Source organism: Secundilactobacillus similis DSM 23365 = JCM 2765 (genome assembly GCF_001311075.1).
Taxonomy (GTDB): domain Bacteria; phylum Bacillota; class Bacilli; order Lactobacillales; family Lactobacillaceae; genus Secundilactobacillus; species Secundilactobacillus similis.
Genome location: NZ_BBAD01000012.1, coordinates 1 through 57,671, shown reverse-complemented (window position 1 = coordinate 57,671; position 57,671 = coordinate 1). Strand labels below are relative to the sequence as shown.

The 57,671-nt window shown below is 42.5% G+C and carries 66 protein-coding genes and 4 pseudogenes (1 of these 70 running past the window's edge); 61 read left to right on the top strand and 9 right to left on the bottom strand.

Features of this window, described 5'->3' with window-relative positions; genetic code table 11:
* Positions 1-1,270: the 5' portion of an APC family permease gene (locus tag JCM2765_RS04480; RefSeq protein WP_054734243.1), read on the bottom strand. 158 nt of this gene lie to the left of the window's left edge; only the first 1,270 of its 1,428 coding nucleotides appear in the window; the start codon lies at positions 1,268-1,270; the stop codon falls past the left edge of the window.
* 425 nt (positions 1,271-1,695) lie between these two features.
* Here JCM2765_RS04480 and argS point away from each other — a divergent pair.
* Positions 1,696-3,386, top strand: a pseudogene (gene argS, locus JCM2765_RS04475) (arginine--tRNA ligase).
* An 889-nt stretch (positions 3,387-4,275) separates the two neighbouring features.
* Here argS and JCM2765_RS04470 read toward each other — a convergent pair.
* The 7 genes from JCM2765_RS04470 to JCM2765_RS04445 form a co-directional block, all read right to left on the bottom strand.
* Entirely contained in the window at positions 4,276-5,391 is a 1,116-nt protein-coding gene (locus tag JCM2765_RS04470; protein ID WP_054734238.1) for a site-specific integrase, read from the bottom strand.
* 244 nt (positions 5,392-5,635) lie between these two features.
* Positions 5,636-6,184 (bottom strand): DUF3800 domain-containing protein, encoded by a 549-nt coding sequence (locus JCM2765_RS04465; RefSeq protein WP_054734235.1) that lies wholly within the window; start codon positions 6,182-6,184, stop codon positions 5,636-5,638.
* Entirely contained in the window at positions 6,163-6,393 is a 231-nt protein-coding gene (locus JCM2765_RS18975) for a DUF3800 domain-containing protein (RefSeq protein WP_156301675.1), read from the bottom strand. The genes JCM2765_RS04465 and JCM2765_RS18975 overlap by 22 nt, the downstream gene beginning before the upstream one ends.
* A 457-nt stretch (positions 6,394-6,850) precedes the next feature.
* Positions 6,851-7,846: a DUF3644 domain-containing protein gene (locus JCM2765_RS04460; protein WP_054734233.1), complete on the bottom strand. Its 996-nt coding sequence runs from the start codon at positions 7,844-7,846 to the stop codon at positions 6,851-6,853.
* A 101-nt stretch (positions 7,847-7,947) separates the two neighbouring features.
* Positions 7,948-8,436 carry a hypothetical protein gene (locus JCM2765_RS04455; RefSeq protein ID WP_054734230.1) on the bottom strand — a complete coding sequence of 163 codons (489 nt, stop codon included), beginning with the start codon at positions 8,434-8,436 and terminating at the stop codon, positions 7,948-7,950.
* A gap of 126 nt (positions 8,437-8,562) precedes the next feature.
* Positions 8,563-9,042 (bottom strand): hypothetical protein, encoded by a 480-nt coding sequence (locus JCM2765_RS04450; RefSeq protein ID WP_054734224.1) that lies wholly within the window; start codon positions 9,040-9,042, stop codon positions 8,563-8,565.
* 3 nt (positions 9,043-9,045) lie between these two features.
* Positions 9,046-9,462 carry a helix-turn-helix domain-containing protein gene (locus JCM2765_RS04445; RefSeq protein WP_054734222.1) on the bottom strand — a complete coding sequence of 139 codons (417 nt, stop codon included), beginning with the start codon at positions 9,460-9,462 and terminating at the stop codon, positions 9,046-9,048.
* An 807-nt stretch (positions 9,463-10,269) separates the two neighbouring features.
* Between JCM2765_RS04445 and JCM2765_RS04435 the strand changes: the two genes are divergently transcribed.
* A complete protein-coding gene (locus JCM2765_RS04435) occupies positions 10,270-10,545 on the top strand; it encodes a hypothetical protein (protein WP_024525100.1) in 276 nt (91 codons plus the stop codon).
* A 4-nt stretch (positions 10,546-10,549) separates the two neighbouring features.
* Here JCM2765_RS04435 and JCM2765_RS04430 read toward each other — a convergent pair whose 3' ends face one another.
* Positions 10,550-10,771, bottom strand: a complete 222-nt coding sequence (locus JCM2765_RS04430; protein WP_054734216.1) for a hypothetical protein — start codon at positions 10,769-10,771, stop codon at positions 10,550-10,552.
* Between the two features lie 69 nt (positions 10,772-10,840).
* Between JCM2765_RS04430 and JCM2765_RS04425 the strand changes: the two genes are divergently transcribed.
* The 59 genes and pseudogenes from JCM2765_RS04425 (at position 10,841) to JCM2765_RS04160 (ending at position 57,555) form a co-directional block, all read left to right on the top strand.
* Positions 10,841-11,068 (top strand): hypothetical protein, encoded by a 228-nt coding sequence (locus JCM2765_RS04425; protein ID WP_054734213.1) that lies wholly within the window; start codon positions 10,841-10,843, stop codon positions 11,066-11,068.
* Positions 11,069-11,070: 2 nt separating this feature from the next.
* The gene (locus JCM2765_RS04420; RefSeq protein ID WP_054734210.1) at positions 11,071-11,781 is read left to right on the top strand and encodes a Rha family transcriptional regulator; all 711 of its coding nucleotides are present in this window, start codon (positions 11,071-11,073) and stop codon (positions 11,779-11,781) included.
* Positions 11,782-11,793: 12 nt separating this feature from the next.
* Positions 11,794-12,051, top strand: a complete 258-nt coding sequence (locus JCM2765_RS04415; RefSeq protein WP_054734207.1) for a DNA-binding protein — start codon at positions 11,794-11,796, stop codon at positions 12,049-12,051.
* Positions 12,052-12,210: 159 nt separating this feature from the next.
* A complete protein-coding gene (locus JCM2765_RS04410; protein WP_054734204.1) occupies positions 12,211-12,684 on the top strand; it encodes a hypothetical protein in 474 nt (157 codons plus the stop codon).
* 1 nt (position 12,685) lies between these two features.
* A complete protein-coding gene (locus JCM2765_RS04405; protein WP_054734201.1) occupies positions 12,686-12,901 on the top strand; it encodes a hypothetical protein in 216 nt (71 codons plus the stop codon).
* Positions 12,894-13,166 (top strand): hypothetical protein, encoded by a 273-nt coding sequence (locus JCM2765_RS04400; RefSeq protein ID WP_054734198.1) that lies wholly within the window; start codon positions 12,894-12,896, stop codon positions 13,164-13,166. The genes JCM2765_RS04405 and JCM2765_RS04400 overlap by 8 nt, the downstream gene beginning before the upstream one ends.
* A gap of 265 nt (positions 13,167-13,431) precedes the next feature.
* Positions 13,432-13,572 carry a hypothetical protein gene (locus JCM2765_RS17035; protein ID WP_156301674.1) on the top strand — a complete coding sequence of 47 codons (141 nt, stop codon included), beginning with the start codon at positions 13,432-13,434 and terminating at the stop codon, positions 13,570-13,572.
* A 290-nt stretch (positions 13,573-13,862) separates the two neighbouring features.
* Positions 13,863-14,057, top strand: a complete 195-nt coding sequence (locus JCM2765_RS04390; RefSeq protein WP_156301673.1) for a hypothetical protein — start codon at positions 13,863-13,865, stop codon at positions 14,055-14,057.
* Complete coding sequence (locus JCM2765_RS04385) at positions 14,058-14,951, top strand: DUF1351 domain-containing protein (protein WP_054734190.1); 894 nt, start codon at positions 14,058-14,060, stop codon at positions 14,949-14,951.
* 13 nt (positions 14,952-14,964) lie between these two features.
* Positions 14,965-15,648, top strand: coding sequence for an ERF family protein (locus tag JCM2765_RS04380; RefSeq protein WP_054734187.1), 684 nt, complete (start codon positions 14,965-14,967; stop codon positions 15,646-15,648).
* Positions 15,641-16,072, top strand: a complete 432-nt coding sequence (ssb, locus tag JCM2765_RS04375) for a single-stranded DNA-binding protein (protein WP_054734184.1) — start codon at positions 15,641-15,643, stop codon at positions 16,070-16,072. Before JCM2765_RS04380 ends, ssb begins: the two co-directional genes overlap by 8 nt.
* A 14-nt stretch (positions 16,073-16,086) precedes the next feature.
* Positions 16,087-16,803: a putative HNHc nuclease gene (locus JCM2765_RS04370; RefSeq protein ID WP_054734182.1), complete on the top strand. Its 717-nt coding sequence runs from the start codon at positions 16,087-16,089 to the stop codon at positions 16,801-16,803.
* A complete protein-coding gene (locus JCM2765_RS04365; RefSeq protein WP_057152353.1) occupies positions 16,784-17,530 on the top strand; it encodes a hypothetical protein in 747 nt (248 codons plus the stop codon). Before JCM2765_RS04370 ends, JCM2765_RS04365 begins: the two co-directional genes overlap by 20 nt.
* 1 nt (position 17,531) lies before the next feature.
* Positions 17,532-17,900 carry a hypothetical protein gene (locus tag JCM2765_RS17890; RefSeq protein ID WP_225351965.1) on the top strand — a complete coding sequence of 123 codons (369 nt, stop codon included), beginning with the start codon at positions 17,532-17,534 and terminating at the stop codon, positions 17,898-17,900.
* 131 nt (positions 17,901-18,031) lie between these two features.
* Positions 18,032-18,301 carry a hypothetical protein gene (locus JCM2765_RS17885; protein ID WP_225351964.1) on the top strand — a complete coding sequence of 90 codons (270 nt, stop codon included), beginning with the start codon at positions 18,032-18,034 and terminating at the stop codon, positions 18,299-18,301.
* A gap of 157 nt (positions 18,302-18,458) precedes the next feature.
* Positions 18,459-18,608 carry a hypothetical protein gene (locus tag JCM2765_RS17030; protein ID WP_156301672.1) on the top strand — a complete coding sequence of 50 codons (150 nt, stop codon included), beginning with the start codon at positions 18,459-18,461 and terminating at the stop codon, positions 18,606-18,608.
* Between the two features lie 127 nt (positions 18,609-18,735).
* Entirely contained in the window at positions 18,736-19,080 is a 345-nt protein-coding gene (locus tag JCM2765_RS04355; protein WP_054734177.1) for a hypothetical protein, read from the top strand.
* Between the two features lie 18 nt (positions 19,081-19,098).
* A complete protein-coding gene (locus JCM2765_RS04350; RefSeq protein WP_054734174.1) occupies positions 19,099-19,773 on the top strand; it encodes an N-6 DNA methylase in 675 nt (224 codons plus the stop codon).
* Positions 19,770-20,135, top strand: coding sequence for a YopX family protein (locus JCM2765_RS04345; RefSeq protein ID WP_054734171.1), 366 nt, complete (start codon positions 19,770-19,772; stop codon positions 20,133-20,135). The genes JCM2765_RS04350 and JCM2765_RS04345 overlap by 4 nt, the downstream gene beginning before the upstream one ends.
* Entirely contained in the window at positions 20,128-20,298 is a 171-nt protein-coding gene (locus JCM2765_RS17025) for a hypothetical protein (protein ID WP_156301671.1), read from the top strand. Before JCM2765_RS04345 ends, JCM2765_RS17025 begins: the two co-directional genes overlap by 8 nt.
* A 48-nt stretch (positions 20,299-20,346) precedes the next feature.
* Positions 20,347-20,538, top strand: coding sequence for a hypothetical protein (locus JCM2765_RS04340; RefSeq protein ID WP_054734169.1), 192 nt, complete (start codon positions 20,347-20,349; stop codon positions 20,536-20,538).
* Positions 20,539-20,596: 58 nt separating this feature from the next.
* Entirely contained in the window at positions 20,597-20,794 is a 198-nt protein-coding gene (locus tag JCM2765_RS04335; RefSeq protein ID WP_054734166.1) for a hypothetical protein, read from the top strand.
* 3 nt (positions 20,795-20,797) lie between these two features.
* Positions 20,798-21,316, top strand: coding sequence for a hypothetical protein (locus JCM2765_RS04330; RefSeq protein WP_054734163.1), 519 nt, complete (start codon positions 20,798-20,800; stop codon positions 21,314-21,316).
* Between the two features lie 149 nt (positions 21,317-21,465).
* The gene (locus JCM2765_RS04325) at positions 21,466-22,398 is read left to right on the top strand and encodes a hypothetical protein (RefSeq protein WP_054734159.1); all 933 of its coding nucleotides are present in this window, start codon (positions 21,466-21,468) and stop codon (positions 22,396-22,398) included.
* A 235-nt stretch (positions 22,399-22,633) separates the two neighbouring features.
* Positions 22,634-22,966 (top strand): HNH endonuclease, encoded by a 333-nt coding sequence (locus JCM2765_RS04320; RefSeq protein ID WP_156301670.1) that lies wholly within the window; start codon positions 22,634-22,636, stop codon positions 22,964-22,966.
* 158 nt (positions 22,967-23,124) lie between these two features.
* On the top strand, positions 23,125-23,583 hold the full coding sequence (locus JCM2765_RS04315; RefSeq protein ID WP_054734154.1) for a phage terminase small subunit P27 family: 459 nt from the start codon (positions 23,125-23,127) through the stop codon (positions 23,581-23,583).
* Positions 23,567-25,360 (top strand): terminase large subunit, encoded by a 1,794-nt coding sequence (locus JCM2765_RS04310; RefSeq protein ID WP_054734152.1) that lies wholly within the window; start codon positions 23,567-23,569, stop codon positions 25,358-25,360. Before JCM2765_RS04315 ends, JCM2765_RS04310 begins: the two co-directional genes overlap by 17 nt.
* 19 nt (positions 25,361-25,379) lie before the next feature.
* Positions 25,380-26,609 (top strand): phage portal protein, encoded by a 1,230-nt coding sequence (locus JCM2765_RS04305; RefSeq protein WP_054734149.1) that lies wholly within the window; start codon positions 25,380-25,382, stop codon positions 26,607-26,609.
* Positions 26,581-27,300, top strand: coding sequence for a head maturation protease, ClpP-related (locus tag JCM2765_RS04300; protein ID WP_054734144.1), 720 nt, complete (start codon positions 26,581-26,583; stop codon positions 27,298-27,300). The genes JCM2765_RS04305 and JCM2765_RS04300 overlap by 29 nt, the downstream gene beginning before the upstream one ends.
* A 2-nt stretch (positions 27,301-27,302) precedes the next feature.
* Positions 27,303-28,448 (top strand): phage major capsid protein, encoded by a 1,146-nt coding sequence (locus JCM2765_RS04295; protein ID WP_054734141.1) that lies wholly within the window; start codon positions 27,303-27,305, stop codon positions 28,446-28,448.
* Positions 28,449-28,680: 232 nt separating this feature from the next.
* On the top strand, positions 28,681-29,025 hold the full coding sequence (locus JCM2765_RS04290; protein ID WP_054734138.1) for a head-tail connector protein: 345 nt from the start codon (positions 28,681-28,683) through the stop codon (positions 29,023-29,025).
* Positions 29,009-29,365, top strand: coding sequence for a phage head closure protein (locus tag JCM2765_RS04285; protein WP_054734135.1), 357 nt, complete (start codon positions 29,009-29,011; stop codon positions 29,363-29,365). The genes JCM2765_RS04290 and JCM2765_RS04285 overlap by 17 nt, the downstream gene beginning before the upstream one ends.
* On the top strand, positions 29,358-29,804 hold the full coding sequence (locus JCM2765_RS04280) for a hypothetical protein (RefSeq protein ID WP_054734132.1): 447 nt from the start codon (positions 29,358-29,360) through the stop codon (positions 29,802-29,804). Before JCM2765_RS04285 ends, JCM2765_RS04280 begins: the two co-directional genes overlap by 8 nt.
* The gene (locus JCM2765_RS04275) at positions 29,801-30,175 is read left to right on the top strand and encodes a DUF806 family protein (protein ID WP_054734129.1); all 375 of its coding nucleotides are present in this window, start codon (positions 29,801-29,803) and stop codon (positions 30,173-30,175) included. Before JCM2765_RS04280 ends, JCM2765_RS04275 begins: the two co-directional genes overlap by 4 nt.
* A gap of 16 nt (positions 30,176-30,191) precedes the next feature.
* Positions 30,192-30,815: a phage tail protein gene (locus tag JCM2765_RS04270; RefSeq protein ID WP_054734126.1), complete on the top strand. Its 624-nt coding sequence runs from the start codon at positions 30,192-30,194 to the stop codon at positions 30,813-30,815.
* A 118-nt stretch (positions 30,816-30,933) separates the two neighbouring features.
* Positions 30,934-31,335, top strand: coding sequence for a phage tail tube assembly chaperone (locus JCM2765_RS04265; protein ID WP_054734122.1), 402 nt, complete (start codon positions 30,934-30,936; stop codon positions 31,333-31,335).
* Positions 31,336-31,542: 207 nt separating this feature from the next.
* Complete coding sequence (locus JCM2765_RS17020; protein WP_156301669.1) at positions 31,543-31,713, top strand: hypothetical protein; 171 nt, start codon at positions 31,543-31,545, stop codon at positions 31,711-31,713.
* Positions 31,714-31,787: 74 nt separating this feature from the next.
* A complete protein-coding gene (locus tag JCM2765_RS04260; RefSeq protein ID WP_054734120.1) occupies positions 31,788-34,592 on the top strand; it encodes a tape measure protein in 2,805 nt (934 codons plus the stop codon).
* 20 nt (positions 34,593-34,612) lie between these two features.
* Entirely contained in the window at positions 34,613-36,943 is a 2,331-nt protein-coding gene (locus JCM2765_RS17420) for a transglycosylase SLT domain-containing protein (RefSeq protein ID WP_054734117.1), read from the top strand.
* Positions 36,944-36,950: 7 nt separating this feature from the next.
* Positions 36,951-37,463, top strand: a complete 513-nt coding sequence (locus JCM2765_RS17880; RefSeq protein WP_225351963.1) for a distal tail protein Dit — start codon at positions 36,951-36,953, stop codon at positions 37,461-37,463.
* A 1,470-nt stretch (positions 37,464-38,933) separates the two neighbouring features.
* A complete protein-coding gene (locus JCM2765_RS17875; protein WP_225351962.1) occupies positions 38,934-39,971 on the top strand; it encodes a phage tail spike protein in 1,038 nt (345 codons plus the stop codon).
* Between the two features lie 2 nt (positions 39,972-39,973).
* Positions 39,974-41,527, top strand: coding sequence for a phage baseplate protein (locus tag JCM2765_RS17870; RefSeq protein WP_225351961.1), 1,554 nt, complete (start codon positions 39,974-39,976; stop codon positions 41,525-41,527).
* Positions 41,524-42,633, top strand: a complete 1,110-nt coding sequence (locus JCM2765_RS04235) for a tail fiber domain-containing protein (RefSeq protein ID WP_156301668.1) — start codon at positions 41,524-41,526, stop codon at positions 42,631-42,633. The genes JCM2765_RS17870 and JCM2765_RS04235 overlap by 4 nt, the downstream gene beginning before the upstream one ends.
* A gap of 227 nt (positions 42,634-42,860) precedes the next feature.
* Positions 42,861-44,207 (top strand): hypothetical protein, encoded by a 1,347-nt coding sequence (locus JCM2765_RS04230; RefSeq protein ID WP_054734114.1) that lies wholly within the window; start codon positions 42,861-42,863, stop codon positions 44,205-44,207.
* Between the two features lie 137 nt (positions 44,208-44,344).
* Complete coding sequence (locus tag JCM2765_RS04225; protein WP_054734112.1) at positions 44,345-45,073, top strand: hypothetical protein; 729 nt, start codon at positions 44,345-44,347, stop codon at positions 45,071-45,073.
* The gene (locus JCM2765_RS04220; protein ID WP_054734110.1) at positions 45,073-45,393 is read left to right on the top strand and encodes a DUF2977 domain-containing protein; all 321 of its coding nucleotides are present in this window, start codon (positions 45,073-45,075) and stop codon (positions 45,391-45,393) included. Before JCM2765_RS04225 ends, JCM2765_RS04220 begins: the two co-directional genes overlap by 1 nt.
* Positions 45,390-45,560: an XkdX family protein gene (locus tag JCM2765_RS16625; RefSeq protein WP_082404990.1), complete on the top strand. Its 171-nt coding sequence runs from the start codon at positions 45,390-45,392 to the stop codon at positions 45,558-45,560. Before JCM2765_RS04220 ends, JCM2765_RS16625 begins: the two co-directional genes overlap by 4 nt.
* Before the next feature lie 57 nt (positions 45,561-45,617).
* On the top strand, positions 45,618-45,989 hold the full coding sequence (locus JCM2765_RS04215) for a hypothetical protein (protein WP_225351960.1): 372 nt from the start codon (positions 45,618-45,620) through the stop codon (positions 45,987-45,989).
* Between the two features lie 107 nt (positions 45,990-46,096).
* Positions 46,097-46,914 (top strand): annotated as a pseudogene (locus JCM2765_RS04210) (GH25 family lysozyme).
* Positions 46,914-47,186 (top strand): hypothetical protein, encoded by a 273-nt coding sequence (locus JCM2765_RS04205; RefSeq protein WP_054734107.1) that lies wholly within the window; start codon positions 46,914-46,916, stop codon positions 47,184-47,186. Before JCM2765_RS04210 ends, JCM2765_RS04205 begins: the two are co-directional and overlap by 1 nt.
* A 239-nt stretch (positions 47,187-47,425) precedes the next feature.
* On the top strand, positions 47,426-48,385 hold the full coding sequence (locus tag JCM2765_RS04200; protein ID WP_054734105.1) for an Abi family protein: 960 nt from the start codon (positions 47,426-47,428) through the stop codon (positions 48,383-48,385).
* A 522-nt stretch (positions 48,386-48,907) separates the two neighbouring features.
* Entirely contained in the window at positions 48,908-49,099 is a 192-nt protein-coding gene (locus tag JCM2765_RS04195) for a hypothetical protein (protein WP_054734102.1), read from the top strand.
* 332 nt (positions 49,100-49,431) lie between these two features.
* On the top strand, positions 49,432-49,899 hold the full coding sequence (argR, locus tag JCM2765_RS04190; RefSeq protein WP_054734099.1) for an arginine repressor: 468 nt from the start codon (positions 49,432-49,434) through the stop codon (positions 49,897-49,899).
* Positions 49,900-50,083: 184 nt separating this feature from the next.
* Positions 50,084-52,202, top strand: a pseudogene (locus JCM2765_RS04185) (PBP1A family penicillin-binding protein).
* Positions 52,203-52,308: 106 nt separating this feature from the next.
* Positions 52,309-52,650: a YlbF family regulator gene (locus JCM2765_RS04180; RefSeq protein WP_054734096.1), complete on the top strand. Its 342-nt coding sequence runs from the start codon at positions 52,309-52,311 to the stop codon at positions 52,648-52,650.
* An 82-nt stretch (positions 52,651-52,732) separates the two neighbouring features.
* On the top strand, positions 52,733-53,959 hold the full coding sequence (locus JCM2765_RS04175) for a metallophosphoesterase family protein (protein WP_054734093.1): 1,227 nt from the start codon (positions 52,733-52,735) through the stop codon (positions 53,957-53,959).
* A complete protein-coding gene (locus JCM2765_RS04170; protein WP_054734091.1) occupies positions 53,940-55,499 on the top strand; it encodes an AAA family ATPase in 1,560 nt (519 codons plus the stop codon). Before JCM2765_RS04175 ends, JCM2765_RS04170 begins: the two co-directional genes overlap by 20 nt.
* The gene (locus JCM2765_RS04165; protein ID WP_054734088.1) at positions 55,475-56,575 is read left to right on the top strand and encodes an ATP-binding protein; all 1,101 of its coding nucleotides are present in this window, start codon (positions 55,475-55,477) and stop codon (positions 56,573-56,575) included. Before JCM2765_RS04170 ends, JCM2765_RS04165 begins: the two co-directional genes overlap by 25 nt.
* A 25-nt stretch (positions 56,576-56,600) precedes the next feature.
* Positions 56,601-57,555, top strand: a pseudogene (locus tag JCM2765_RS04160) (3'-5' exoribonuclease YhaM family protein).
* Positions 57,556-57,671: the final 116 nt, after the last annotated feature.

Here is a 57,671-nt window from a genome sequence, read left to right as displayed (position 1 = left end):
GCAATACCGGGTAGAACGGTACTCGGAAGGCAGAATCAAGTTGGCTAAATTCAGGATTGCGCCGAAGAAAGACGATCCCAATGGAGACCATCGCAAAAGCGAAGAGGGTCCCGATGTTAACCAATTCCGTGATTTTGTCGATAGGGATAATGCAGGCAAAGACACTCCCTAAAATCCCAAATAACCAAGTGTTGGTGACCGGAACGTGGGTTTTAGGGTTCAATTGACTGAATAATTTAGGCATCAAACCGTCACGGCTGATGGCAAAGACCAACCGGGTTCCACCGTAAAGAAAGACGATCAAAACGGTGGTCATCCCAATGACGGCCCCAAGCGAAACAATCCCAGAAACCCAGTCTTGGTGAATAAAATGAAGCGCATAGGCAACGGGATCGGCAACGTTTAAGTGGGTGTATTTAACGATCCCAACTAAAACAACCGAGAGTGCAATGTAAAGCGCTGTTGCCAGTAAAAGGGAGCCGATGATGCCGATTGGCACGTTGCGTTGCGGGTTCTTAACTTCTTCGGCAGCCGTTGAGACCGCGTCAAACCCGATATAGGCGTAAAAGGCAACCGCCGCACCGGAAACGACACCCTTCATCCCAAATGGTAAGAAGGGATTGTAGTTTTCGGGACGGACATAGAAGACACCCACGATAATGAATAAAATGATCACCACGATTTTTAAGATGACCATGATGGCGTTGATTCGAGCGGATTCACGAACCCCACCGATTAGCAAGAACGAAATGATCATGATGATCACAAATGCTGGTAGGTCAAAGAACGCGTGGGGCATCCCCGCCGTGCCATAGGCCGCTCGAAGGGCCTCTGGTAAGTAGAGATGAAAGCCCGCTAAGATGTTTTGGAAGTACGATGACCAACTCGCAGCCACCGCTGACACTGAGAATAAGTATTCTGAGACTAATGCCCAACCCAGTATCCAGGCGATAAATTCGCCGAATACTGCATATATGTATGTATACGCACTACCAGCTAAGGGAATTGTTGATGAAAATTCCGAATAACACAGTGCCGCCAGCGAACAAACAACCGCGGCTAAGATGAAGGCGAGAAAGGCGCCAGGACCAGTGTATTTGGCAGCAATGATCCCCGGGGTGATAAAGATCCCCGCACCAACGATGGCCCCTACGCCCATCGTAATCAAACTAAAAGCAGTTAACGACTTTTCCAACCCAGTTTTCTTAAAGATGTCAGTTTTGATATCTTTGCGTAAAAATAGATTGGCATGTTTCTTTCTATCACTCATTTCAAAGATCCTTTCCAATCGGAATAACACCTAATTTTAATGAGCTTGACAGTTAATGTCAATTAATGGCGGCAAATCGCTGTATTTATGAGAAAATTTTAATCTTAGCGGGACTTGTAACTTCGGGACAGCTGTTATAAACTACTAAAAGTGAGATTACCCTGGGTAGTCGTCGTTCAATGATCAAAGAGGAATTGTGTGGAGAACCATGAGTAGCGAATCTGGCAGGTGGAAGCCAGGTGATGGGCAACGCAAGGCGCGCTTTGTAGAGCGTTTAGTTGAATAGCCTTGAGTGGATAGTTATATCAACAAGAGTGGTACCGCGGGTCGTCTCGTCTCTTACAATGGATCATTGTGGAGAAGGGACTTTTTTTATGCCCACGTCGTCGATACAGAAAATGTCAATTATGAATAGGAGCGCAAACATGGATTACAAACAACTCGTTGCGGATACGTTAGCACCAGCGCTGGCAGATAGTTTGTCAGTTACTGATATTTACCAAAAAATTGAACGGCCTAAGGACTCAGCTAAGGGTGATTACGCCTTTCCAGCCTTTACCTTAGCCAAGATCTTCAAGAAGGCCCCACAACAAATTGCTGCGGACATCGTTGATCAAATCGATACGACTCAGTTTGACAAGGTGGAAGTTGCCGGCCCTTACGTAAACTTCTTCTTGGACAAGGCGAACTTTAGTGCTGACATTTTAACTCAAGTGTTAACTGAAGGTGCCGATTACGGTCAAAACGAAAACGGCAACAACGGTAACGTGCCAATTGACATGTCATCACCTAACATTGCCAAGCCAATCTCAATGGGGCACTTGCGGTCAACCGTTATTGGGAACTCGATTGCTGAGATTCTGAAGAAGAACGGTTACAACCCAATCAAGGATAATCACTTGGGTGACTGGGGAACGCAATTTGGGAAGTTGATCACCGCCTACCTGAAGTGGGGCAACGAAGAAGACGTTAAGAAGGACCCAATTTCAAACTTGGTCAAATACTATGTTAAGTTCCATAAAGAAGACGTTGAGCACCCAGAATTGGATGACGAAGCCCGTGAATGGTTCAAAAAGTTGGAAGATGGCGACGAAGAAGCACACCACCTTTGGGCTTGGTTCCGTGAAGAATCATTGAAGCCTTCAACGCCATTTACGACAAGTTGGGGGTTAAGTTTGACACTTACAATGGTGAAGCGTTCTACAACGATAAGATGCAAGCCGTTGTTGATGAATTAAAGGCAAAGGACTTACTTCACGAATCACAAGGTGCCCAAGTGGTTGATTTGAGCAAATACGACTTGAACCCAGCCTTGATCTTGAAGAGTGACGGTGCTTCCCTTTACATTACACGGGATATTGCAACGGCCGTATACCGTGATAAGACTTATCACCCAGCCATGAACCTCTACGTTGTTGGTTCAGAACAAATGTACTACTTCAAGCAATTGAAGGCCGTATTGACTGAAATGGGCTTAGCTTCAGCTAAGGACTTACACCACATTCCATTTGGTTTGATCACCGTAGATGGTAAGAAGTTGTCAACTCGTTCAGGCCGGATCATCTTGTTGGACGAAGTGTTGGATGATTCCATCGAAATGGCCAAGAAGCAAATTGCCGAAAAGAACCCTGATTTACCTAACAAGGACGAAGTTGCGAAACAAGTTGGGGTCGGTGCTATTATCTTTGGCGATTTGAAGAATGAACGGATGAACAGTATCGACTTTAACTTGGCTGATCAATTGAAGTTCGAAGGTGAAACTGGCCCATACGTTCAATATGCACACGCCCGGGCAGAAAGCATCTTGCGGAAGGCTAGCGACGTGACGATTCCAGAAACCGGCGCGAAGTTATCCGACCCAGAAGCTTGGGAAACGGTTAAGGCTTTGGCTGACTTCCCAGATACGGTTGTCACTGCCTTGAAGGAATTCGAACCATCTGACATCGCCAAATACTCGATTCGTTTGGCAAAAGCCTTCAACAAGTACTATGCACATTCTAAGATTTTGGCTGACGATGCTGAAAAGCCAGCGCGTTTGGCTTTGGTTAAGAGTGTCTCAACTGTTTTGAAGGAAGCACTGCGTCTATTGGGCGTTGAAGCACCTAACGAAATGTAATTTAAGATTGAACTTACGAAAGCGAACTGGCTTGGGCTGGTTCGCTTTTTTGTTGTCGTTTGTGTCCAGCGTAAGTGTTGGGTGCGATTTGGGGGGAAGGCTGTTTGTCGTCGCTTCGCTCGCCAAAGCCGCGTTGAAAAGCGCTCGTTCAGGCTACAAAATTCGGCGCCACTTAAACTGTCATTCCCAGGGCTCCTGACATTGCAGGAACTTGTCAACCACGTGCTTTCTGGCCACCACGCCGAATAGTTCTGCACGAGACTGAGAGCTGCATGCAAGGCAACATCGGTAAACCCGCCAGGCCCGGGCGCCTTCACCGATGTTACCTTGCACACTGCTCTCAACCCGCCTCGCTCCGCACACTTACGCTGGACACAAGTGACAGCAATAATCCATCCTCATTATAAGACACCATGATTAATAAAATAATTCTAACCAATGATGCACAAGGGCCGTTAAGCCAGTTGAATTCTGTGAAGCTCATCAATTTTAACCACCGATTACCGAGTATTGGTTAGGACGTTATCCATTTTAAGATGAATTTTTATGAAAATAATAACGTTAGGGTAGAAATTGGCCTAGGGTGGGATTGTTAGTGAATAAAACGACTGTCGAATTGTGATCACTAAATTGATATTCAATATGTTTTGAATACTTATTTAAAAAGGTGCTTTCAATTCATTTTTAATTTTGCTATTCCGTTGATATAAAACTAACTGGAACGAATTAGAACGAAAATCCCGGTATAATAGGATTCTCGTTCTTGATAAAATCAATTAAAACTAACTAAAACGAAACTCGTGTGACCATCTGTGACCATTTGGCCTTATTTTAGGCCTAAAAATGTAAGCGACAAATTTATAATATTTTTCGCATTACCCAAGTTGAGCTAATGCATTGACCGCTTTAGCAGCTTCCACATGCTGGTCGGCCTGAAGCAGATGGGCGTAAACTCGCATCGTAACGTTTGGATTTTTATGCCTAGTCGTTGAGACACATACGGGATTGAAACGCCCCTACCAAGCAAAAATGAAGCGTGAGTGTGTCTTAGACCATGGTAGGTGATCTTCTTGGTGATCTCAGCGTCTTTCAAGATGGACCGCAGATAATCTTCAATGGAGTTGCCCCACGAAGCAGAGTAGGTGGGGGAGCTACAAATCAGATTAAGTTCGTTTTGCCGAAGCGCTTGCCAAAACATCAATTGCTGGCGTGGACGATACTTTTTGAGTTGCTCAATGAGTTGATTATCCACGTCAATGATCCGAGTCGATTGTCGGTTCTTAGTTGGACCGAATGGGGCAGATAAATCACGAGTGAAAGTTTTGTTGATGTTGATGGTACGCTCGTGGAAATCAACATCTTTCCAAGTCAATCCAGAGACCTCCGCTAAACGGGCGCCGGTTTTAATCGCAATCAGAATCGACATGGCCCGAAAGTCGGGTTCGGGTGAGTTCAGTATCTCGATGACCTTAGCTGTTAATTTATTAGCATCATGGAGCTCCAGATACTTCTCTGAGGCTGGTTTACTTGGACGACCTGACGCTACCGTGTTGACAGTAAAATCACGGTTAATAGCACCGTCAGCAAGGGCACTTTTAACTACCGCTCGGATAGTGATGCTGATAGCGTGACAGGTCTGTTTAGCCCTGGTCTCACCAATTGTATTGAGAAACTTTTGATACTCCATCCGGGTAACATCTGCAATCGGCATGGCGCCGAAGTACTTGCGAATCAACTTACCAGTCGATACGTAGTTTCGTTTGGTGCCATTACGGATAACTGGCTCCTTGTAAGTTGAATACCACTCATCGTAATAATCGGCTAGGGTGTAGTCCTTGGAATGGGGGACGTACCCAGTTTGGAGTAGTCCCTCTAGATCACTAGCCCAAGCAACGGCATCCTTTTTCTTCTTGAACGTTGCGGTCTCAAAGTCACGAGTGCCATCTTGAGTGAGGTATCCAACTCGAACACGCCATGAGTTACCACGTTTAGTAATACTTGCCATAATTTAATTTTCTCCTTTAATGCGCAGAGCAGGCAACATAAAGGATTGTGGCATCACCTCCTTTCAGGTATGATAGTAAAAAGGGCGTACTTCGCCTGTATATGTATTTGAACGTATTCCAAACTTGGCGGGGAGGGGTACGTTTTTTTATTTGACCAAGATTATTAAATCGTATATGATGGTACTGAAGGCAGGGTCTAGGGTCAAAAACCTGGTAATGGCATGTGAATGCACCCGGCTTTTTTTAGCTACCACAAAAACAATATGAATAATCAAAGATTTCGCCTGAGTTATTTTGTGGAAAATTTTTCTTGATTAATGTCGACCACTCTTTGTCTTGATGTTCAACGGCTCGCCAAAGTGCACCAACTGTAAAGTCAACTAACTGAAGACCAAAGGTGAATTCTGAATCTGCAAAGTTAATTGTAGGTGAAAAGTTTGTACGATTGAAAACTTTCAAATTTTCAGCTTTTGAATTCAGTGCATCTTGGTAGGAATTGTATATTTTTCGATCGTGCGTTTTCCCCATACTATCAATCATAGTAATTATTTTGGAACTGTGCCGGGTGGTATTAATAAATGTAGCCAGTTCTGTGAGGATTGTTTCAAAGCCTAATTGATAAACGTCATCTTTGCTTTCGACAATTTGTCGACCAAACAAATCAACTTTATTTATCTGAGCACCAAATAATTTTACATTGCTGGACGCTATCAAATGATAAACATCACTTTGGAGGCTGGCTTTTAATGCAGCGCGATCTTGCGCAGATTCTAGTTCTTGTCTGAAGGACAACTTTTTAGATTTGATTTCAGTTCAATTTGTGTATCCTTTAAGTACAACTTTTTGATATTTGTGTAGTCAGTAAATAAAGACTCCAATTCTTCATTATCAACTAAAAGGCCGCACATGATAAAATAATTAGGATTTCCGTCATTTGGGTCAGTTTTAGGAATTACACGTTTTTGAGGTGTCCCTGCCTCATCGATGTATAGAATACTCATTAGAACGGAAGGCTATCGTCTATATCCATTTCTTTAGCATTTTCGGGTTCCGATACCAATCCATATGATTTAAAAACTGTTTGGGATCCGCAAAGGGGACAATGGACCGCTTCAATTGATATAGAAATTGTTGAATTATCGCAATGATTATTTGTACACGTATTTATGAGTGGTGCACCACAATAGATGCAAAATTCGTTTTTTCCTAGTTCTGGTTGACACTCTTTTCCACAATTTAGACAATGCTTTAATGCTTCCAACTGTTTAATCTCCTTTTTTAATCACACATCGACTTTCTTGGCGGGAGGGCGATGTGTTTTTTTAGATAATTATAGTTGACCGTAGCGGTAACTACGGTATAAAATGTACTTAAGATAACTTGTGATGGACATGGCTGGGTTCCCGAATGGGAGTAGGCGTAAGGCTTAGAATTCCTTTGCCCCTGGGGTTATCTTTTTTATTTTTTGATATTAATTCCAGTCTTAAGATTCTGAATAATATGTTCAGGATCTTTTTTTATTTCCTCTATAATAAAGTCTACGACTTTAGTAGAATATGAATATCGGTTGCCAATTGTTATATGGTAAGTGTATTTGGGTTTTGATTTGATGTTATAGAATTTGTTGAATAGTTGAAAATCGTTTGTTGTGAACTTTACAGTTTGCGATCCATCCTTATATTTCTTTGTAATTAATATTTTATCCTTTTTCAATCTTTTATTGACGAGTGCTATAACTCTTGCATTTGTTAAAGGATGAGTAGAATTAGGATCCTTGATTTCTTTAACAATTTGAATTTTTGGATCTGCTTTGTTATCGATTTGGACTTTTAAATCTGCATCTTTTTCATTTTTAGTAATAAAAAAAGTGGTCTTAACGGGAATTGCAAAAGACTCGTTCTGTTCTTCAACTTCTCCTGCAATTTTATTTCTTTGCATAATTAATCGTTCAGCAACTTCTGGAGTATATTTTGCTCTGATCTCAACGTCTGATAGCTTATCTACCCTTAGATTTAAGCTTAAAAAGTTGTTTGCAATAAAGTTAGTTACATCAATGTTATGAAGCTCGTTTATTTTATTTGCATAGTTAATAACACACGCTTGAAATAGTGGGGCATAGATGGATTCATAATCTTCTGTAACAAAATGAGTACTTGTATTTCTTAACTCGACAATTTTTTCTAAGTTTATTCTTAACGGATCTTTATCATTAGTAAAGATCTTTTTTATTGTTTCCTCAAGTGAAATAGTTCTATCTGGGTGATTTTTAAAGTATATCGATTGCTCACCTTTTGAATTGATTAAATAAGCCTTTAACATTAACTCCCAAGCGTTACATATAAAAAAGCTAAAGCCTTCAATTCGATATTTTATTGTTGGCTTATTAAATATTTCAATGCCCATAATAAACGCTTCAACACTTTTATTAACTAACCGCTTTGATAAATCCTCCAACAAATTCACTTCTTTCTAATTTAAGCACTTTATTTTTTGTATCTATTCCCACCGCCAGAATTGGACTGGCACACGCGTCACCAGAGTGGGAGATGGGGCAGTTATTTAAAACTCAGGACAATGTTACTAATTGCAGGGGATACTTCTTCATAAGTATCGGTGTTAGCTGTATTACTTAGTTTAACGGTTAACTTACTAATATTTTTATCAGTTGCGCCTTTAAGTAAACCGTTAGCTTCAAAATCGGATGTGGCGTTAGGTTGAATGGTTGAGCCAATACCGGAATCCTGTAAACCAGCGTTTGCGTTTAGTTGTTGGCCGGTATTAGTAACAACGCTGTCGATTCCATTAGTTTGAACTTCTTTAGAACCATTATTTTTGGCCGTCCAATTAATCTGAACTACAAAGTAAGGATCATTAACACCAGATGCGCCAAAATATGTGGTTGCTATCTTTTTGGCATCGGCATTTTTAGGCTTCATACTGTATATTTTAATATTAGAAAAAGTAACTGTAAGATCACCTTGTTTAGCTTGTTTGTTGAGAGTTGTAACTTTTTTCAAAGTTCCATTAGCATCAAAATCGGACATATATTTCCATTGACCAACTTTTTCAGGACTACCATTGGTTACTTCCTGATTAGCCGAAGTTTTCTTACTTGAACTGGCAACAACCTTTGAGCTCTTTTTTGCGCCGATCAGTCTGTTGGGCGTAGACTAGTTTGCAATGAAATCATCGTCATCAAGTGAAATATCTAGAACTTGATTAGCCACAAGTCCTGCGGTATAAACGTATTTTTCAGGTACGTGGTATTGTTCACAAAATTTTAAAATATTAAATTGGGACGATTCTATACCAGCCAGGTTAAGATAATCCATTATCATTAGATAAAAGCCGCCACGATCTGCACGGCCTTCAATCTTCGTATTGCTAACATAGGTGCTTTCAATAAGTGGGTTAGCCGAATCGTCAACTAAACAGTGGATTAATTCATGAGCCTTAATTCGTTCTGGATACTCAGTATTTGAGTTGATGAACATGGTGTTGGTGTAAGGGAGAGAAAAACCATATACGCGATTTGGCAAACTGGAAGAATATTGGAAACTGATTCCATAATGCTTAATCAGCTGATCCAGATTGTAATTTTGTAAGGAATCAATATCAGCAAGTGCCTCACTTAACGTGTCAAATAGCATATATTAATCGTCCCCGTTCTCACCACTATCGTCTAGCTCCATATTACTGTACTTCTTAAGCCGTTCACGGCCTTCAGTAGATTGTAGGTATGTGGAGATAAGTGCACGAAGGGCGGCACGGTCTGAATCAGTTAATTCACCATCACGGTCAGTCAACATAGCGGTTCCGTCTAGAAGCTCTTCTATGTTGACTTTTTGAACATCATTTGTAGTAGACTTTGATTCATCTTGACTACCTAATAAGGTCTCAGCGGAAACGCCTAGTACGTTCGCAATCTTTTTTAGTGTATCGATGGAAGGACTCTTTCCCTTGTTATATTGGTAAATAACATTTTTGCTTAGTCCAGCCGAGACAGCGACTTGTTGTAAGTTCATACCACGATTTTTGGAATATTTTTTTATGTTGTCAAACACTGACATAGCAACGGTCTCCTTGGTTTGATGAACACAAAAATAACAGCTAAGGTGTAAAAGGTGTTGATATTTTTTACACCTATGGTATTATAGATTCATCAAGTAATTAAGCAACAAAAAACCAACAGCTTCATAACGTAACTTTGGTGAAGAACGGTTGAAGTATAGGGATTTTATAGCTTATTTCGTATGCACTTATTTTACAGCATTGCTGTAAAAAATGCAATAACTTGATGAATAAATTACGGAAGGGAAGTGAAATTAAAAAAGTCATCTCATAAGAGATGACCAAATTGTTTACTAGATATTTACCAAATGCACCAGAATTATTAATAAGTTTAGAAGTGTTCTTGAATGCAGAGAGAGCTGATGTATCGATCGTTGCATTCTTCATTACATCAGCTTCTTTCATAATTGAAGTCTTATTAAAGCCCTTGATCAGATCGTTGTTCTTGGAAACAGCGTTCATCAGTGCAGATGTCAGTATAGTGTTATCACCAAGGTATTTAAACCTAGGTTTCTAGAAATTTCTAACTAGCTCAGCATATCTTTTCAACCTTAGTTAAAGGCTGTCGGGCGCTCGTGTGGATTATTGATGTCAGTCACCACCTATGCGTTGCACCTTCACAACTCTTTGAAACGTGTTGTGCTTGGCTCAGGGTTGCCGTGCTGATAAATCAGTTTAGGTTTTCCTTGAATTCACCCGATTCAGGTCGATTATTGCTAATCGAGTGGGCAAGTCTAGTAAACAGATCAATTATAGCAGAGTTGATTAACTTATTCATTAATAAATTACGGAAAGGAAGCAAAAATATGATTGGAAATTTTAATGCTATTAATTTGAAACAAATGTACGAACGGCTTAGCCAAGATGAAGATGTTTTATCTCTAAAGCAAAAGTACGATTCAGAAAAAAGATGTCGTGCCATTGCAACGTTTGCATTAAGTCGAGCCCAAACATTTGAAGAAGCACGAATGATCAGCGGAATCATCGCCACAACCGAAAACGATACTGATAGTTCTACTGAAATCATCATAAACGAAGCACTTAAACAAAAAGTGCCCTCCGAATTATACGGAAAGCACTAAGAAACTAGAGCTTGATAATTGAAGTTGCTTTCTTACCAGCGGCCATTAGTTTAGGTGTGTTTGAACGGCGTTGATCAATGTTTTCAATGACGACATCACTTAGCGTACTTGTAAATTGTTCGTTATTGAAAAGGGCGTATAGGGCAGATACAAGTTTTTCATCGATTTGTACACCGGACTCTTTTAAAGCAGACGTAATTGTTTTTTCAGAGATTGCATGCTTCATTTAGATTCACCTCGATTAATTGGACTATCTAAATTATACCGTAATAAATTACGAAAGGGGGGAGTAAAAATGCCAGAACAAACAATTGATAAAGCCGCATTGGAAATCGAATTGCAATATGTGACTGCACTAAAGCGTCATGGATTATCTCAAAAAGCCATGGCAGCGTTACTTACTACTCAGGAAGAAAAAGTGGCACCATCGCAAGTTAACAGGGCCGTCAAAGGTGGTAATGAGCCCAAATCAAGACGGATTCGTTCACAAATGGCAAAGATTTTAGGAATTCAGGAGGATTAACCATGAATGATTTAGTAATCATGAAAGACAAACAAGCAGTTACCAGTAGCTTGCAGGTAGCTGAAACGTTTGAGAAGGAACACAAAAATATCATGAGAGACATTGATAAGCTACTGGAATCTGGTGGCTCAAAATTGAGCCGCGAGATGTTTGCCACAGGTGCTTATGAGAATCGTGGTAAGCAATATCCAATGTATTACATGAACCGCGACGGATTTACCTTGTTAGCAATGGGTTTCACAGGGGACAAGGCACTTCAATTCAAGCTCAAGTACATCGATGCTTTCAATGCCATGGAAGAGACTCTCATTGGATTACCAATGGAAAAAATTGATCCCGTGAAGCAGGCGGAGATCGAAATGACTAAGGCCAAGACACATCAAGCTAATGCACTTTACCGAATTGCAATGAAGACTGAATCTCATTCATCTCAGCAATCAATTTTGGCTCGTGCAGCCGAATCCATCACCGGCGAAATGACGATCCCAATCATGAAGGACAAAGAGTTTTCGGCGGGGCAAGTTGGTGAGCAATTAGGTATCTCAGCCAATATGGTTGGCCGAATTGCAAATCGAATTGGTTTGAAGGCTGAACAGCCCGGTCAAAACGAATACGGTCGCTGGTCAAACAGTAAATCGCAACACTCTGATAAGGAAGTTGCGCAGTGGTTATACACCGAAGCTGGTTTAAAGCTGATTGATACTAATCGGTAGGCAGGTGATCACATGTCATTCGAAGCGGAATTGCACGACCTGTTTCAGCAGGCATATCTCAAAGGTGTCGAAGATGGTAAGCAAATCACGACCATCGACGACCGACTATTAAACCGCGAAGAGATGGCAGCCGAAGTCTTGGCTGTATCACCTGATACGGCGGACAAGGTTTTACTTCAAAAGGACTTCCCCCACATCATGGTTGGAAGCCGAAAAAAATATTCCCGGCCAGCGGTGCGGGAATGGATCAAAAATCACCAAGAAATTTAAATAAGTGCAGAGCAGGCGACTTGAAAGGGTGATTAGATGTTAACTGAAATCTGGCAATGGTTTAGCTGGACGGTGGTTTGTGTGGGAGCGGGTTACTTGCTTAACAGCATGATCCACCATCCACACGATTGGTTTGATTAGTTTAAGGAGGAAAAGTTAATGAAGGATAAAGAATTACTATCGGCGCTTAAAGAACAGGGCTATGCATTCACAACGGCGGATGACATGTACACGGTGCGTAAAACACCAGCAAACGATCCAATCATGTGGATTAGCAGAACGGAGCCATACTCATTGGACACTCGGCACGTTGAGCTGGAAAAATTGAACGCGGATGCTATCGACGAACTGTTGGATGTGGTAATGGACTACATTGTGACACCACTCGCTGAACGGCGAGATGAACCACGATTTATGGTAAAGGTATGGCGTGACTATTCTAATTGGTTAAATGTTAGTCGTTATACCGGAGGCTTAATTTTAAGCAACGATACCGAAACCGATGAATATCAAACGAGTTTCACAAAATCGGAGTATGAAGCCTTGCGGAAAAACAATACTGAGTACGCGCCTTATTTACCACCATTTAACAGAGCTGATCCAAGGTTTGAGATGGTCAAGGATGGTGATTAGGATGATTAAATTCATGATCCCGGTTCCCGGAAAGTTCCAACCATCCGAATACGGTGTGAGTCATTACTGTATCGATAAAAAGGGTAATCTTGCCATCTGTGGTATTAAGGCCCCGGCGTACATTAAGCGACGTTACAGTTTTAAGTTTACCAGCGAGTTAGCTCAACAATACGGGCTCTATGAATTGCCACGAGAGGTTGGTGATTCTGATGACTAAAGCCGAAATTTTAGCTAAGTTTGCCGCTGGCTTTGAGGTTGGTGACAAACCTTACCAGGACAACTTGGTTGTTGATGATATTAACACAACGGACGATGAGTTAAGACTGTGGGCATACGATGCTAACTTTTTCCAACTGATTTTACCAAGTGGAAAAAACAATATAAACGGCAGGTTGTTGAGCAAGTTCTATGTAGCCGCCGAGTTCAAGAAAGTAATTTGGCTATTTTTATCGACGGTGTTCAGATTAGAAAGCGTGATTTGAATGGCTAAACTCATGATCCCCAAAATTTATACATGCGTTCGCTTTAGCCATAGCGGAACCACAATCACCGAAAATGATGGTCGCTGGTACAGGACTAAAAGTGCAGCGCAAGAACGATGTGATGCGCTTAACTTCTTGTACCAGTGCAACGAATACGCCGTGGTGGTTGCCGACAACTGGCAACTCGCTAATCAGTGATGCTGGTACTGATCTTAATTTTCGTTCTGGCGGCAGTGCTAGAACAACTTAATAGGAGGAATTAACAATGCATGATGATTACAAAAAGTATCTAATTCGACAACTTGAAAGTCTGGACTCAGTGACTGATGGGGCAACCCCAGCCCAGCGACCGGCTATTGCTCAGGCGACATTAGCCATTGTAACGGCGCTTAACAGCAATCGTTGACAAATTTATTGCTTACGGCATCAAGAATGTTGAAATCGAAGAACCGATTGAAGATGAGGAGGTGTAGTGCATGATTCACACGCGAACTTATAGTGACTTGGTTTTTAAGGCCAAGCGTCACAGTTGGTTGTGGCGATTATTTCACAGCACGAAAAAAGCCAGCTATCGCAAGTAGCTGACTCGAACAAATATATTTCAGGTGAATTATACCACGAAAGGATAAGCGAATGAATGCAAACAGATTATTAAGTGAAAAATCAGTTGTGAGCTTTAGACATCGGGTTAATTTTTTGACCGAAATGATTGGTCAAATGCCACTCAGTGAAGTTGGACCATTGCGGCGCGGGTTCGAGTTACTCGATGAGGCCAAGGAAGAGTTACTGGTGGCCGAGAATGATCGGCTTAGCAATGATGAGATTGATCGGCTATACAGCATCAGCGACGAGCTTGTTGCTTGGTCACCCAATTTGGAGGCGGAAGAATAAATGGCTACAAACGAGCTTATAGCATTTGAACCAAGTATTGAGGTCAATCCTACCCCAATCAAGATTAACAACCTAGAGCAGCTTGAAATGGCTGTAAACGGGGTAGTAACTAAGTATGGCCAAGACTTTGTAGTAACAACGGATAATGTGGCCGACACGAAGAAAATGCGGGCCAACATCAACAAGATTGCTAAGTCAATCAACGATAAGCGGCTAGAGACGGATCGTCAATACAAAAAGCCTATGGCCGAATTCGACGATCTCATGAAAGGACTAGGCGATAAGGTCAAAAATCTTCTTGATCCGCTTGATAGCAAGATTGAAGAAGTTGAGACACAAGAGCGTCAAGCACGGTATGACTCGGTCAAGGCTGAAATCGCAGAGATGGCGCCTAACTATGGGGTTTCCGTGACGGATATTGAAGTGCAACCGGGGTGGCTGCTTAAGTCACTCAGCCACAAAAAGCTGCTGGAGCAGATTGCCGAAGCCATGACGCAATTGCGCAAGGATCGCAATCAACGGGCCACCGATATCCAGACCGTGCGCATGTACGCAGATCAATTAGAACTGGAATCAAGCGGCTGGGCGGCGCTGATTAGCAAGGGAGAACCCGTTTCTGACATTCTGGCTGAGATGGATGCAGCAGCTACTAAGCGCGATAAGGAACGTCAGCAAAAGGCTGAAAAGGCCAAGGCGGCTAAGGAGGCACAAGCGGCCATTGATGCCACTCACCAGGTTAAACAGGGTGATGAAACCATCGACACAGATACCGGCGAAGTTGTACCACAAACGATCACAGTCAAGCTGACTGGGACGCACAAAGCTCTCGGACAGGTATGGGCTGGAGCCAAGCAATTAGGTATCAGAATTGAACTGGTTGATAAGGAGAATTAATTAGGAGGAAGTCATGGAAAAAAGCGAATCAATTAAAAATTTGGCCACCAGCATGGCACAATTCCGTAAGAATTTACTCAAAGCACAGCCAAGTAAAGACGGAAAAAGCCATTATGGGAATTATGTGACTTTGGAAGACTTAACCGCTGCAGTAGATAGGGCATTGCCAGAGTCGTTAGGCTATACGCAGGAAGCGACTAGCGATCCTAATGGTGTCTATATTACGACTATGCTGTTTGATGCTAGTGGCGAGTACATTATTTACAATCCGCTTAGCATGCCAGTACAGCGTAAAGACGCGCAGGCATTCGGCTCTGCTGAAACTTATGCACGACGATATAGCTTATCAGCAGCGTTCGGCGTATCCGCGTCTAAAGATGACGATGGACAACAAGCAACTAAAGCGGCTCCTAACAACCGTACGGCACAACAACCAGCTCATAGAAATAACGGGACACAACAAAACAATCGTCAACCCCTGCCTGTAACTAAACAGCAGGCCACAACACTTAATGGATTGTTTGAGGCAATGAGTAAGGCAGCAAGCGCCCCAATTGAAGCTGTTAGAAACGGTTATCTGGAAAAATTCAATGTTAGCCAGGTCAACGATTTGACGCATGATGGTGCTAACCAACTGATCAGCTTAGTGACTGCTCAATTAAAAAAACAAAGTGAGAAGGGGAATTCAAATGATTAATCGAGTAGTTTTGACTGGACGACTAACCCGTGATGTGGAATTGCGGTATACGCAAGGCGGTGCTGCTGTAGCTACTTTCAATCTGGCCGTTGATCGGCGGTTCACCAACCAACAAGGTGAGCGCGAAGCTGATTTTGTTAGTTGTGTTATCTGGCGTAAGTCGGCAGAAAACTTTGCTAACTTCTTCCACAAAGGATCCCTGGTCGGTATTGAAGGCCGTATTCAAACACGTAACTATGAAAATCAGCAAGGCCAACGCGTATACGTCACAGAAGTTATTGTTGAGAATTTCTCGTTCTTGGAATCAAAAAGCTCTACTGGTAACGGTAGTTATCAAAATAATCGGCCGCAAAATAATACAAGTGATCCGTTTGCTAATAACGGTGGCTCAGTCGACATTACCGATGATTCGTTACCGTTCTGATTTGAGGTGATTAAATGCAGCGGTCACGATCAAAATACTTTGAGCGTAATGGCAAGTCATACTTGTTAGTTGAGCTTGACCAAAAGCCAAATTTAGACCATATCGAGACCGTTAGCAGTTCACGTGACCAACTTTACCTGGATTGGGAACTAGCCGATACACGCAAAGCTAGGCCACAACAACGGCGTCTATTCTTTGCCCTGCTAAATGATATTGCCGATTGCTTCGTGGTGCCACAAGACTTCCTGAAAGCAATGTTTTATGGCCAATATCGTGAGTATACCAACGGTAATGAGATTAGCCTGTCAGACACGACAGAATCGTCTGTGAGCGACGCTAACGTGTTACTCGACCTAGTTATCGACTTCATGTTTACGTGGCGTGTACCGTTCAAACAAGGCTATGAATTGCTACCGAGAGAGCAAGAGTATTACCAATATCAGTGTTGCCGCCATCGTCGGTGCATGGTGTGTGGCCGTGAACGTTCGGATATTAACCACGTTGATACAGTTGGATCTGGCCGCGATCGGAATAATCTTGACCATACGCAACTACGAGTTAACTGTTTGTGTCGTGAGCACCATACAGAATGGCACAAAATCGGGCCGACAGCGTTTGGCAAGAAGTATCACATTCCAGTTACTGGGATCAGGTTGGACGAAGAAACGTTGAGAAAAATTGGAGTTAGAGGAAATTACCGAGGTGAAACAAATGGGAAATCTATTAATTAGTGAGCCACCGTTACAGGTTTTACCGTCGTTAGCAGTCAAAGTTGGATTGAATGAGGCAATCGTTCTTCAGCAATTTCATTACTGGTTGCAGCGCTCAAACAATATACGGGACGGCTATAAGTGGATTTACAACAGCTTTCCTAATTGGAATAAGCAATTTCCCTTTTGGGGATTAAATACGCTTAAGCGTGCAGTAACTGGGTTGGAGAAAGATGGCTACCTTATTACGGCAAATTATAATAAGGCCGGTTTCGATAGAACCAAATGGTATCGCATTGATTACAGTAAATTGGACATGAGCCGACCGTCGACCCAAAATGGGCCGACGAATGGACCAAAATGGGTCGATGGAACGGCCCAAAATGGGTCTACCAATACCAATAGACTACCAGAGACTACTACAGAGATTACAAAAGAGAATAGTGCAGCTGTCGCTGCACATTCCTCAATTGAGTCTGACTTTGAGGAAATCTGGTCAGCTTATCCCAACAAAAAGGGAAAGAAGCAAGCTTTTAACCATTACAAAGCTTGGCGTAAAAAATCAGCAAAGCATTCCAACGATTATCTTTTCACTCAGCTAAAATTGTACAAGCAATATATTGCTCAAAATAAAGATTGGTATCGCCCTATGGATGGATCAACATGGTTCAACGGCCGGTTTGATGATGAGTATCAAGTATCGACTGAACAAAAACATGAGGGCCGCGAGTATTGGACGGGAGGCTAACATGGAGCACGTTACTTTTGACCAGGGATATATTCAGCGGCTAGCCAATGCCCACCATGTTGACCTGAACCACTTACCCACTAAGAAAGAATTAGATCGTAAGACGGCCGAACAAGCAGCTCAACAATTGAAACGGGACAAAATGGCCCGGTACTATAGCTACTCGGTTTGGTCCGGCAACATACCGCTCAAATTCTCGTTTGGCAACTGGGATATTGCTAAACAGGACAATCCACACTTAGCTAAATCGCTAGGCAAAAAAGCATTCGTGTTGGCTAAGCAATTAGAAAACCAAAACTTCAATGTGGCTATGATGGGTGATCGTGGCGTTGGTAAAACGTCTTTAGCACTAGCTATGTTGGACACCTGATGAGCCATGGACGTAGTGGCATGTTTGTATCAACTGCTGAGCTTCTAAGAATGGTCAATGACAAATATGAGGACACTTCAGTCCGTTCCAAACTAATCAACATAACGCGTTCAATGATTGAGGTTGATGTATTGGTACTAGATGATTTTGGTACAGAAGGCGGTATGACTGGCAACATTAAACCGGTTCATAAGGATCTGCAAGACATCATGTATCGGGTGTCTAACGCTAGAGTTGATTTTAACCACAACACTGCTAAGGGTATCACCATCATTACAACCAACAACACCAAAGGACAGCTAAAACAGATGTATGAAGGAAAGTTCATTGATCGCGTATATCCAGATAACCCAGAACAGCAACTGATTTTTGACGGCATGAAAGGGGTTCGTAACGTATGAGTGCAAAATGTGACGTATGTGGTGGAACAGGTAGAGTTTACACGTATTTGGGATTTGGAGTAACGGTTGAACCTTGTCCTAAGTGTAATAAAGCCTATCGCAGGCATATGGATGAGTTAACCAAAGAGCCGGAAAAGCCACGGAAGAAGGCGGCACAATGAGTTTTCGAGCAGTAGGCGTCGATTTAAAACGTATCTACGGTGATCGTGTTGTTAGTCGAATTACAGCTCATGTCATGGGACACACGATGGACTTTACTGGTATCAAGGATTACCGAGTGAATCACTATGATGAATCGCAATGCTAGAAAAAATAACTGAAATAGACCCCATAAAAATGGGTGACAGAGTGGAAATGTAATTTTTAATCGTATTTGTCGATGAGGTGATATAGATGAATAGACCTGATATCGCAACAGCGGAAGGGTGATAATAATGCTTGATTATGAGGCTTTAAATAAGTTAGAAAAACAATATGGCAATATTACGCTAGTGCCAGAAGACAATCCGGTATTAAGCAAGCTTAGAAAGTCCGCGATTGGTAATGAGGATGATCTACAAACTAAACATCCAACAATTAGCGCCACTATTAGCCATGACGATGTAGTTGAAATTAAATATTATTGGGATCATGGCGTTCGTAATGCACGCAAAATTGGTCGTCTAATGGGGCATGATAATAAATGGGTAACCAGGCGGTTAGCAGTGATGGGGCTTAGCACCATCAAGCGCAAGCGACTTAGTAATGCAGAACGACGGCGTCACTATCGTCAAGGTTAAAGATGTGGAGGCACACAAGTGAACAGTTTTAGCATTGATAAGGTAAATGAGCTAATTGGTGTTGAAGAATCATATCAGGCTCCGGATGCTTTAATGAAAATATTATGGGACAAGTCCAAAAGAGAAAAATTGTTTATGAAGTTTCTTAACATTAGTCACAATGTTTCCGATGACTGGTTTCGGGATTATTTTCAAGAAGTTCAAAGCGACAGGGGAAAGAAGAAACAGGATTTCACGCCATTATCAGTTTCAAAGTTGATGGTTAGACTAGCTGATAACGGATCCACCTATTTTGAACCGGCTGCTGGCACCGGAGGGATTCTAATCAATAGATGGAACAGTGATAGGATGAAAACAACTCCTTTCGATTACTTGCCGTCTAAATATTTTTACCAAGTGGAAGAATTGGGAGATTCTGCAATTCCATTTTTGATTTTTAACATTTTGATCAGAGGGATGAATGCAACCGTAGTTTATGGTGATTCGCTTAGCCGAGGTGTTAAACAAGTATTCTTTTGCCAAAATGAAAATGACGATTTTTTGGGATTTTCTTCTTTGAATGTGATGCCACACAGTGAGCAGGTCAAAAAGTATTTTAAAGTTAACGAGTGGGTAAGAAGCCCGTTAAACCATATTGAGTCTGAAAAAATACCTAGTATATTATCAAAACTAATTATGGAGGAAGACAAATGAGCAGAGAAATTAAGTTTCGTATTTGGAGAGCACCTGATGAATATACTAAAGTATCCTGGATGGAATCATGGGATAGCCTTCTGAACTACTCTATGAGCGATATCTTTCAGCTAGATAATCCTGATGATGTTGTTGAGCAGTATACCGGAGTAAAAGATGCCAATGGCAAGGAAATCTACGAGGGCGATATCATTGAAGCGACTATTGAAGGCTGTGTGCAGGATGACAAATATCTAGTAAAAAATATGTGGGATCCACATGTGTGGACGGAAGAATCGGATAATTACTATGCTGTTCAAAAAATGGAATTAAAGGGCAACATACATGAGAACCCAGAACTATTGGAGGCACAGCATGGATAGAAACAATCATAAAACCATTATTGTAGAATTTTCGGATAGATTTGATAAAGACATGGTTTTTGAAGAAATTACTTGTTTATGTGACAAGTTAGCTACTGAATACGGGCTTCATATAGTTACAAATGATTTAAGTAAGACTGGAATGCAAGCGCGGACAAGATAACTAATAATGGAAAAACTTGGGAACGATTTAGCAAGCTGGAGGCACAGCATGACGCACGAACAGATTGAGTATCGCAATTACGTGCTGCAAGGAATGGCAAGCTATAGTGGCGATGTGGCGCAGGCGCTAGTCTGGTGTGGCAATCACTTTACCAAGCTGAGCAACAGCCAGCGCAATGCGATTAACGAATTGTCAGCTAAGGAACGTAATCAGGTTATCCATGAGCTGACGATGGGATAAGATTCTTATTTTATGTAGGAGGGCACATGGATGACTTTAGAAAGTCTGGTGATTATAAATGACTAAAGACCAAGAAACCTTCAAAAATTACTTCGTCAACATCTTTGAACAGCATGACGCTGATATCATTCGCTCGATCAGTTGGATGACGCGGAACGTTAATAAAATGCCGAACACGATTCGGGTGGCTTATCATCATTTAACCGGAAAAGAGTGCAACGAAGTGATCAAAGAAATTTGCATGCTGGGAGGGTAGCTTATGGCGATTGAACTAACGGACGGTACGATTGATAAGATTGTCGATAAGCTGATTACTAAAGGGAACGACTTTGCGGAGACCGAGAGCGAAAAAGAGCTGCGTAATACAAAAGACTTGCTTCAACACTTTAGGCTGTTAGAGAACCACCTAAGTATCGACATGCCCACTGTGGATGACGATACGCCACTATCGAAATACGAAATCAGTCTGTACTCGTTATTAGGGTACCGGGTGCGTACCAAAGAAATGATGGAGTTTGTAACGCACATTCTGGATCGTTACGGTGAAATCTGTAAGGCGGGTATTGCAGAAGATGAACGACGTTACAACGTCATCAAGAAACTGTATCTGATTGATGGCCCCTTAACGCGAACTCAGTTGGCCGACCAATACGGTGTTGATGAGAAGACTATTCGCCGTGACGAACGTAAGGCAATCGATGAGTTGTCGATTATGATTTTTGGTATCGATGCTCTCAATGACATGTCCAAAACGCGCCGAATGAGTGTCCACAAATAGCCGAATTAATGTTATACAATGGTAGCGTGAAATAAGTATCTCGATACAACTTTCTTTCCCCCAATTATGCGTTATCATCGCAGACCCTAGCAGAGATGCTGGGGTTTTGTTATGCTTAGGTTAATTAATTGGGTAAGGGGAAGATGAGTATGCCAGATAACAAATTTACAGGAAGTTCTAAAATCTCAGTACGAGTTTCCGGAAAAGCACTTAATCCGGACGAGGGTTATAATTTAGATTCGGTAATCACATCACTTCAAAATGTGGAGAATTTAATCAAAAAAACGTATTTAGTTGCTAATGACAGATCAAGATTCACTGAAAATGATGCACAAAGCATCAACATCAAACTACAGTCCTGGGAACAGGGTTCGCTAATTTCAAATCTTGAAATTTGGTTTAATTCAGTAGTTTTACCGACCCTCCCATTTGTTGTGGATAACAGGGAGTTTATTTGGGAGTCAATTAAGGGATCGGTCGATTTTCTGCGAGCCAAATTTAATGCGGAAAAGGAGGGTAAATCTGTGGATATTAGGCAAAATACTGATGGTGGAACTGCAATTAATGTAAAGGCAGAAGGTAATTCGAAGGTGGTTATTTATGCGCCTCAAGGGTTGCCCGCAACAGCCGAGCGGCTTCAACCTACTTTGCAAGAATTGACACAACAGATTGATGGCACGGATGTTACTAGTATTGATTTTTCAGATAAGGCAGAGGACATTAAGCAGCCTAGCAAAGTTGTATCTTTAAATAATTCTGATAAAGATCTATTTGGGTCTGCAACGTTCACTTCGGATGAACAAGTTGAAATTGTTGGTAAAATTACTTCTGGAAATTACGATACAAATGCCGGTCGAATTGAAGTGCTTTCATCTGCAACTCAGCGAATTGAAGTTGGTCAAAGCTATCGGCTTAAAATTAGTGAAGATCTTCATGCAGAAGATAAATGGAAGGAAATGTTCCTATCTCCTAGACCATATTTCTGTAAATATAAACTAGGTGGCCCTAGTTTAAATAAAGTTACCGAGATTATCGTTACTGATTGGGATGAATCTAAATGGGATGATGAACAAGCCGTCTAATTTTTTAGAGTGGGATTATTGCCCGCTCTTTTTATTTGAAAGGAGGCCTGCTGATGGTGCTACTCATTATCGTGTTGGGAGTGTGGCTGCATGCGACACACTGAGTATGGTTATGTTAGCCCAACAGAAAATCGTTGCTATCGTGACTTAGAGCGTTGGTTGGCTGACAAGAAAAAACGTGAGTGTCGTGCTGAGAAGCATGGCGCTTTTAATTTACACAAAGGTGGTGATGATCATGCCAAGAGTAAGACGATATGAGCATGACGCAAAGACTAACGAGTTCTATCATTCAAGCGATTGGCAGTCAGTAAGGCAGTTAGCACTGATACGTGATCACTACTTATGTCAAGTATGTAAGCGTAAAGGGATTATTAAACAAGGAAATACGGTTCATCATATTGTTCCAATCAAAGATGATTGGAATAAGAGACTGAATTTAGGCAACCTTGAGACTATTTGCATGGCTTGCCACAACAAAGAACACTTTGAAAAAGGCTACTCTAAATCAAAGAAGAAGATTCGAAAAAATAAAAACGTTGTTGTATTCAAAAGAAATCCTGAACTATGAGGGTGCGAAAATTTTTGTATAGCCCCCCTAGTTAAAATGCTGGTATGACAGCTTTTTAAAGAGCGGACACACCACCTTGGAAAATTATAAATTAGTTTTTTAATCAAAAAATAGAGTATTCGCACGGCACTAAAAACAGATGGAAAGAAAGTGATTTTATGCCAAGAACTGCGCAAAGTGCGATGATTCATATACTTGAGGGAAACCCTAATAATAAAACAAAAAAGGAACTTTATCGACGCCAAAAGAATGAATCTAAACTATCGGTATCTAATAAAAGCATTCTTGCCCCACCATGGCTTTCTACGGGTGCAAAAAATGAGTTTAATCGAATTAAGGTTTTGTTTGAAGCAACTGATATTTTAACCGAGGCCGACATTAATATTTTAGCTATCTATTGTGACACATTGATGGATTATAAATCCTTTAAGGCACAGGTTAAAAAGCATGGGATCATGATAGGTGGAAAAATCAACCCCGCAATTAGGGAAAAGCAAAAATCTGCCGAATTACTGAACAAGTTGGCAAATCAGCTAGGACTGACACCGACCGCACGTGCGTCAATGGCTATCAATTTAGGAAGTCAGGGAGAGTCAAACGATGATGAAGAGTTCTAATTCTAATCCGATTGACTTTGATTACCAAGGAATTGTTGCTTGGTCGGATAACTATATTAAAGATCAAAAGGAATGGGGGGGGATTCTACAGGAGGCGTCTCCAGTTATTCTGACAACTATTTACGCTGAATTGGTTGTAGAAGGGTCGATTGTTGCTTCCAAATGGAATATTTTGGCGGCCAAGCGGCATCTGAATGATTTAAAACGGCAAGATGATCCTAATTATCCTTGGAAATTTGACGAGGAGAAGGCTTGGCGTCCAATTCGGTTTATTGAAAGCAAGTGTAAACCATCTAAAGGTGACTTCGACAAACTCGTATTGCAACCGTGGCAACATTTCATTGTCGGCTGTATGTTCGGATGGGTAAGCAAAGCCACTGGAAAGCGACGTTTTCGAGAGTCATTAATATTTGTTGGTCGAAAGAACGGAAAAACGACACTTGAATCAGGATTAGCCGAGTATATGGCCGGATTTGATGGTGAAAATGGGCCAAATGTTTACTTTTTGGCCAATTCGCAAAAGCAGTCTAGGATTCTTTATGAAGAGTCTAAAGCTATGATTGAAGCGTCACCTTGGCTAAAAGAACGCTTCGTACCGAATGTATCTGAGATTAGGTATCCTAAGACCAATGGGAAAATTGTCGCGATGTCGGCTGAAAAAAATAACAAAGATGGAGAAAATCTTCATTTTGGCGTATTTGATGAAATTCATGAGTATCAGGACTATGCCCTGATTAATGTCATGAAACGTTCACGTGGAACGCGTGAGCAGCCTTTAATAGTCTATATAACTACTGCTGGTTCTGTACTAGACGGTCCTTTAGTTAACTTCATAGAACAAGGACAAGACACATTGTCTAATTATGAAGACAATATTAATGAGCGAACTTTTTATTATCTTGCGCAGCTGGATAACCCGAACGAGGCTAATGATCCTAGGCTATGGATTAAGGCCAATCCGAATTTTGGCTTGATGCAAATTGCTGATATGATCAACGATTACAAAACAGATCGTAAAAGTCCTCGTGAATTAGCAGACTGGGTAACTAAACAATTCAATATTTTTGCTGAAACTGACGAAATGAGTTTCATCACCCCAGAGACTCTAAAACTAAATGAAAGGGTGATCGATTTAGATACGCTTGATTTTAAAGATTGTGTAGGCGGCTATGATTTATCAGATACTGAAGACTTTACATCAGCATGCTTAGAATTTCCGCTTGAAGATGGTTCCATTTTTGTGTTGGAAAAATCGTGGATTCCACAGGCCCGTTATGATAGAGATAAGAATCCTGAACGTATACGGGAATGGAAGAAGAATGGCGAAATTGAGATTATTCCAGGAAATTATGTTGATTATACTTATGTACTTGACTGGTTTAAAACTATGTCAGATAAATATAACATTTTGAAAATTCGATTTGATCCAGCTAAGGCTTTGAGGTTGAACAAAGAGCTTGAAGAAGCCGGATTTGAAACTGAAAAAGTTCGGCAGGGTTTTTTCACGCTTGGCGGGCCTCTTCAAAACTTCAAAGAGTTGCTATTGGATGGTAAGGTTGTTTTTAATAATCAGAAAATTTTTAAATGGTATCTGAATAACGTGCGCTTACGGCAAGATCGTAACAATAATTGGCTACCGACTAAGCAATCTCAATCACGAAAGATTGATGGATTTGCCGCTGCGTTAGATGCACATGTCTCGGTAATTGATTTACTAGTTCGCCCAGATGATGGCGACTTTGAAATGCCGGAGTATCATAGCTTTAATGATTTTTAACTTGAGAGGAGGGTAGAAAATGGGGTTTTTTAGTCGAATTCGGTCAATGTTTCAATCGTCTCAGCAGAAAGCAGGATATACAGGGCAAAATTTTGATTTTTCAAATTGGCAAGGACATGATTTTTTTGGTGAAAGTAATCATGCATTAACAACCAGCGAAGCGGTTTATTCTGTCATTTTGCGTTTGTCTAATACCGTAAGTTCGTTACCGATTAATCTTTATCATAATTACGACGTTGCCAATATGGATGTTGCCAATCTTCTAAAGGTAGCACCTAATAATAGCTTGCACGCATTTGACTTTTTTAGCCAGTTAGAGACATCTCGTGACACCAAAGGAAATGGTTATGCGCTGATTGTTAGGGATCAGTACTTACAACCAATCGAATTGATTCCTATTTCTGCGGACTATGTGACACCGATGATTAATTTAGATGATCAGTCTTTATGGTATAGAATTACAGGAAGAAATAAAGATGCAACTGTTTTTAATAGTGAGGTAATCCATGTCAAAAGCTTAGAAACGATTGAAGGTGTCAAGGGTATTAGCCCTATTAAAGTGCTCAAGTCAGCATTAGAATTTGATGAAGCTGTCCAAGCCTTTAATCTTAGTGAAATGAACAAAACTGACAGTTTCGTTGTTCAATATGATCGAACAATTGATCCAGAAAAACGTAAAGCTGTTCTGGATGATTTTCGCCATTTTGCACAAGATAATGGTGGAGCACTTTTCCAAGAAAAAGGTTTTTCCATTAACCAACTCAGCCGAGATTTCCAGTCTAGCGATATGGTTAATACTGAAAAAATTACTCGTTCACGAATTGCCAATGTGTATAATGTGCCACTAAGCTTTCTTAATGAAAGCTTCAGTGAGGGTGTTTCATCTAACGAAGAACTAATGACACAATTTACCCAGATGACGTTATTACCAATCGTGAAGCAGTATGAGTCTGAATTTAATCGAAAACTGCTTACAGATTATCAACGTCAACAAGGATATTATTTTAAATTTAACTTAAATGGATTATTGCGTGGGAATATTACTGCCCGCACAGCCTTCTATCAGATGATGATTCGCAATGGAATTGTCACGCCAAATGATGTTAGAGCTTTGGAAGATATGCCACCAGATAGCGACCCTATGGCAGATACACTGTTCATTTCTGGTGACCTTTACCCAATTAATATGGATCCAACTCAACGAAAGGGGGTGAAAAGTAATGACACTACCAAAGTATCTGACGATTAAGCAGTTAGCGCCCCAAACGGCTGACATGTATATTGATGGCGAAATCGTTAGTGATGAATTTTATGATTCAGATACATCAGCAGCAGGGTTTCGTGATGCATTGAAACAAGCGGGAAATGTAAAAACTATTAATTTACACATCAATAGCCCAGGCGGATCGGTTTTTGAGGGTATTGCAATTACAAATATGTTAAAACAGAACAACGCCAAAGTTAACGTTTACGTTGATGGACTGGCAGCATCAATTGCAAGTGTTATCGCTATGAGCGGTGACACTATTTTTATGCCCAAGAATTCTATGATGATGATCCATAATCCATGGACCATGGCGGTAGGGAATGCAACTGAATTACGTAAGCAGGCCGACGATTTGGACCAAATTACCAAGTCTAGTGTGCAAACCTACTTAGAAAAAGCTGGGGATAAATTAGATGAAGCAACGTTGAAGCAACTCATGGATGATGAGACATGGCTAACAGCTGATGAATCGGTGGGCTATGGGCTTGCTGATGAGGTGTTAGAGGCAAATCAAGTTGCTGCTGCTATTAAGTCTGATTTAATGGAAAAATATCATCATGTTCCGAAACAACTAAACACCGAAAAAACAGTTGATTCTGTTTTTCGGCGTGAGCTGCTAGAAAAGTCAAAAGAAAAAAATAACTTTATTGCACAAACATTAGGAGGATTTTAGACATGACTGTTACTTTATACCAAAAGAAGCAAAGCCTCGCCGAAATCGGCGCTGAACTTAAGAATGTTAATAACGAAATCGCAGAAAAAGCAGGTAATCCAGCGATTGAAGACGAAGTTTTAAATCAGCTTAGCCAAAAGGCTGATAGTTTAAGCTCGCGATTTGATCTCTTGAAAAATCAAATCGATAGCGAAGAAAAAGCGTCAAAGAAAAAAATGCAGCAAAAGCAGAATAATGCCAAACCGGATGATCCGAAGGTGCGTCAAACAAGTGCTATGGCATCCTTAATTCGATCAACTATGGCTAATCAATCGGTATCTCCAGATGTCTTGCAGGCATTAGGCGATGACAATACGACAACTGGTGGTCAAAACATTCTGCCAATTAATGTATCGAACCAAATTATTGCAGAACCGTTTGATGATAACCCACTCCGTCAGGATGAAACAATTTCTGCCATTACTAACTTGATCTTGCCTCGTGTTGCATATTCGATTGATGATGATGGCTTTGTTGGTGACCAACAGGTATCTAAAGAAATTAATACTAAGGGTGATCAAGTATCGTTTGGGCGTTTCAAGACTAAGCTTAAGGCGGCCGTTTCTGAAACTATTTTGAATGGTACAGATACTGCCTTAGTTCAGTACATCCAAGGTGCTTTACAAGCCGCTTTGGCACTCAAAGAGAAGAAGGTTGCGTTTGCGACCACGCCTGCAGCTGGTGAAGAACATATGAGCTTTTACTCGACTGAAACCAACATTAAGAAGGTTACGGGCAGCTCATTATTTGACGCAATTACGCAAGCTGCAGGGGATATTAACGACGCCTTTCAAAGCAACATCAAGGTTTACATGCGGCGACCTGATTACTTAACGATGATCAAGGAGCTTTCTAACAGTTCTGCAACTTTGTTTGGGAAGGCACCAGAAGAAATTATTGGTTATCCAGTTCGTTTTAGCGAAAAAGCTGTGACACCAGTTGTTGGTAACTTTAGCTACGCGCAACTAAATTATGAAATTGATTCAACTCTTTACGAGCAATGGAAGGACTATGACAAGGGTATCAACTACTTCGGTTTAACTGCATGGTTTGACCACCAAGTTTTGCTGGCTTCTGCCTTTCGCTTGGCAACTGTAGTGTCAAAATAACTGCCCCGGACACTGGAGATGATAGTTCCGGTTCTGGGACTACACCAACTGGCAACACCGGGGGCGGAACAACAGCTAATTCATTCGATCCTAAAGGAAATGTCAAGCCGACTGATACAAACACAGTTGCAGACATTACAGCTTGGCTTGATGCACACAATATCAGTCATAGCGGTGTGACTGCCAAAGCAGATTTGCTTGCATTGGTTCCAAGTGAATAGGAGAAGACAGTATGAATATTACGGTTGTTAGCGAAGACGACTTAGCATTACTCAAAAACTCACTAAGGATCGACAGTGATTCAGATGATAAATTGTTGGCTAATTTAGTTGTATCAGCTAGAAAAAACATCATCGGTCGAATTGGCAACAAAATTGCTACTTTTTATGACGATAATCACGAAGAATTTAGCCTGGCTACCATATTATTAGCTTCAAATTATTATAATAATCGTTCAGCTATTAGTGATTCAGAAAAGTATACGGTACCGTTAGCTTTTGATGATTTGATTATGTCATTGAAGGCTAGTTATCTCCTAGCACTAAGTGAGGTGAATGACTATGGTCAAGAAAATTAATCCTTCACGAATGACTTTCCGTATTGCTTTTGGTCATGATTCCGATACTGGCGAGGTTAACCCAAATACTGGCACGTCAATTCAACAATTTTCAACAGATTTTAGCTGCTGGGCGGGCCAATGGGCACTGAATGTGCAACAGCAATTAACCATAGCCGGAGCTGGGATCACTAATGCAGTGGTCTTTTTTATTCGCCATAATCCGGCCGTTAACGAGACGCTACAAATACAACGTGGCTCTGATCTGTATAAGATTGACAGCATTTCGGCGGATGACGGTTTGCCGCCAGATGGGTTTGATTTGATCACGTGCCATCGGGTGGTGACTAAGCATGGCTAGTCACATTAGCAATGAAACATCTTTTGACCACTTGCTAGACGATCTTGCAGATGGGTTTGGGCGTGAAGAACGGTTTCAAGCCAACAAAGCTGGGGCAAAAAAATTCGCCCAAATTATGAAGCCCAAAGTTCCTTATCGATTTAATTTGCGTAAGGGAGAAACAGCCCATCTGCGCGATTCCCTGATTAATGTGGAACATGCGAATGGGTCGGTCGATGTTGGTTTTACTAAGAAAAGCATGAAGGGTTACGTGGCTAGAATCATCAATGATGGTTGGATTCCGAAGCCACCAGGCGGCCGTGCTAAGCAATCAAATTATGATCCGGTAGCTGGAAAGCATTTTTGGGAAGCAACGCAACGTGAAGCTAAAGGAGAAGTTGGCAAGGCTGTAGCTGCTTCGTTAAAAGCAACAATGGATAAGAAGGTGCATAGCCAGTGACGTTAGCCAGTGAGATTCGTCAGGTAATTGTTAATTCTATTGAAAAGCTACCAAACGTTAGTAGTGACCAGATTCATACATTCGGAATTAAAGCCAATGATTGGATGGACGATAAGCCCGTCTTTTTAATTACAGAAATTTCAAACAATGAATCTGGATATGGTGATAATGAGGCTACTTATCTACAGCAGCAAGCTCAGGTGCAGATTTACTATCCAAAAGATTATTCCGGTGATATGGACGAATTAGAAAATCAGCTAAAACAAGTAATGCGTTCAGATCATTATTACTGCTTTGGCGATAATGGTCATATTTTGACCCCAGATGATGGTCAATTGATGGCAACTTTAAAATTCAATCACAAAAAATAAAGGAGAGATATTTAACATGGCAAAAGCAAAAGACGGCGGGTATGTAGGTGTTTCCTATGCTCGCTTTGCATTATTAGATGCTATGACTGGCAAAGCGTTAACTTCTGGGATTCCAGGTGCTGATGCTAATGGCATTTACAAGGTTACGACATCTAAAGATGGTGGTGTTGCTAGTGCGGCCCTATCCGGGTTGGCACCTTCTGTTACCCGCATTTGGGGGAACAACTCTGTTGCCGATATTTCAGTCGGCAAGGCTCAACCAAGTGTTGCATTGACAATTAACTTCTTAGCTCATGATGTGCTTGCGGCTATTTTGGGACGGGAAGCTGACGGTAAAGGTGGTTACGATCTCGAAGGCCACCCAGTTGATGTAGCGGTAGAAATCGTTTCAGAAACAGTTGCTGGTGGTGGTATTCACTTCGGATTCTACGACGGATACGTCACTGCTGGTGATTTATCACTAGGGACTAACAACGAAAACGAAACACGAGTCAACGATGCACTCACTTTCACGCCATTTGCTAATGACGACAATCATGTTGGTAAAATTTACTACGATGGTGAGACTGGATTTGATCAAAGTGTTATTGATAAAGAAATTTTTGGTGTAACACCGGCGAGTAGTTCAACCAACGGTTAATTCTGTTAACACGGATTTAAGCCATGTAACTGTTAATACTAAGTAACTAAATAGTAGTCGCCTAAGAAAGCTAACAATACCGAATGGGGCGGCTTTTTTATTATGAAAGGAAATATTTATGATTGAATACATTGAATTTTCAGCTCCTGAAATCGGACTAAACGAAACGAAAAAAATCAAGCCTAGCAATCGTAATATGCGCAAGATTTGGAACTTACAACTGATTCAAGCCAAAGCATTTTCAAATGAAGACAAGGAACCGCAAACATTTGATGATCTACAAAAAGAACATGATCAAGCAATCGAAATATTAGATAAGACGGAAGAATTTTTGACAACCACTTTAGGCCTTAACAAAAAGCAACAAGATCGATTAGAAGATTTAACCAATGATGAAATTGGCGAGCTCTCAGGTCGTTTGCAATATGCTTTGTCTGACATTAACCCGAATGCAGAAGATACAGACAAGGAGGACGAACCGGACCCAAAATCAGACGGCGAAAACGCATCCGAGAGTTAGAAAATCAAATTGAAGACTTTGATTACTATGCGCAGCAACTGATGATCAATAAGGGAATGTCCCCTGATGAGTTCGACGATGCTAATTTCCATCGGATGCAAGAAATTCTTCAAGCCCGCGATCCTGACGAACGGCCAGAAGACCCAATGGAAATGCTTAAGAGGTTAGGAATCACCCCAGGAAACATGTAGGAAAGGAGGAGTAACGGTGGAAGAAATTCAGGGATATAAGTTTGGCATCGATCTTGATGACGGCGGTATGACACGCTCCCTAAAGGAGATACGTAACGAAGCCAAGCTGCTAAAGACGGCCATGAAGTCAAACTTCACGGAGATTAAGTCTGGCGGTGACGTCATGAAAGCTACGCTGGCAAAGTAGATGACGCCAAGCGGGCTATCTCCGGTCAAGAAGCCGTCATTAAGAAACTACGTGAACAGCAAAAGGGCCTAGATATGGACACCGAAAAGGGGCGTTCGGCCTATGTGCGCTATGAGAATCAGATTAAGCGAGCAAAAACTGAGATTAGCAATTTGTCGGCGCAACAGGAACGCGCTAAGAAATCTGCTGAACTTTTTAAATCTGGTGTTCTTGACGTTCAGCGTAGTACCCAATTGGCAACGCAAGCCAGCAAAGCATTTGTAGAACGACTACAGGCCGAAGGGCGTACGGCTGACGCAGTTACCGCTAAGCATAAGGGACTACAAGAATCTTATTCTGGCATGAACAAACAGCTGGCTATCGAAAAGCAACGGCTTAATCAGGTGGCGGAAGCTAGCGGAAAAAGCTCTGATGAGTACCGCAAGCAGTCCATTCGGGTCAATGAACTAGGCACTAAGCTGGCTCACACTAAGACGGAGCTAGCAGACGTTCGCAAAGAGGATAATAGACTGCATCCGACAGGAATTAATCGTATGATTGCGGCTACTGATCGGGCTACAAGGAAGACGGAAAAGGCCAACCATTTATTTGGAAAAGTTTTTGCTGCTAATTTGTTGAGCAATGGTTTAATTAATGCTTGGCAATCTGTTACGAGCACTATTGTTGGCGCTATTAAGGCTGGTGCTGAATTTGACAAGGAACAGCAGAAGATGGGAGCCACTTGGCAAACTTTGACAGGATCAATTGCTAAATCAAAATCCATGATCAGCACGATCAATAAAGATTCTGTCAAGACTGGGCAAGACATTGACTTAGTTGATGAGTTGGAACAAGGGTACTACCACTTGCATTCCAATAAAAAGGAATCCGACAAAATGACCTTAGCATCGCTGAATATGGCTGACGCTGTAGGCATTAATAAGCAACAATCATTAGCAGTTCGGCAAGACATGGTTAATGGTTTATCTAAAGGCTATGTACAACAAGGACTGTTGAATCAAACAAGCCAATACTTCCCAATGTTTCGGGAAGCTTTAGCCAAACAATTGACACATGAAATAAAGACAGGCCAGTCTCAGTACGGTATGCCCGTTACTGATCCTAAAACGAAGAAAAAGACCATAGAGCTAATGAAGAAAGTTAGTGTTGATGATCTGCCGGGAATGACTAAGGCTGGTTTGATTGATAGTAATGAATTTGAAAAGACTTTCGAACACTTAGGATTGGTTAAATATAAGGCTGCTGCAGACAATATGATGAAAACCATGTATGGTATGCAGCGAACAATTAAGGCACGGATTCCTGCACTTTTAGGTGATATGGAGAAACCAATCATCAATGCTAAGAATCCTATCTATGAAGGCGTGTCTAAATGGGTTTCAGATCCACGAACGGAAAAGGAATTCACTAAGGTCGGCAAAGCCGCTAATTCTGGTATTAATGTCATTACTAAAGCGTTTGCTAAAGCATTTGGAATCAAGTCAGCACCTCAAGCCATGAACAGGGCAATGAATGGGTTAGCTAAAGGAGTTACTGATGCCTCGAAGTCAATTGCTAGAAATGCACCTGAAATCAAGGACTTATTAGTAACTCTCAAGAGCTTAGGCGGAATTGGTTTTAAGACACTGATTGATTCGTTAAAAATTGCCAATTTTCTATTGAAGCCATTTATCAAACTCATTGGTGGTAACGCCGACACGTTCGCTAAATTTGCTGCAACTTGGTTTGTTGCTAGTAAGGGACTTAAAGCCTTCAACAAAGGTTTACGTGCAGTTCAAGGCTTCAAAGATATTTTTGGGAAAGCTGCCGAAATTTTTGGCTTAAAAAAGGAAAAAGCTGCTATTGATGAAGAGACAGCCGCGCTAAATCGTAATAGCCGAGCCCGCCAAGAAAATGCTGATACAAGCGTTGGTGGAAGCACTGGCACTGGCAAAGTGTCCAAAGCTGAGAACGCTATTGAAGACGTGACAGAATCAGCAGGCGGAAGCGTTGGCAAGGAAGCAAAAGAGCTTACTCGTGTTGAAAAATATGGTTCCAAGACTAAGGGGCTTAGTCGCTTAACTTCTAAACTACATGGATTCGGTGAGCTCGGGAACGTTACTAAAGCTGGTAAAGTGCTTGCTGGATCAGTTGGCCTATTTGACGTTTTAAATGCCGCAACCGATCTAATTGGCACTACTAAGAAAACTGCTGGGTCACACGTTGGTGCAGCTGGCGGATCACTTGGCGGCACGGCAGCTGGTGCAGCTATTGGGACAATGATTGCTCCCGGAATTGGTACGGCCATTGGTGCTGGTATTGGTGGGCTTGCCGGTGAGGACATCGGTCGCAAGTTAGGTAAAGCTATTCAAAAAGGGTTATCATTCCAAAAAATACATGTTCCTAAGCTATCTGATGGTTCTGCTTTTGACAAACTAGCTAAGACTGCAAAAAGCCATTATAAAGGATTAGTTGACCAAGATACCAAGAATCTTAAGCTGCTGTATAAGAATGGCGACATTACAAAATCCGAATATCAGAAGCGTCTTGCTATCATTCAAAAAAACGAGTCCAAAATGACTCGCTTATCTTCCATGTCTGAAAAAGATCGTAATGCCATTACAAAGTATTATGCACAGTCACGTCAATCACTTACCGAAAAGTGGAATCGTAAGATCCTGGCTGACCAGAAAAAGTATGGCAAAAGCTCTAAGGAAGTTGCCAAAGACGAAGCAGCGAAAAAGAAAGCTTTGCAAAAACAGGAGCTTAAATTTGCCACATCGGTAACTGCTAAGGAAGCACGGCTTCATACGACACTTGATGGAAAAATTAAGCTTTCTGCTAATAAGCAAGAGTCAATCATTAAAAAGCTAACCAAAGAAAAAAGGCAAGCTGTCTAAAAAGCAAACTAGAACAGGCCTTGATTGATTCTAATAAGGAGCGCAAAACCGTTTCTGCTAACGCCAACAAGCAGTATAAAACTTCTGTTCGGGCTGCTTATAAGAAGTATGCCGAAACCGTTAAGGCTGCCAAAGATGAATACAATGGTAATTCTAGCTACGCCAAGAAGCAACGGGCGGCAATTGAGAAACATGCACACGCTCAACGTGACCATGCCATTGCAGCTGCGGAGAAGCAACGCCACGATACCGTTAAAAAAGCTGATGATCAGTATAATAAAACGGTTGATTATGCGCATAAGCAAAATAAAGGTGTTACTAAGCAGTCGGCCAATCAATATCAAAATACCAAAGAAAATAATAGAAAAACGAAAGACAATTATTATTCAACTTGGCATGGTATCTGGAAGACCGTTGGCAACTGGGTTGGAAAGCTAATTGGTGGGCTAAACAAGGGTGCAGTTAAGGGACAGAACCAAGTGTTCAAACAATATGGCGGTACCAACACTTTGTCGCCAATCACGGCTTCTTACTATGCAACTGGTACCGGTGTTTTAGGCAACCTAAGGCGTGCAATTACTAAGCCAACGTTGGCGGTTCTTAATGACGGCCACGACTCTCCGGAAACTGGCAATCAGGAAGCTGTTTTGCACCCAGATGGGGGCGTGGAACTAATTCACGGGAGTAACACCATGAAGGTGCTAGAACCCGGTGCAGAAGTTCTTAACGCGTCTGAAACTAAGCTGATGAGTCAGCTGGGATTAATGCACTTTGCGTCCGGTACGGGATTCCTCAGTGGTCTGTTTAAGTCAGTAGGTAAGGTTGGTAGCTTCTTTAAAAATGCGTTTGGTTCCTTGAAAGACAAACTAAAAGCCATTACGGGTTTTACCAGTAATGCTACTGACAGTTTCAATTCAACCTTTAATCCAGATTTTAGCGGTTTAAAAGGTGGTGTTGCAAAGGGATATGCGCACATTGCCAATCATAAGATCAAGAATCAAGGCCAGAAATGGTGGTCTGCTGCATGGAATGTAATTAATAACGCTTCCAGTGCCAGTGGCGGTGGTGGTCCTGTAGCGCACACGCCTGGTGCTGGGTGGCATATCACATCCGGATTCGGATACCGAGGTGCTACTAGTGGCGGTATGTCTATTCATGATGGTGTCGATTTCTCTGGCGGTAAAGTTGTTCATGCGTTAGAAGATGCTGTGGTTACAGAGGCCGGGCCGGGCCGTTGGTTAGGCAATAAGGGTGTCGGTGAAGTTATCGGTACTAAGGGTGGGCGCTTGCGTCTAATTTACCAAGAATTAAATGGCAAGAACCCGCATGGTGCAGATCTACTTGTGCATGTAGGCGACCACGTCAAACGTGGGCAAGCTATCGCTAAGCTAGGTCCTGATGGTACTCACGTACACATTGGGGCAACAACGGAAGGACTATGGAATCATGGTGGTTCGTCAACTAAAGGTTGGTTGGATGTCACTAAACTTCACGGTAGTTATGGTAACAAGGCAGCAAAAAAGATCACCAGTGGGCTTACCAAGTTTGTCACGAAGCAACTCAAAGGTTCCGGTGTTCTGTCTTGGGTTAAGAAATTTCTTGCTCCATTAGCTGATGTTATTGCTGGTGCTGGAAATCCTGGTGGTGCTGGTGTCGAACGATGGAAACCGCTTGTTATTAAAGCCTTAAAGGCAAACGGTTTTAGCGCTTCACCATCTCAGGTATCTGCTTGGATGCGGGTCATTGCTCGTGAATCAAATGGTAATCCCAAAGTGATTAATCGCTGGGATTCAAATGCTAAAGCCGGTCATCCATCAATGGGACTAGTACAGACAATTCAGCCAACCTTTAATGCAAACGCATTTAAGGGACACCATGACATCTTTAACGGTTATGACGATCTATTAGCTGGGATCCGTTACATGTCCCGGGTTTATGGACGCGGTAGTGGTGCTTTTGCTCGTGTAGCATCACGCGGATATGCTCATGGTGGCTTAAGCCAAAAAGAAAAGTTGGCCCATATTTCCGAGGGGAACATGCCAGAGATGGTCATTCCACTGTCTAAGCTAAAGTCTTCAAGAGGCTACGAGCTTCTAGGAAAAACGGCGGCTATTATGGCTAAACGAGATCACTTAGAGGTCCAATCCAGTAACGATAACAAGAACTCAGACAAGTTGATGGATAAGTTAGATCAAGTCATTGGACTTATGCAAAGCTTGCTTGTTGGTCAACAGAATCCAGTTCCCGCTGTTGTATCTGACAATGCTATTTATAACGGATACAACCGCATGAGCACAAAAACAAAGTTAAGTAAAAATCTAGGAAGGGGATATGTAAATGGTATTCAGTAGGACAGCCATGGTAGATACATTTGATTATGCATTTGCTGAAGATGGTTCTGATGGATTTAACAGTTTCAAAGACTTAGAAATTCTAGTTAACCATGTTTCGAAGCCGATTGCTCCCACCATCACTGAATCCTTCCAAGACGTCCCTGGTAGATATGGGGGCGTTTTTTTAGGGAATTCATACGGAGAAAAAGAGATTGATATTCCAATTACAATCATGGCTAGCAGCCGTGACGAGTACAACCGTAAGATGGATAACCTATCTAAAGCCCTCATTAATACCCACGATGACGCCGATACTCAGTACCCATTACGGTTCAATGACCAACCAGAGGTAGTCTATTACGGTCACTTTACCGCCATTCCTACCCCAACCTTTATCAATGAAGGGGTTCAGGATTGTACACTACGCTTACCTTTATGCTGGCTGACCCACGGGGGTTTCTACCCCAGCGTGATATTAAGATCACCAGTAATGAGCAGATTATCAGCCCAGCCGGTAATACCGCTGTTCAACCGGTAATTCACATCATTCCAAAGACTGACCTGTACTACTTCGGCTACACGCTAGGGGATCAATACGTGGCAGTTGGCTACCATGTTGACGATGGTTCAACGGTTACGGATGCCGATGGTAATGTCACTAGTTTGGAACCCCACCAAGAATTGCAAGTACACGACCCTTGTAACTCAATGAGCACGTGGTTTCAAGCTGGCGCCGATACCCAAGAAATTAAGGTATATCGTGGAGAAAATGATGGTAAAGCAACGGCTACAGCCTCAGCATTAATGGTTGCCAAGGATAGTAAAGGCCATTATAACTGGGGTACAGTCGGCAAGCACAAGAATCTATTCTACGGCCCTGTTATTATCCACCAAGGTATTCCCAAGATTAGCAATTATTGGAAGGTATCGATGCGGTTTCACCATATCAAGCGGATGAAAAATGAACGGGCCATGGGCAAGGTTGAAGGTTATCTGCTGGATTCTAATGGAAATGTTTGTGGACGAATGGGAATTACCGATTATGCAGAAGGACGGTACCCCCGTGGTTACATTCAGCTGGGGAGTTCTTTTAATGCCACCAAGGATAAAGGCAATTACCTAACCCTTTTGTACAACGAGGGTGGCCGTAAAGTTAATGGGCAAAATCATCATGATGTAAAGGTCCATTTAACCAAAACCGTTAAAGTTAAGACTACTTCCAAAGCTAAATCGGCCAGAATGTATCAAGCTACCCTTAAGCGGGAATCCTTCAAGGCCGCCACTAAGAAGAAAAAGAGAAAGAGAAGGAAAAAGGCAACTAAAAAGGTTACCAAGAAGAAGCGCGGTGGTAAGCGTAAGTCTACCAAGGTTTCTAAGCCAAAGGTTAGGACTAAATCCAAAACCATTCATACGTATGTCATGGAAACAACGTACATGAACAAAGACGCTTATTCTAACTTCTTCGGTGAGTTCTCATTGGAACGCCAAAAGAAGACCATTGGCGGTAAGGTGTACGACAATTGGGTGGCTGAGATTAACGAGTTCAATCCTAAGACTGGGGTAGCATACTCGGTTAACACTAAGGGTAAAGTACACATTCATACTGAGAAATTAGATAAGTCGGGAAAGTTTGGCTTTGCCTTGGCTAATGTGGCGGCCACCTTCATGAAGCATGATATTAAGGAAGACTTAGTCAGTCCCAAGGTGGCTTACAAGTCGGACTTTGAAACGCTGACTGACCTCAAAATATACACTTCTGACGGGTCAGATGACCCAGATGATATCCCTCATGTTATCGCTCATGCAGGTGAAGAAATCATCATAGATTCAGCTGATAATTCAGTCACGGTTGCCGGTCGAAACGTTGATAAGTATGTTTCCTGGCTATCTACCTTCCCACCAATTGAAGGTGATGTCAGCCAAGAGATGCACTTCACACCGGACCCAGCCAATGCAGATATAACTTTGGAATATAAACCAGCGATTAAATAGAAAGGAGTTAAGACGTATGTACGTCATTCTGGATAAAAACCTTAAACGAGTCGCCACCTTAGATACGTCAACTGATACAAATATCTTCTGGGGTGAGACCATTCAGCAACAATTGGCCGATGATAATAGCTCAAATGACAGCATTTCTGAATCCAGTCTAGCTAATACCTCTGACCCCAACGCTAATTCTAAGAGTTGGAATGATACCTTTACTGGTCTCACCATGGTAGCAGATAGTCCAGCGGCTCAATATCTTAAAGTAGGCAATCACTTAGCGGCTTATGACCAAGCGAATGACCGCTGGAGAGTGTACCGGATTTACACCGTTGACGAAACGATGGATACCACTTCTGGGACTAACCTTGTTTCAGCCGATGCCATTAACCTCTTAATCTGGCGATTAGGGAAGACAATTCCCACCAAAAAAGAGATTAAAGAGTGTGCCTTACCAGCGGCCATGAACTGGATTATTGCTGGTACCGGAATAACATTGGTGGATAATGCAACTTCTGGACTGCTTTCAGACTTTTCCATCGATGGGGAATCATCTTCTCAAACTTTGCTTCAAACGATCCTGACTACTTATGATTGTGAAGCCGATGGATACGTTAAGTTAGATAGTTCTGGGATTGTGACAGATACCATTCTGGAATTATCCGACCAACGGGGACAGAATACCGGTAGACGTATCACGTATGGTGACAACATGCTTAGTATTAAGCGGGAAACGGTCGATACTACCTTGATTACCAAGTTGTACGTCTATGGTTCCGGTGGTGCCTCAATCAGTACAGCCAAAGGTAACGGTGGTCGTAACTTTGTCACTGATGCTACGGCTAATAGCCTGTACAACAACGATGCCAACACTTGGCTGGAAGGTAGTATTACCAGTTCTACGGTCAGTGAACCCGATGCCTTACTATCGTTGGGATTGAAGACACTCAGACTGTACAACCACCCACGGGTGAATTATTCCGTAGATGTAACCAGTGATTTTGATGCCCAATTAGGCGATACCATTAAGGTAATCGACCTGACTATGACCCAGTATTAACCTTGCAAGCCAGAGTTATTCAACGGACAACTAGTGAGAGTGATCCAACTCAAAATAAGGTAGTCATTGGGGAATTCTCAACGGTTACAGTCGTTACTCCAAACTTCATTAAAAATGTGGAACAGCGGTGGAATGACCACGTAAAAAAGCTGTTTGAAGACGCCAAGAAGAACCAAAATGCTGCAAGTATCAGCCTAATTACCCCGCTGGGTCAATCATGGACGAATACTGATACCAGTAAAAGGGTAATTGCAAGGTTATTCATTGAAGGTGAAAATGTTACCAGCTTTCTTTCAGCAGCGGCTTTCAATTGGGAGTACATCCAGCAAGATGGTACCCATAATCTAACTTGGGAGAGTCAGCATGCAAAAGACGGATATGAAGTCACCATTGTTCCCCCATTCGTTGGTAGCTTAGTCGTATCAATTGATGATGCATTCGTTAAAGATGAGTCTGAAATGTGGATAGACACTGGTACTAACGCTGACGGCACCTTCAAAAAGTTGTGGGAGACCACTGACGGTAACCCTGATGAGTTCGGTAATAATCACGTTGGGGCATTGCAATTCTCTTACAAAATGAGTAATGGTGAGGTACTTGCCAGCTATGCGTACAAGGGAAAGCAAAATCAGTCCAATCTAAGTGATTGCCAATACCTACATTGGGACGCTAATGGCAAGTTACTTGATTCCATGATTGTACAAGGAGGTCAACATGGCTCTTCCTTTGGTTACGATGAAGCCAACAACCTCATATACTCCCAGATTAAGGATTTAAGTGGGGGAAAGAAATGGTTAGCAACCTTCCCATACACCCCACATGCTGTAATCAGTAGTGGTTCCAGTGCGGTAACAAAATGGTGTGAGATGGAAACGTACGTGAGGCCTAACGTTGACCTTACCAATGGATTATGGATTGGTAGTCAGATGGATGGCACGGTAGAAGTATGTAATATTTCCGACTTGAAAGCTGGTCATTATTTCCCAACTATTCGCTTCAAGTTGCAAGACTTCGGTTGGAATCCGGTACCAAGTGGGGTTACCAATAATGGCACGTATAATACGATACAAGCCAATTCAATTGTCTATCCATACGCCTTCTTTACCGCTGGGGACGTCAACAACAAGGATGACCGACTAGTAATGTGTATCAATCTCATTACCCAGTCAGTCATTTTTAATTACCAGATTGAACCTTCACAGGATATTCAGCTGACTGTACCGATTGAGTACGGTGGTCACTTTGAACCAGAAGGGATATACCCGGACTTAGCGCATGACCAGTTAATAATTGGCTTCAATGTCAGCGAGTACAGAGACGCTGCGCATAATGTCATGATTAGTCACTCTGGCCTATGGTCAATCCCAATTGGTATCCGCGATGATAGCAAGGACTTAGCAATCACTTACCCAGCTGAAGATGAGGGAGAAAACACCGAGGTAGAAGAACCAGTGGTAATCCCTGATGATACTGATGACTCAGACAGCGCCAGTGATGACGATTCTGCTTTCAATATTGATGACGGCGAGACTTATCAGGAGGTGGTCGAAAGATGATTATTGCAACGGGTTCAGTTGACATTAACGAAGCCACCAAGCTTGCCCAAATTGCTTCAAATAGCGCTTCAGACTTAGCCGATAAGATGAAGAATACGGTAGCCACCATGGACGGGAAAACAACAGTTTCAACCAGTACCCCATTCGATGACGGCAAGGAACATAACGAAGGTGATATGTGGACGGTTATTAACAATGATGTTGCCTCAGCTATGTATATCTATACTGACGGCCAATGGCAGGTTAAAAAGTGGGACCAGCAGGCACTAAGTGTTAAGCAGTTGTCGGCCTTAACAGCTGATTTAGGGCATGTTACTGCCGGAACAATTGAGTCAGCCATTATCAATGGTGCTCAAATTAATGGTGGAGCAATAACAGGAACGTCAATTATAGAAAATAGTAGTAATGGAACAATTACATTAGACCAGGGCGGGTTCAGCGCCATTAGTAATGGTAACTATCTTAAATTCGTATCTGGAAATAGCAATGGTTACACTAAAATTCGCGGTAGCTTGGACATTGATTCAATTAACGTTGGTGTTTCATACATTGAAGGACAGACCTTTTCAGCATATGGTGGCAATAATACTCATATCGGTAGTGAAAATGCTTGGACGTATCTTGCCGAAAAGATTAAATGTGGCGCTACTAATGGTGGTAATCCCGCAATATCTCCTACTATCGGGACTGATATATATTTCCACAATCAAGCAGGTAGCACAATTGATATTCATGGGGGCACTTTTTATGCTCATGGTACGGCTTTAAAGTCTGCATTATCAGCCAAGCGAGATATAACTGACTACGATCCAGATGAAGCACTCGCCGCTATCATGAATACCGATATTAAAAAGTGGAAGTACAAGGATGCTGATAATTCCGCTAACTCCCAGCATATTGGTCCGATCATTGATGATGTTAATGCGATTGGGGATAAAACTGCAAGTATTGCCAACGATATGGTTAGCACTGATGATAATGGTGATTACTTCTTGAACGAGTCCAATACCATTTCCATTTTATTGGCGGCCTTAAAGAAGTCCAACCAAAGAATTGATGAACTCAGCTACCGAATCGCACAATTAGAAAGGAAGAACGTTCAATGATTACAAGCTTAGATGTTAAACAGAACAGCGATAATACCACTCACGTTGTCTACACGGTCGTTTTTAGCGGTACCAATCATCAACCTACGGTAACTTCGATGCAACGGCTGAGGAAGCCTCTACAGCCTTCTCTGGGTCAACCAAGGCAGATATGTGGGCCGGATTCAAGCAACTGGTACTAACCCGGTTGAAAACTGAAGCCACGAATGCCCTAGGAGGTGGTGCAAGTGAGTAAGGAACTGTACTTTACCGATGGCAATAACGAGGTTAAATACCTCGATACCACAGCCAGTTTTAACTTGGCGATTACCCAAGACGGTTCAGCATTCGACTTAACTAATGCTACAGCCATTGATGTAAAGGTTGCTAATGACACCGGATATGTATTCGATAAGTCGATTGATATGGCTACAATTAAGCAACCATTAGCCGGATTGATTACCATGCCAGTGGATACTGAGGTCATGAATGCCTTAGTACCCGATGATTACACGATTGAAGTTTGGGTGACTTTGTCCAGCCTAGTAACACCTGGTAGCCAAGAAGGATTAACTGATGACGGTTCAACCACTAATACTACTACCTCATCAACTGCTACCACTACGTACAACGCCATCTTCCCAAGTGATGACCCACAAGGCTTCACCATTACTGAAAATGTTATGAGCGATTCTGGGGACGTTATCCCGGTTATGAGTCTTGATACTTTCCAACAGGAATTTGACCAGCTTAAGACTGACTTAACTAACAAAGTCGCCACATTGCAAGGACCGAAGGGGGACAAAGGTGACAAAGGTGATACAGGGACTGTTGATAACACTGGGTTAATTAGTGCACCTGCATTCCAGAGTTTGCAAACTGCAACCACCGAATTACAGCAAAATGCTCTTATGATTAATCCAGCTAATGATTTTAATAAAGCAAGCTTGCTATTTGAGGTTGCTGGGCGCTGGCCTGTTGGTGGAGCTGTCGCACAATCGATGCAGTGTGACATTAAGACTGGTATAATCTATGCTGCTGAGCAGACTGATGACGCAGGATCACAAAGAATCGTAAAGTATAATCCTGATACAAAGGCAATTATACAAGAGCGAGCGCTAAATTTAGACGCGGTGGTTTGGTTTGAGGGAAATTCACTTTATCACGATGCGGTGACTGGTGATGTCATGTTTGTCCTGCCTTATGATTTATTGGGCAACTGGTTTATTTACAATTTTGACACTGATACAAAAGGAACACCCTTCAGAATGGTTGGTCAAACAATATACTGCATTGATGATACCGGTAAATATTTTGTTACAATTAATAGTAAGGATATGCCAGGTGTAAATGGTTATATAACTGGATTTAACGTGTTTGATTTGACGAGTGTAATCAGTGGCGTACCCAAACTGGTCAATTATATTCCAGTTAAAGATGGTATAGTGCGCGGTAATAACAAAATACAAGGATTTCAGATGGTTGGAGATTCCATTTACATCGGTCGTGGAACTTATAATCAACGGTTTAGGACAACAGTCATCGACAACACTGGAGCTGTGACTGCGACTATGTCTGGGATCAAAACGATATAAAGAAAATTATCGGTTTCCCCGATGATGGGCAAGTGTTTACCTGTGAATCTGAGGGTATGAGCTATAATATTGTTAACGGTAAGGCAGTCCCCGTTATTGTAGACATCGGTCGGCGGGGTAGTGGAGTTTACTATGCGATGATTAATTTAAACGACACAAATGGTGTGAAAATTAGATATACTTCTGGTGTTAGTGTTGCTGGTATGACTCGCATGGACGTCAGTGGTATTAATCGTGGTCTTGCCTTTAACCTTGGCAGCACCGCACAAGATCCGAGTATTTTAGATTGTTTAAAAAATGTGCATGAATATGGATCGTACAATTTTACCGTTGCACAAGGGAATACAGGCCTCGCACCAGAAATGGGTAGCGTCAGCGGTATTGCAATTGTCCGCGAAATGGATGGATATAATCTCAACAAAATGATGGTTATTGCTGTCGATTATAATAACTGTACGTGGACAAATTATTTTGATAAAGGCACTTGGATGCAATGGAGTAAACAGCTTAACTATGTGCCTTTATGGATTGGGTCGTCAAAAATGAATCAGCCAGTTACACTAAATAAGCCTGCTTCTGGCTATAAACGTTATGCGGCCATCTATCAAACTAGCAATGGCAATGGTATGTTTGCGGTTGGCGACGGCAAAACCATTATTATTAATTGTTTTAATAATGGAAATGGAGCTGCGGCGGCGACTACTTTTTACGAGGCACAGCTCATTTTCCCAACTATTACTACTGCACGACTAAGCGTTAATGGTGCAAATAGCCTTGCAGTGCCAAATGGAGCTTCTAACGGTACTCCGACGATGTCAACTAGTCCTGGCGATATAACGATCAAAGAAATCTGGGGGATGATGTGATGCGACTAGTTTTAAATGATAAAAATGAAATTATTGAATTTGCAAGTTTAGGTGATCTTACTGGATCGGTTGAATTCGATGGGAAAGTCCCAGATGATTTTGATAAAAAATTCAAGCCATCTTTCTATTTACTACAGAACGACACTGTTACTGTTAATCCAAGCTATGTTGCACCAGTTGAGAAAATGCCAGATAGCCAACCAACGGCTGAACAAGAGTCGTTGACAGCAATAGCCCAGCAAATGGCTGATCAGCAGCAACATATTGAATCACTAGAACAGGCACTAACAGCCTTAGCAGAAGGAGGTGCTAAATCATGATGATTGTATTCAAATTTGCATATCAGTTATGGCACACAATGGATAAAGCTGAAGTCGCTGCAGAAGTAACCAAGAATTTGATTACGGCCGATGACTATAAGATGATTACTGGTGAAGATTATGTAGCACCAACAACTCAAGCAACGACCACAAGCACCACTAACTAGCAATTAATAGCCAGTTAGTCAGTGCTTTTAATTTACCCGAAATTAGGAGGATAAAAAATGTTCAAAGAAATTACCGATGTGTTCAATTGGCTCAGTAACGCTGGCGTATTTGCCTTCTTAATGGTGTTAATTCCCACTGTTTACAAGTTGGTAAAACCACTCTTAACTCGTAAGGTTCAGACAGAGAAAAATACTCACGTCAAGCAAGGATTAGAAGTGGGATTAAACTTGGCGAATACGATTGTACCTGAAATGGCAGTCATGGCTGGGTTATCTCTGTCTGACCGAAAGAAGGAAGCAATCCGCTTCGTTAACGCTCAATTAACGGCCAATGGCTTTGATTTAGATGTTCAAACTATTTCCGGATTAGTTGAGAAAGCCTATCAAGCTACAAGGCAGCTGGTGGTGATAACCACTTTTCCCCTGTGACGCCGGCGCCGTCAGAAACTGATACGGATAGTTCTGCATCAGAAAATACGAACAAGCCTCAGAAACCGTTTCTCAAGCCGGTTCAACTACAGAAAAGAGTGATGTTAATGCCTAAACTTGGGATTGATGTATCGAGCTATCAGGGTAGCTCGGTTAGCTATTTTCATAACTTTAAAAAGTTAGGCGCTGACTTTGCCGTGGTTAAATTAACTGAAGGAACCAACTATTTAAATCCGAAAGCAAGCGCTCAAGTTACCAATTCATTAAAAGTATTTGGTTCGGTCAGTGTTTATCATTTCTTTCACGGTGCTGGAACCGCTGAAGCCAAATATTTTTAGCCTGGGCTAAAAAGTTTGGCCTAGATAATTCGACCGTTTTAGTGATTGACGTTGAAGCGCCTGGACTGCCATACAATACGACACCACAAGTTAATGCGTTTTTACGTTATCTGATTAATGCCGGATATAGAAATGTTGTTACCTATGGAAGCGGTAGCTGGTTTAATTCCGGCCGAATTCAGCGAAGTGCGTTAGTCGATAAACATATTTGGGTAGCCGCTTACGGTGTCTCGCAGCCTGGTGTCGTCAATGCGAATGCCTGGCAGTTTACCGACAATTGGCACGGAGTAGATGCCAGCTATGATTTTGATGGCTCACTGTCTGGTAGTTCCGCTACGAATAAAAAGGCCAAACCAGCGTATTGGTCAACTAATGGTCTTTATGAAGTTATTGCTGATCATATCAATGTGTACGGCAAGATTGCCTTAGATAAGGCCCATCAGCGCCGGATTCATTTTACTAAGGGCAGCACAATCTACGGTAAGGCCGTCAAGTATGGCAAGGTATACCGGATTAAGACTGACGTTGGGTATATCTCAGCTAATAAGGACTATGTGAAACTGGTCAGAAAGTCGGGTGGCAAGTAATGACGTTGGATCACTGGACAGAATTAATTACCGTTGGGATTGCCGTTGCCGGCGGCGTATATGCAGCTCTAATGGTCATTTTAAAGCCATTTATTAATGATCTAAAACGGGTTGCTTTAAGCATGAGTGAAACAACACGTAAAATCGAACGCTTGATTGATTCGCAAAATAGCATGCACGAAGAATTGATTGCTAGTAAAGGTGAACACCAGGTTATCAATCAACGAATTGATAATATTGAAGAATATGTTAGTGAACTTAAGCAAAAATAATGGTATACTCATGGCAATCCCGATTGCTATTGCGTCTAAAAAGGCCACTCATCTCATTACGAGGTGGGTGGCTTTTTTATTACAGAAATGAGATAGGCTGTAATATATTTCTTGACGGATATCGGATAAAGGGGTATAAAGTAGGTATAGAAGCCAATCCCCTCGTTTCGCATTTTGCGCAGGTACGCCCTGAAAAACGAGGGTTTTTTTGTAGGCAAATATTTTGCAGGGTGATTAGAATGAAGGATAACTTAAAGCACTTAAACCCAGAAGAACAGCGGCTTTTATTTGAAAGCCGTGGAATACAATTCCCAGAAGATAGACACGAAATTGACGCAAACAAAATTCAAGAAATTGGATATTATAAACTGAAAGAATTTGCGTATTCATTTGCAAAACGTAAACCGAACGGTCATTTGAGTTTGTCAGATGATAAGGAAATAGTATATGAGAAACTTTCATTTAAGAAGCTTTTAGTCAGATACTACATGGATAAAAACTTAAGAATTTTTATTTTACATGCAATCGAGGACATAGAAGTTTATTTAAATAATATAGTAGCTACTCGATTAGGTTTAAAATATGGTGCCTTTGGTTATTTGGAGTATAAAAATTGGTGTGACCGGAGTATTCCAAAATTTGAAATTGAGAAGAAGCAGTTCTATTTTAAAAAGGATTTACTTGCAAAAATAACGAGATCTAATCTTCCTGATATAAAATTGCCCTGGAATCAAAATTCAGATGGATTCCCATCAGTATGGGTTATGACCGATTGTCTAACATTCGGTGATACAATTAACCTAGTTAAAATAATGTCGCTGAATAATAAAAAGGCACTTGCTTCAAAATTCAATTGTACTCCTAATGAATTAATTTCTTGGCTTAGCTGTATGAATTTTATTCGAAATGCGTGTGTGCACAATAGCGACCTTATCGATATCAAGATTAGGACAAAGCCAACACCTCCTGCAAAATACACACAATGCCTAAACAGTGTCAAAGGTGGCTATTCAAATAAAGTAGCTGTAGCTGTCCTTATCATCAAATTTATGATGGAATCTGTTAATTCTAGATATAAATTTGGAAACATTTATGATTCACTATATAAACTAATCGATGGAAATGAAGAATTAGCTCATAACCTCGGCTTTTCGAAAATAGACTCTATTAAATGCTTAACGAAACGGAACTTTGATTAATGAATGATGTAGGTTCATTCGTAACAAAAAGCAAAAATTTTGACTTGACTATAGTTATTCTAGACGAATTAGAATCGAAGATTTTAATTGGATTAATTAAGTGAAATAGCAGCAAAGGACCACTCATCTCTGCGGAGACGGGTGGCTTTTTTGCGTGGCCAAAAATAAACTAAAAAATATACCTTATAAGGTTGATATGTAAGTTAATAAGGTGTATATTAATAATATAGAAAGGAGGTTAGAAGTTGAAGGGTAAGCATCAAAAAGAGCCTGACCATCAAGAAATGATTACCAAACTAACGTTGATAACAGCCATTATCACGTTAATAACGAATCTGGTAACCTTGATAGACAAGCTCACAAAGTAAATGGTAAGGGGCCTAGCCCCTTACTTAATTCTACCCTGAGATTACCTAATATGACAAATAAAAAACTCCTATATGCACTGGCAGGCATTACCGCAATTAATGGGATTCTAGTAATAATCAATCTAATCTTAACTTTTATAGGGAAGTGAATGGAATGCCTAAAAATAGTGAAGCACGCTTAAAGGCTAATAAAAAGTGGACTGATGCTAATAAGGATAAGCAACGAGTTTACCAATACCGATCTTACGCGCGTAAATTTATCAGAGATATGGCTACGGCCGAGGATCTCGATGAACTGGCGTCCTTGATTGATAACCGGCGTACCGAAATTAAGACAGATGACTAAGACTAACTAAAACCGCCCACCTCAATCGAGATGGACGGCTTTTTTGTGCGCTGAATATGTGAATTAACCACATTTAACCGGGATAAAACTAGGTGTAGTATCCATTTTAATATGAATTTTTATAAAGATGCCCGCTCTGCATTTATAATTTTTTGGTTCAATTTTTGTTTCATTTGTTAATATTAAAAACTTCTCTCGAAATTTTGTGACCATTTTGTGACCATTCCGATTTATACCCCTTTTGAATACTTATTTAAAAAGGTGCTTTCAATTCATTTTTAATTTTGCTATAATAATCACAGTGTTAGAACAACAAGGGGGCTGCATTAGGAATGAAGAAAAGTATTCGTCAATCGCGAATTGAACAATTAATCAATCAATATCCGATTGGTACGCAAGAAGACCTAATGCGTCATCTAAAAGAAATTGGGATTAAGGCGACGCAAGCAACAATCTCACGAGACATTCGTGAGATGCAGGTAGTCAAAGCCCAAGATGGCCATGGACACTTGCGTTATACAATCTTTAAGCCTGGAAATAAATCAGAAGAAGAACACTTACGTGAAACCATTAATGAAGTGGTAATTGGGTTGACTCGGATCGAATTTATCAACGTGATTAAAACGTTGCCAAGTAACGGCAACCTCTTAGCGGCGATTTTAGACGATTTAAAGTTACCAGAAGTGGTCGGCACGCTTGCCGGACACGATACGATTTTGGTGATTAGTCCGAATGCTGATGTTGCTCAGCAATTGAACGATGAAATTGCTGAAAACATGAATCCGGATATCGTTCATTAACGATTTTGGTTAACGAAGTGAGCACGTCCATGTCCCGTAACGGGATGCGGGCGTGCTTTTTTAGTGTTAGCAGATCAAAACGGCTGTTTAAGGGTTATTAAAGTTTCGGCGCAGTCAGAGGCGTTCGTCAAAGTTATGATAGAATGAATAGTGCAAATCTTGAAAATGGTTGAGGAGTTTTTTGATGAACAATAATCGGGGAAATCAATATTTTGAGCGATTCCGGGCCTGGTTGGCGCCGTACTATCATCGCTTTAAACGGCGATTAGGTAAGGTCTGGCACCGATACCAGCTGACCCGGTGGCTAATCACGATTGTGTTAGCGGTTGTCTTTATCTTGAGTGCCGTTTTGACGTTTCAAGCCAAAACCGCCAACGTTGGTGATTTAAAGGCCCAACTTGAAAAAACCACCTATATTTATGATAAAAAGAATCAGCGAGCGGGGTCGTTGTATGCGCAAAAGGGGACCTATGTGTCGCTTGATCATATTTCGACGAACGTTCAAAAAGCGGTTATTTCAACTGAAGACCGGAACTTTTATCACGAGTACGGGTTTTCGGTTAAGGGGATTGCGCGGGCGTTTTTCCTGTTAGCCAAGAATAAGCTGCTGCACCGCGACTACATTAGCGGTGGTGGGAGTACCTTGACGCAACAGTTGGTGAAAAATGCGTATTTGACGCAGGAACAGACCTTTACACGAAAGCTCAAGGAACTTTTCTTATCGGTTGAAGTTGAGAACGTTTATACTAAGAAAGATATTTTATCGATGTACCTGAACAACGCTTACTTCGGCAATGGTGTTTGGGGCGTCCAAGACGCGGCCGAAAAATACTTCGGGACATCGGCGGCCAACTTAACCGTGCCACAAGCAGCGGTACTGGCAGGTATGCTGACGTCACCAAGTGGTTACAATCCAATTGACCACCCGCAAGCCGCTAAGGAACGGCGTAACACCGTGCTGGCTGATGGCTGAAACTGGTGCAATCACCGAACAGCAGGCGAAGGCTTACCAACAGACAGCCGTAGTGACCAGCGATACCTATCAGTATAATGATTCGTACCGTTATCCTTACTACTTTGACGCTGTAATCAATGAAGCGATTTCGAAGTACGGGTTAACGGAGTCTGAAATCATGAATCATGGGTATAAAATTTATACCTACCTAGATGAGAATTATCAATCCAGTTTACAGACTAACTTTAAGAACAGTTACTTGTTCCCACAAAATGCCGCCGATGGGACAAAGGTTCAAGCAGCTTCAGTGGCCTTGAATCCCAATAACGGTGGGGTGATGGCCGTTGTAGGTGGTCGTGGGAAGCACGTGTTCCGAGGCTATAACCGAGCAACCCAGATTACGCGGCAACCGGGCTCAACAATTAAACCAATTGCGGTTTACACGCCCGCACTGGAAAACGGCTATTTCTATGATTCGATGTTGCAGGATAAGAAAACGTCGTATGGGACCAATCACTACACGCCGAAGAACTATAACAATGTGTATTCGGGTAAAGTACCGATGTATACCGCGTTAGCGCAGAGTATGAATGCGCCAGCGGTGTGGTTATTGAATAAGATTGGTGTTGATAAAGGCTACCAGTCCGTCAAGAAGTTTGGCTTGCCAGTCACTAAGTCCGACAAAAACTTAGCGTTAGCCCTTGGTGGGTTGAGCGAAGGGGTTTCACCACAACAGTTAGCGGGTGCTTACTCAGCCTTTGCAAACGATGGGGAACGCACTGAGCCGCACTACATCCGTAAAATCGTGGATGCAAATGGTAACGTTGTTGTTAGCAATCCAGATGTGACGTCGACTCGCGTGATGTCGTCTAAAGTTGCCAAACAGATGACGAGTATGATGCTTGGGGTCTTCAATAGCGGGACTGGTGCCACTGCCAAGCCATACGGCTACTCAGTTGCCGGCAAGACCGGGAGTACTGAAGCCGATGCAACGGGTGATGGTGATGCGACTCGGGATAAGTGGATCGTGGGGTACACGCCGGATGTGGTCTTGGCAACCTGGGAAGGATTTGACAATACCAATCAAAATCATCACTTGGAAAATCTAAGTGGTGCCGGTGTTGGACCACTGTTTAAGACTGAGATGGAAGAGATTTTACCATACACGAAGCAGACCTCGTTTAACGTCAAGGATGCCTCGACCTTGGCCAAAGCGCAGCAATCGGACTCCAGTTTCTGGGATAATGTGACCAACGGTGCATCATCGGTCGGTGATCAAGTTAAGCAGGGGGTCAATAATGCCGCGGACACCGTTAAACGGTGGTGGGATGACGCGTTTGGCAATTAGTGTCTCACTTGGGCTGTGACCAGCTGAATTTTAACCAGCCGGCATTGTGAAGTGCCCCTTAGCCATGATACAATGATTGAATGAACTGACAGGAGGAATCTGACACATGGCAGATATTTTAGCAACGGCCGGCGAACTACGCGACCAATTAGCAAGTTCCGAAGAATTTACGGCATTAAAGGCCGCTTACGACGCAATGAAGGCGGATCAAACCGCTTACGACTTATTCAAGGACTTCCAAACGGTCCAACTCGATCTGCAACAAAAGCAGATGCAAGGCCAACAATTAAGTGAAGACGACATGAAGCACGCCCAAGAGCTTGCTAACAAGGTCGGCGAAACTGACTTGATCAAGGCTTTGATGGACCATGAAAAGGGTGTTAACGACTTATTAGCTAAGTTGAACGCTGAAATTACGAAACCAATTCAAGATCTTTACCGGAACTAATTTTTAGTAGCGGTCATTAGACTTGGAGTGAACATGGAAACGTCGAAGTCGTTGGCTTCGGCGTTTTTTTAGGAGAGAAAACGTGAAATTCATTCATGCAGCTGACTTACATTTAGACAGTCCCTTTCGGGGATTAAGTGATTTACCTGCGGCAGTGAAGCAACGGGTCTATCAGGCGCCCTTTACGGCAACCCAACGGTTAGTGGATCGCGCCATTCAAGAACGGGTTGACTTTGTTGTTTTGGTTGGGGACCTCTTTGACCGAGATACGCAAAGTGTGCAGGCCCAACTCTTTTTACGGGATCAACTCCAGCGATTGGTTGATACCGGCATTGGCGTTTATCTGAGTTATGGCAATCATGATTATCTGACCGAGCAATCAACGTTGAGTTTGCCCGATGGTGTGACGGTGTTTGGTCGAGAAGTGACTACGGCGGAATTTACTACGGCTACTCAGCAGCGAGTTGCGATTAGTGGGTTTAGCTATGACCAACGGTGGTTAACAACGGATCGGGTGGCTGAATTTCCTGATCGGTCAGAGGTTGACTTTCAGATTGGCATGTTGCACGGGGCGGTTCGGACTGGCGCTCAGGATCAATACGCACCGTTTACGGTGGCTGAGCTACAAGCGAAGCGCTATGATTACTGGGCGTTGGGCCATATCCACCAGCAACAGGCACTTTCAATGACGCCGCCAATTATTTATGCGGGGGCGATTCAAGGTCGGCACCAAAACGAAACGGGTACCCATGGCTTTCAATTGGTTGAAAGTTCGGGCCAACGACTGAGGCCAACCTACATTCCGGCAGACGATGTGACTTGGCTAACGCTGTCAGTCCCGGCAGAATCAGGAATGACCGATGACACGTTACAAACGGCGGTATTAATGCGCCTAGCACAGTTACCAACGACACAACTACAGCTGGTCACGTTAGCGATCACCAATGTTGAGGCCTTAAACGAGGGTGTGTTGTCGCGGCTAAATGACGGCACGTGGCTCGCACGACTTAACCATACTCAGGCGGGGCAATCACCGATAACGACCTGGGTCGTTGAAGTGACGCCGCAACCAAGTGAGGCGACGATTCAATACAGCCAACTGGATGCTGCGTTTTGGGACGACGCTGCGCAAACGGTGTTTGACTCAACGATCATTGAAACCACGGCGGGAAAATTGATGCAGTATCCATTTTTAGCTCGACACTTACAAGACACTGACACGCAAACTAAGATTCAGCAACGAGTTCGCAGTAGTTTATTAGCGCAATCACGACTGGAGGCGACGCAACGTGCAGATCACGACGATTAAGATTTACGGCTTTGGTCAATTTCACGAAACAACGGTTAAGCTCAACCGTGAATTTCAACTGATCTACGGCCCAAATGAGGCCGGTAAATCAACGTTGGTGGCCTTTATTGCGAGTCTGTTGTTTGGATTTGAGACGGCTAAGCACCGGTATGCAATGTATCAACCTAAAAGTGGCGCGTTGTACGGTGGTGAACTGACATTTAAGCATCATGACCATGACTATTGGCTGAAGCGGGTTGCGGGTCCCCATGGTGGATCTGTAACGTTTCGAGATTTAACAGCGGATGAAACGCTTGATAAGGCTGCCTTAACCGACCTGTTACGACCAGTTGATAAAGACCTGTTTTACCAGATTTTTTGCTTTGGCGAACGGGAATTGCAGGCAGTTGATCAACTGGATCGGTTTGAATTAGTTCAGCGCATTCAACGAATTGGTGCCGTTGGTAGTGATAATTGGATTGGCCTGACGAAGCAGTTAGCACGTGAATCAGATGCGCTATATAAACCTAGAGGACGGGTACAACCGTTAGCTAAATTACTGCGGGAGTATGACGCGTTAACCCAAGAGGTTCAAACTGCTAAACAGGCGTATGAAAGTTACCAAAAATTAATGGCGCAACAAGCAGAAGGTGAAACGGCGCTCGCAGAACTTCAGCAACGGGTGGTTGATCAACAGCAAAAACTAGCCGAACTTCAGCAACTTGTGACGAATTATCCGGACTTTGTGACCTATCAGCAACTGATGCAACAAACGGATTCAACTAGTCATCGCCTTTCAACCACTGATTGGCAGACGTTTACTAAATTGACGGCACAACGAAATCAGTTGCAGTCGGCCTTAGATCAAACTGAAGTCGCACTCGCTGACTCGGAGGCAATCCAACCTGATTCTGAGGTGATGGCCGTCTATCAAGCCCATCAATCACAAATTAAAACCCTTGCGGCCCAACTACCACAGCTTCGAGAACTGACGAACACGGCAACGACTCAAGAAGCCCAACAGTTAGCGTCATTTCGTCAACGCTATGGTGAACAAATCGTGATGGCGCGTCCCTTTAGCGCAATTGATCAACCACGGATCAGTCGGTTGATTGCGGCCCAGCAGGCGAATCAAACGAAGCAAGCAGCTATCGAACAACAACGACGAGACCATCAACAGACCTTCTCGCGTTTGAGTGATCAAGCAACGGCTAGTCGGGGTGGTATTTCAGTAAAATGGCTGGGTGCGGGCGTGGTGATTGCGTTGTTGTCAGTTTTGATCCTGACGGGCTGGTTAAAATCCTTGGGCGGAGTTGCGGGGTTACTGGTTGCGGCCTACGGCATTTTTCACCCGATGCTGCAACAAAATGGTCAGTCGGCAATTGATGCGCAGTTGACTTTGCTCTCACGTCAGTTAGATGGTGATCGTCAGCAGTTGGGGGATTTAGCAGGCGAGTTAGCTGAACTGACAACGCAATTAACCGAGGTTGAACGTCACTACCAGTTGGCGCTTACTCTGTTGATCAGTGGCTGGCGATGCAAGCAGACCTTCAGCAAGTGAGTCAGTTGCAGCGGACGATTGCGCGACGTCAACAGCAGCGACAAAGTGGTGACGCGGAATTACAACGTTACTTTGAACAGTGGCAGTTTGCAGCACCGGTTTTACAATTGCAGGGAACGGCCGCGCAAAAGTTAATGCAGATCACGAACTTCGTGGCAGCTGCTGAGGATCAGGTTAATCGCAGTCAAGCGCAAGTAAGTGAACGTCAACGACTTCAACACGTTCAACAGGATTATCAGCAACAGCTAACGGCTAGTCAAAAAACGTTGCAGGCATTCTTAAAGACGGCTAACGTGACAACTACCGAAGCGTTTGAACGACAATATCAGGCTAGTCAGCAAGCACAACAACGTGAAACCCAACTGACAGCGGTCAAACAGCGGTTATCTGAGTCAGAGCGCCAACGACTAGCACAGTTTGATTCGGTTGCAGCGATTGAGGCCGCGGTTGAAACGGCCAAGGCGCAACTTCAAAGCTTAATGACCAAACGGGATGGTCAACTTAAACAACAGAGTGAGCGTGCCTATGCGATTGAAAAGAAGGGGCATAGTGTGGCTTACCAGCAACTACTCCAACGTCGAGCGGACCTTGAAGCTGAAATTGAGCGGATGACGGATGATTGGCTGACTAATCAGTTGTTGATCAAATGGATCGATCAGACTTTGGTTAATGCGTCTCAGGGTCGGCAACCTCAGATTTTGAAGGCCGTTCAGCAATTTTTTGCCGTTTTGACAGATCAACGGTATCAACAGGTGACTTTCACTGATGAAACGGTTCAAGTTACTCGAGCCGATGGGATTGTGTTTGACGTGGGCGAATTGTCTGGCGGTACTGCAGAGCAACTATACGTGGCACTGAGACTGGCATTTACCCAGGTGATGGCCGATCAGATTCAACTACCGATGATCGTTGACGATAGCTTTGTTAACTTTGATCGTCAGCGAACAGCGCGAGCGGTTAAACTGTTGACCGAAATGGGTAATGGTCAAGTCTTGTATTTAACAGCCAACGCTGATAATTTAGCGTTCGTTGCGGCAGATCAAACTTTGAATCTAACGAATTTGGCGGTAAAATAAGGGGAACGTAAAGGGGGGCGCTATTATGGCGGAAGAAAAACAATTAATGACGTTTGCAGTTGGCGAACAGATGAACTTAATGGCACTATTGAAAAGTGTCACGGTTCGGGTTGCTAAGAACGGCAAACAGTACTTAGACCTGACGTTTGAAGACCGGTCTGGTGAAATCACCGGTAAGTTTTGGGACGCAAGTGACGACGACGTCAAACGCTACCAAGCGGGGCGGGTGGTCCGGTTAACCGGTAAGCGAGAAACTTATCAAGGCTCACCACAGGTTAAATTTAAGTTTGCGACTGGCCAACGCCGATGAGCAGAGTGACCCAGCTGAGTTCGTGGTCCACGCACCGTTAAAAGCGGCCGATATGGAAGAAGAAATCAACCAAGTGATTTTTGAAATTACCGATCAGGTTTGGAACAGAATTGTTCGGTTGTTATTATCAAAACACCGGGAGGCCTTCTTTACTTACCCAGCAGCCAAGCGTAATCACCATGCGTTCGAAGGTGGCTTGGCCTATCACACGATTTCGATTTTACGGCTGGCGCACAACGTTGTTGCCCAGTATCCAAACATTAACGCACCGTTGCTGTATGCTGGCGCGATCCTTCACGATTTAGGTAAGGTAATCGAACTATCAGGACCAGTTTCGACAACGTATACCGTTGAAGGTAATTTACTGGGGCATATTAGCATTGTTGATGGTGAAATCGTCTCAGCCTGCAACGAACTGAAATTTGATTTAAATAGCGAACCAGTCGTGTTATTGCGGCATATGATCTTAGCCCATCATGGATTACTGGAATACGGGTCACCTGTTCGACCACGGTTATTGGAGGCGGAGGTCTTGCATCAACTGGACGAATTAGATGCATCAATTATGATGCTGACGGATGCCACTGAAAAAACGGCACCGGGCGAGTTTGGTGAACGACTCTTTGCGATGGATGGCCGGTCGTTTTACCGACCGAAAGAAAATGAATAGTAAAACGCAGCTCGAAGGGTGATCGAGCTGCGTTTTTTGCTGTCGTTTGTGTCCAGCGTAAGCATGTTTAGATCTATAGTGGGAGAATGCCGCGGGAGGCTCCGGCGCTATGCGGA

Bases quoted from the DNA above. Each gene is read 5' to 3' on its own strand.
- JCM2765_RS04470 (WP_054734238.1), bottom strand. From the start codon at position 5,391: ATGGCAAGTATTACTAAACGTGGTAACTCATGGCGTGTTCGAGTTGGA.
- JCM2765_RS18975 (WP_156301675.1), bottom strand. From the start codon at position 6,393: ATGAGTATTCTATACATCGATGAGGCAGGGACACCTCAAAAACGTGTA.
- JCM2765_RS04455 (WP_054734230.1), bottom strand. From the start codon at position 8,436: ATGTCCGATTTTGATGCTAATGGAACTTTGAAAAAAGTTACAACTCTC.
- JCM2765_RS04450 (WP_054734224.1), bottom strand. From the start codon at position 9,042: ATGCTATTTGACACGTTAAGTGAGGCACTTGCTGATATTGATTCCTTA.
- JCM2765_RS04445 (WP_054734222.1), bottom strand. From the start codon at position 9,462: ATGTCAGTGTTTGACAACATAAAAAAATATTCCAAAAATCGTGGTATG.
- JCM2765_RS04435 (WP_024525100.1), top strand. From the start codon at position 10,270: ATGATTGGAAATTTTAATGCTATTAATTTGAAACAAATGTACGAACGG.
- JCM2765_RS04430 (WP_054734216.1), bottom strand. From the start codon at position 10,771: ATGAAGCATGCAATCTCTGAAAAAACAATTACGTCTGCTTTAAAAGAG.
- JCM2765_RS04425 (WP_054734213.1), top strand. From the start codon at position 10,841: ATGCCAGAACAAACAATTGATAAAGCCGCATTGGAAATCGAATTGCAA.
- JCM2765_RS04420 (WP_054734210.1), top strand. From the start codon at position 11,071: ATGAATGATTTAGTAATCATGAAAGACAAACAAGCAGTTACCAGTAGC.
- JCM2765_RS04415 (WP_054734207.1), top strand. From the start codon at position 11,794: ATGTCATTCGAAGCGGAATTGCACGACCTGTTTCAGCAGGCATATCTC.
- JCM2765_RS04410 (WP_054734204.1), top strand. From the start codon at position 12,211: ATGAAGGATAAAGAATTACTATCGGCGCTTAAAGAACAGGGCTATGCA.
- JCM2765_RS04405 (WP_054734201.1), top strand. From the start codon at position 12,686: ATGATTAAATTCATGATCCCGGTTCCCGGAAAGTTCCAACCATCCGAA.
- JCM2765_RS04400 (WP_054734198.1), top strand. From the start codon at position 12,894: ATGACTAAAGCCGAAATTTTAGCTAAGTTTGCCGCTGGCTTTGAGGTT.
- JCM2765_RS17035 (WP_156301674.1), top strand. From the start codon at position 13,432: ATGCATGATGATTACAAAAAGTATCTAATTCGACAACTTGAAAGTCTG.
- JCM2765_RS04385 (WP_054734190.1), top strand. From the start codon at position 14,058: ATGGCTACAAACGAGCTTATAGCATTTGAACCAAGTATTGAGGTCAAT.
- JCM2765_RS04380 (WP_054734187.1), top strand. From the start codon at position 14,965: ATGGAAAAAAGCGAATCAATTAAAAATTTGGCCACCAGCATGGCACAA.
- ssb (WP_054734184.1), top strand. From the start codon at position 15,641: ATGATTAATCGAGTAGTTTTGACTGGACGACTAACCCGTGATGTGGAA.
- JCM2765_RS04370 (WP_054734182.1), top strand. From the start codon at position 16,087: ATGCAGCGGTCACGATCAAAATACTTTGAGCGTAATGGCAAGTCATAC.
- JCM2765_RS04365 (WP_057152353.1), top strand. From the start codon at position 16,784: ATGGGAAATCTATTAATTAGTGAGCCACCGTTACAGGTTTTACCGTCG.
- JCM2765_RS17890 (WP_225351965.1), top strand. From the start codon at position 17,532: ATGGAGCACGTTACTTTTGACCAGGGATATATTCAGCGGCTAGCCAAT.
- JCM2765_RS17030 (WP_156301672.1), top strand. From the start codon at position 18,459: ATGAGTTTTCGAGCAGTAGGCGTCGATTTAAAACGTATCTACGGTGAT.
- JCM2765_RS04355 (WP_054734177.1), top strand. From the start codon at position 18,736: ATGCTTGATTATGAGGCTTTAAATAAGTTAGAAAAACAATATGGCAAT.
- JCM2765_RS04345 (WP_054734171.1), top strand. From the start codon at position 19,770: ATGAGCAGAGAAATTAAGTTTCGTATTTGGAGAGCACCTGATGAATAT.
- JCM2765_RS17025 (WP_156301671.1), top strand. From the start codon at position 20,128: ATGGATAGAAACAATCATAAAACCATTATTGTAGAATTTTCGGATAGA.
- JCM2765_RS04340 (WP_054734169.1), top strand. From the start codon at position 20,347: ATGACGCACGAACAGATTGAGTATCGCAATTACGTGCTGCAAGGAATG.
- JCM2765_RS04335 (WP_054734166.1), top strand. From the start codon at position 20,597: ATGACTAAAGACCAAGAAACCTTCAAAAATTACTTCGTCAACATCTTT.
- JCM2765_RS04330 (WP_054734163.1), top strand. From the start codon at position 20,798: ATGGCGATTGAACTAACGGACGGTACGATTGATAAGATTGTCGATAAG.
- JCM2765_RS04325 (WP_054734159.1), top strand. From the start codon at position 21,466: ATGCCAGATAACAAATTTACAGGAAGTTCTAAAATCTCAGTACGAGTT.
- JCM2765_RS04320 (WP_156301670.1), top strand. From the start codon at position 22,634: ATGCCAAGAGTAAGACGATATGAGCATGACGCAAAGACTAACGAGTTC.
- JCM2765_RS04315 (WP_054734154.1), top strand. From the start codon at position 23,125: ATGCCAAGAACTGCGCAAAGTGCGATGATTCATATACTTGAGGGAAAC.
- JCM2765_RS04310 (WP_054734152.1), top strand. From the start codon at position 23,567: ATGATGAAGAGTTCTAATTCTAATCCGATTGACTTTGATTACCAAGGA.
- JCM2765_RS04305 (WP_054734149.1), top strand. From the start codon at position 25,380: ATGGGGTTTTTTAGTCGAATTCGGTCAATGTTTCAATCGTCTCAGCAG.
- JCM2765_RS04300 (WP_054734144.1), top strand. From the start codon at position 26,581: ATGACACTACCAAAGTATCTGACGATTAAGCAGTTAGCGCCCCAAACG.
- JCM2765_RS04295 (WP_054734141.1), top strand. From the start codon at position 27,303: ATGACTGTTACTTTATACCAAAAGAAGCAAAGCCTCGCCGAAATCGGC.
- JCM2765_RS04290 (WP_054734138.1), top strand. From the start codon at position 28,681: ATGAATATTACGGTTGTTAGCGAAGACGACTTAGCATTACTCAAAAAC.
- JCM2765_RS04285 (WP_054734135.1), top strand. From the start codon at position 29,009: ATGGTCAAGAAAATTAATCCTTCACGAATGACTTTCCGTATTGCTTTT.
- JCM2765_RS04280 (WP_054734132.1), top strand. From the start codon at position 29,358: ATGGCTAGTCACATTAGCAATGAAACATCTTTTGACCACTTGCTAGAC.
- JCM2765_RS04270 (WP_054734126.1), top strand. From the start codon at position 30,192: ATGGCAAAAGCAAAAGACGGCGGGTATGTAGGTGTTTCCTATGCTCGC.
- JCM2765_RS04265 (WP_054734122.1), top strand. From the start codon at position 30,934: ATGATTGAATACATTGAATTTTCAGCTCCTGAAATCGGACTAAACGAA.
- JCM2765_RS04260 (WP_054734120.1), top strand. From the start codon at position 31,788: ATGGACACCGAAAAGGGGCGTTCGGCCTATGTGCGCTATGAGAATCAG.
- JCM2765_RS17880 (WP_225351963.1), top strand. From the start codon at position 36,951: ATGGTAGATACATTTGATTATGCATTTGCTGAAGATGGTTCTGATGGA.
- JCM2765_RS17875 (WP_225351962.1), top strand. From the start codon at position 38,934: ATGTACGTCATTCTGGATAAAAACCTTAAACGAGTCGCCACCTTAGAT.
- JCM2765_RS04235 (WP_156301668.1), top strand. From the start codon at position 41,524: ATGATTATTGCAACGGGTTCAGTTGACATTAACGAAGCCACCAAGCTT.
- JCM2765_RS04225 (WP_054734112.1), top strand. From the start codon at position 44,345: ATGATTAATTTAAACGACACAAATGGTGTGAAAATTAGATATACTTCT.
- JCM2765_RS04220 (WP_054734110.1), top strand. From the start codon at position 45,073: ATGCGACTAGTTTTAAATGATAAAAATGAAATTATTGAATTTGCAAGT.
- JCM2765_RS16625 (WP_082404990.1), top strand. From the start codon at position 45,390: ATGATGATTGTATTCAAATTTGCATATCAGTTATGGCACACAATGGAT.
- JCM2765_RS04215 (WP_225351960.1), top strand. From the start codon at position 45,618: ATGTTCAAAGAAATTACCGATGTGTTCAATTGGCTCAGTAACGCTGGC.
- JCM2765_RS04205 (WP_054734107.1), top strand. From the start codon at position 46,914: ATGACGTTGGATCACTGGACAGAATTAATTACCGTTGGGATTGCCGTT.
- JCM2765_RS04200 (WP_054734105.1), top strand. From the start codon at position 47,426: ATGAAGGATAACTTAAAGCACTTAAACCCAGAAGAACAGCGGCTTTTA.
- JCM2765_RS04195 (WP_054734102.1), top strand. From the start codon at position 48,908: ATGCCTAAAAATAGTGAAGCACGCTTAAAGGCTAATAAAAAGTGGACT.
- argR (WP_054734099.1), top strand. From the start codon at position 49,432: ATGAAGAAAAGTATTCGTCAATCGCGAATTGAACAATTAATCAATCAA.
- JCM2765_RS04180 (WP_054734096.1), top strand. From the start codon at position 52,309: ATGGCAGATATTTTAGCAACGGCCGGCGAACTACGCGACCAATTAGCA.
- JCM2765_RS04165 (WP_054734088.1), top strand. From the start codon at position 55,475: ATGCAAGCAGACCTTCAGCAAGTGAGTCAGTTGCAGCGGACGATTGCG.